Here is a 57,162-nt window from a genome sequence, read left to right as displayed (position 1 = left end):
TCTCGTCGTCTTCCTCGTCCTCGTCATCAAACACCTGGAGCGGCGTGACCTCGTTATAAGCCTCATAGAGTGCGTCCTCATAAACCTCGAAGGCGTCTGCGACTGCAAAAAACGCTGCCTCCACGGAGGGGTCACCATCTCCGCGGCGGTTGGATGCTGCTATAAGGTGTTCTTCCAAAGCGGTGGTCAAGGACTGAAGCGCGACACGCGGATCGATGCTCATGACTTCACGTTAGCCGGAAAAGGACGAAAATGGAGAGCAAATGAAGGAACAATTTCTCACCAGCTCGGTCCAGCGGGAACGGGACTATTTGAGGCAGTACGAGTACCTCGTACTGACCGTCAGTCCTGTCGATTCCCTGCATGAGGCACGGCGCCGCCTGGTGGAACACTCCGAGTACGGCAAGTGGGAGCTGGAGCGCAGCAAGCTGTACATGGGCGGAGGACGGCGCTTTTGGCTCCGCCGCCGGGTAATGCAGGTCCAAAGGACGGTCTAGATCAGTCCTCGAGCGGACCCAACCAGGCGTTGGCCACTGTGTTGTGGGCAGACTCGTCGTCGGATGGATGGAACATGCCGGCAAGTACGTCCCGGTACAGCCGTTCCAGTTCGGATCCCCGGAAATAGCTGGATCCGCCGCTGACGCGGACGGCCAGGTCCACGACGCGCCGCGCCGTTTCCGTGGCGGTGACTTTCAGGCCCACCAGCTTGGGAAACCACTGCGGTCCATGGTCCACAAGGGAATCCACGTCAGCTGTGACCGCACGCAACTGGGGGTACAAGCTATCCATGGCCATGGCGGCATCGGCCACCTTCCAGCGGATGTCCGGGTCCTGGGCGTAGCTGCGCCCGCCGTTTTTGAACGAGGTGCGGCGCCTGGCGTTTTCCACCCCGACGGCCAGGGCCCGCTCCCCCAGCCCGGTGTAAACGGCGGCCAGCAGCGTCTCGAAACAGGCAAAGATAGCGAAGATCAGGGGGTCACGGCTGGGGCCGACGGGAATTTTGCGAAAGATCCGCCCGGACGGAACCCTGGCGCCGTCCAGGACGGTGGTGCAGGACTGGCTGGACCGCATCCCAAGGGTGTCCCAGTCGTCGAGGATGCGGTATCCGGGCGTTTGGCGCGTGATGAAGCCATGGACCAGTTCGCCCTCGCCGTCCCGGCCGGAAGGGTCCTTCCCGAAGATACCCAGCCTCGTCCATACAGGTGAGAGGCTGGTGAAGATCTTGGTTCCCGTGAAGGAGTAGCCGCCGTCGGGCAGGGGTTCGGCGGAGGTCCGGGAGTCGAACAGGACGGCGTCGTTGCCGGCCTCCGAGTTGCCGAACGCGAAGATCTCGCCGTTGGCCGCTTCCTTGAGCACGAAGTCCAGGGAGTCGTCGCCGCGGGCTCCGAGGACATGCGCGACGCCGGTCCAGACAAGGTGCATGTTGAGGGCCAGTGCGGTGGCGGGGGCGGCCGTTGCCAGCCTCTTTTGGCACTGCGCTGCCGCCTCGAGGCCAAGCCCGGCACCGCCGTCGGACGCTGGAACAAAAAGCTTCAGGTAACCGGCCGCGGCCAGGTCCCGGAGGTCCTCGTGGAAGAAGGCGTTGTCCCTGTCGTAGCCGGCGGCGCGCCCGCGGATCTGTTCCAGCAACGCGTCCGGCAGGATTTCCTCCGGAGTCATGGCGGCCCGGCTCAGTAGTTGGTGAGGAGGGTGTTCAGCACCCGGGCACCGAACTTGAGGGAGTCGGCAGGCACGCGCTCGTCCACGCCGTGGAACATGCCGGTGAAATCGAGGTCGTCGGGGAGCATCAGGGGCGCGAAACCATAGCCTGTGATGCCCAGCCGGCTCAGCGACTTGTTGTCCGTGCCGCCGGAGAGCGTGTAGGGCAGGACCTTCGCACCGGGATCCTCGGAGTGCAGCGCGTCGATCATGGAGTCCACCAGGTTGCCGGCAAACGGGACCTCCAGCGAGACGTCGTTGTGGACGTAGCTGACGTCCACGCCGGCCCCGGCCAGCTCGCGCACGATCTCCAGGACGTGGTCCTGCTGGCCGGGAAGGGTCCGGCAGTCGATCAGTGCCTCGGCCGATTCCGGGATGACGTTGTGCTTGTAGCCGCCTTTGAGCAGCGTGGGGTTGGTGGTGTTCTGCAGGGTGGCGCCCACAAAGCGCGCCACCGTCCCCAGCTGGCTCAGCAGGACGTCTGGATTCTCGGCGTCGAACTCCACGCCGGTGAGTTCGGTCACGCCGTCCAGGAACTGCCGGGTGGTGGTCGTCAGCTCGATGGGCCACTTGTACTCACCGATCCTGGTAACGGCGGCGGCAAGCCGGGTCACCGCATTGTCGGTGCTGATCTGGGAGCCGTGGCCGGCCCTGCCGTGGGCCACGAGCCGGAGCCACGAGATGCCTTTTTCCGCGGTCTGGAGCAGGTAGGTGCGCTGCCCTCCGATGGTGGCCGAGAAGCCGCCTACCTCGGAGATGGCTTCGGTGGCGCCTTCGAACAGTTCAGGCCGCTTGTCCACCGCGTAGCGGGCTCCGTAGGCGCCGCCCGCTTCCTCGTCCGCGAAGAAGGCGAAGATGATGTCCCGCTTGGGCTTTTTGCCTGTGCGGGCAAAGCTGCGCAGGACGGCGAGGATCATGGCGTCCATGTCCTTCATGTCGACGGCGCCGCGGCCCCAGATGAGCCCGTCCTTCAGTTCGGCGCCGAACGGGTCCACGGACCACTGGTCCCGCAGCGCGGGTACGACGTCCAGGTGGCCGTGCACCACCAACGCGCTCGCGGACGGGTCCTCACCGGCCATCCGCGTCACCACATTGGCGCGCCCCGGCGCCGACTCGAAGATCTCCGCGTCCAGGCCTGCTTCCTCGATCAGGCCTGCGGCGTACTCGGCCGCCGCCCGCTCCCCCGGCCCCGAACCGTCACCGTAGTTTGAGGTATCTATCCGGATAAGTTCCTGGCAGATCCGGACAACTTCATCCTCGGGCAGGACGTCAGGCATGGAAAGCTCCTCACTTGGAAATGGCGCTGGGAACGTGCTGAATCGCTGCCCCCAGCCTACCCACTTGGCCCGATTCCATGTTTGGTGAAAGTTCGTGTTAGAGTTTTTCTCGCTGCTTCGGAGAGGCGCGAAACGCTGAAAGGCGCAAATGCTTCCCCGAAATACCACCTGCGCGGGTGGCGGAATGGCAGACGCGCTAGCTTGAGGTGCTAGTCCTCGAAAGGGGGTGGGGGTTCAAGTCCCCCTCCGCGCACAGAGAAAGCCCCGGGAAACCGGGGCTTTTTTGTGTCTCCACCCACGCGAGATGCATGTTCAACCACGTCTGAGTGAATGTGCGGCGCCCTTCAGGGGGTTCGTTGCATAGTCTTCTGCACTCCTTCGCCGCTGTGTAAGAACGGGAGAGGCCGTGTGCGTGGTTTCGGCTGACGAAGCTGCCCTGACGCACCTCCGTGGAGAGATCCTCCCAATGGACCCCGCATTCAGCGAGCATTGCATTCCGCCGCGGCACCGGCACTCCGGTCCGTTCCTTATGGCCGAAGTGGTGATACGGGAGCATCCCGACGCTGTTCCGCACCGCGTCTGCCTGCGGCCACCTCAGGTTTTCGATGACGCCTTCCCGGCCGTCCAAGCCGGCGAGCTCGTCGACCTCGGGGCGGAGGCGGTTGAATTTCGCGGTCGCCAGTGCGGCTGTTGTGGAGACGATCGGCAGGGCGCTGGAACGCGAGTGTGTCGGGCATGGCCATCATGTGTGCGGAGACCACGGGTCCATTGCTGGGTTAGAAGACCTGGCTCTCCAGGAAGCTGTAAACGGCCCAGGCAAGCACCCCGACGGAGATGATGGATGTGATGGCTCCCGGAATGCGCCCCCGACGCCGGACCACGGCGATCACGGCCAGGACCAGGGCTGTGATGAAGAGGGGAAAGGTCACGCCCGACAGAAAGTAGAAGAATGGGATGCCGGAGTCCACGCCACCGCCAATAATCCATGCGGCCCAGAAGACCCCGGCGGTGTTGAGCGCCAGCAGCATGAGGGAGATCGCCCCCACGCTTAGCCAGCGACGTGGCGCGCGCGCTCGTCCTGTGCGGGAAGCTTCGGTCGTCATCGGCTGGGCCAGTCCTCCGGCCGGTAGCCGAACTGCCCGGAGCGGCGGCGTTCACGGACGCCCGTGTCCGGTTCGGGGGCGGCGTAATCCCTTGGGTTTGTGTGCAGGCTGTCCTTGTCCTTCTCGAGCTTGTCGCTCCGGGGCCGCTTCTTGAATGCCCGTTCAGACACGGCTGTCCTTCCGAGAGGTAGGTTGCGGCCCTGCTGCACGAGCCGATGGCCCACACACTAGCCGCAACAACCCGTGTTTGAAACGTAAAAGAGCATTCTGACGTCGAGGATGAACCGCGGCGCCTCGGACCGCACAAGATGGCCGCCGGTAACCCTCCTTGCGGCAGGTGTCCCTTACGCTGGCTTTTTTCTTCCCAGCAGCCCGGCCAACTCGGCCGCCTTCTGAGTCGATGAAGTCGTGCGAATCTCCGTAGTTGGCCGCCGTTCGCCCATGGCGATGATCTGTTCGTAGTGACTTTCAGTGAAGCGGACGGTGTGTTCATTGAGCCGCAAGTGAGGCCCGGCGTTTGTGTAGTACGTTTCCCGCACCATCCGCAGGGGATGCCCAGACGCTCGGCGGGTTCTTCTGGCTGGGATTTTGGATGCATCAGAAGGGACAAGGAGTGCCAAAAACCCCGTAATCCAGCGGTTCTCCTTGGACACGACACACCGAGATGGGGGTTCAAGTCCCTCTCCGCGCACAAAGAAAGCCCCGAAACCGGAGCTTTTCTGTGTCGCCACCAACGCTCATCCTGATGACGGGCCTTACACGGTCCCGTCATCAGGATGTTCGAGATGCCATTCGTGCCGCAGGTTGAACTTGCACAGCAGGGCCTGGATCATGGCAGCCGCCGATTCGAATCTCAGCGCTCTGTACTCCCCATAATGGACTTCGCTGCCTCCCGAGGGAACTGGCAAAGGTCCGCGGCGAGCAGCCATTGGCTGGGGGTTCTCGGCCATGACCGGATCCTGCCCGGAGCAGACTCGTTATAATCTGAAGAATGCCGATCATGCGCCTCAAGCGAGGCCTCCACGTCCAGCAGTCCATCATCAACCGGTGCGGGAGCGGTCTGTGAGCGGCGGTCTCGTTGCCCTGCTGGACGACGTCGCAGCTTTGGCCCGAATAGCAGCCGCGTCCGTGGACGACGTCGCTGCCGGGGCGGCCAAGGCGGGGGCTAAGGCTGCCGGCGTGGTCATTGATGACGCTGCCGTGACTCCCCAGTACGTGTCCGGCACGGACCCCTCCCGCGAACTGCCGATGATCAAGCGGATTTTCTGGGGCTCACTCCGGAACAAGCTGCTGATCATCCTGCCGGCCCTGCTGCTCATCAGCACTTTCGTTCCGGGGGCCATCCCATTCATCCTCATGCTGGGCGGGACCTACCTCTGCTACGAGGGCGCCGAAAAGGTCTGGCACAAGCTCCGCGGCCACCACACTGCGGACGAGGATAAGCCCGCAGTGGAACGGGGGCCCGAGGCAGAAGCCAAAGTGGTCAAGGGCGCCATCACCACGGACTTCATCCTGTCCTGCGAAATCATGGTCATCTCCATGAACGAGGTTGCAGCCGAGTCCCTGTGGGTCCGGGCGTTCATCCTGGTGCTTGTGGCTTTTGTGATTACGGTGCTCGTCTATGGGGCCGTCGCGCTCATCGTCAAGATGGACGACGTCGGCCTGCACCTGGCAGCCAAGGACTCCGCCGGCTCCCAGCGCGTCGGCGAACTGCTCGTCAAGGGGATGCCCTCCGTGCTGGCCGCGATAACCCTGGTGGGGACCGTCGCAATGCTGTGGGTCGGCGGCCACATCATGCTGCAGGGAGCGTACGACCTCGGCTGGCACGCCCCGTATGACGTGGTCCATGCCCTGGAGGCCCCCTTCGCCGGAATCGCTGTAGTGGGTGGCGCCCTGGCCTGGCTCGTGAACACCCTGTGTTCGGCCGTCTTCGGACTCGCTTGGGGCCTCATCGTCGTGGCTGTAGTAGGGCCGCTCCTGAAGGTCCTGCCGTTCGGCAAGAAGAAGAGCGCGCACGAAGTGGACGACGTCCGGGCTGCGGCCGCCGGTTCCAAACCGGCTCAAGGTGAAGCTGATTCGTCCTCGTAGTCCTAAAGTCTGACTGCAGCTCCGGGCAGTTGGCCCTGTGCAAGGGAACCCTCAACACTTCTCGTTTACAGGAAGGCCTTGCTAGGCTGGAATTTGGTCAGGCAGACGGCCGCTCACTTGTTTCGAAGAGGAGCCCGTCCATGGCCACCCAGGTTTCCGTCGCCGTCGGCGTGCACATCCAGCCAAGGGTCACGCCCACTCGACAGCCCCGCCGGGGGCGTCCATCATGAGTGCGGGCCGCCCCCGCGGGCAGGGCAACTACGTCTTCCAAACGTCCAGGCGATGGCCATGGGTTTCCACCCCGGACCTGGTAAAGCTGCGCCGCACCCTTCAGCGGCCGCGGGACTTCGTCGATTCGGATAAGGCCGGAAAGCTGCTGCGGCCGACGGAGCGGGAACCGCACCACCGCACGCGCGAGCCGAACTGTCCGCAAGATTCCCGTCCCACAGGGCCGGAATAAGCCGGCGGGGTGTGGCCCAGTGACGCACCATTTCGGGGGTGGGCCACATCCCGTCATTTCACGCAGGCAGCCAGGACAGCGGCGATTGCATCATGCTCGGCAGGGGTGACCCACAGCTGGTATTTGGCCTTCACGGCTGTCTGGCGGGCAACATATTCGCAGCGAAAAGCTTTGTTTGGGGGCAGCCAGGTGGCCGCGTCCTTGTCTCCCTTGGCGCCGTTGGTGGAACCGTCCGCCGCCATCAGGTTCAGCGGATCATTGGCGAACTGCTGCCGTTGCTCCCCACTCAGCTGCCGAGCGCCTTTCTGCCACGCGTCGCTGAGCGGAACGAGATGGTCAATCTGGACTGCGGCACTAGTCTTGTCGCCCCGGACAAAACTGATGGTGGTCGAAGTGTATCTGTCAGCCAGTGTTCCTGTGCTGACGACGCAGTCGCGTGTACCGGGCTTAAAGGTCTCATCCTCAAGGTCGCGGGCAAGGATGTCGTTTCGGGTGTCGCAGCCGTTGCGGTCCACATCAGCCCAGGCAGGGCCGAACTCCTCCCGGGAATAACCGGTTTTGGGGGCGCGGCCTTTGATGGGGATTCTTTCCAGTGCCGCCAGCGCTTCGGCAGCCCCTTGCAGCTCGAAGCCATGCCCTGCGGGCTCGCTGGCAGGTCGCCCAAGGGCGATTCCCTGGCCGCCGTCCAGAATTTCCGTCACAGACTGCGCTGCGCCACCACAACCTGCGAGCGCTCCCGCAAGGATGATGCCGGCCATGAGCGCAGAACAAGTGGAGTGGGGCTGTCTGATCGGATCCTCCTTCGGTTCCGTCCACGCTACAGGGCGTAACAGCAGCCCCGGCGGAGGCGGTCCGTTGTGCCGGTCACAGCCGGAACTCTGGCGGAGGTTCGCCGGGCAAGGCAGTATGTGCCCATGGAAGACTTTCCGACGGCGGAGGCTGGCACCGGGCATATCGTCCTGCTGGGCGATTCCATCTTTGATAACGCCGCCTATGTCGGCGGCGGTCCCGCCGTCATCGCCCAGTTGCGGCACGCCGTGCCCGGGTGGAAGTGCACGCTTCTGGCCGTGGACGGGGACGTTGTGGGAGGCGTTTCCCGCCAGCTCGTTTTCCTGCCGTCCGATGCCACGCATCTGGTGGTCAGCGCGGGCGGCAACGACGCCCTGGCTTATGCACCGCTCCTGCATGAGCGTTCCTCTTCCGTGGGGGAAGCTCTCGCCATGCTCGCGAGCGTGCAGGATACGTTTGCCGCCGATTACGGGGCGATGCTGGACAGGGTGGGGTCAGCGGGGCTGCCTTTCGCAGTGTGCACCATCTATGACACTCCGCCTTCGGAGCCGGGGCAGAGAATCATCAAGGCGGCACTGTGCCTGTTCAACGATGCCATTACCAGGGCCGCGTTTTCCCGTGGCGCTGCACTTATCGACCTTCGGCTCATCTGCAGCGTCGACACCGACTACGCCAACCCCATTGAACCGTCATCGCAGGGCGGGCAGAAAATCGCCCGCGCCATCTCCTCCTTTACGCAAAGGAAACCGCTGCCGGACATGGGCCAATCGATCGTCATCACCCGGTAAGGGAAGGCGACGGCATTGAGTCGCGTCAGTGCGGACGCAGTCTGCGGGGCGGCCTATGGCGCCTGGCCTGTTCCTCCATCCGGGAGTCCTGCACAACCGGGCGGTACCTGACCCGCCGCTTCCCTGACCGGCTGGCTCTCCGCTCCTGACGCCGGGCTTTCCGTTCCGGGCGGTCTATCCCGGACAGGATCGCGAACGTTCCGCCCATCCAGAGGAACGCCACCGTAAACACCAACGCAATCTCTATGTCAGCGCCCATAGCCCTATTTTAGGGCTCCAAGCCCCTGAAGGAGCCCCCAAACCTAATGCTTCCCAGCCTTGGAAGCGCTACAGCAACCCCAACTCGCGGACCGCGGCCAGGACATCCGCAACCGTGACTGCCAGCAGCGCCGGGTCCGGCTGGTCAGCGAAGGTGTCCCCCCGCCGCAGCTCGGCACGCGTCAGGACAACATGCGGTCCGGGCGGAGGCCCCCAGATCTCGGGTGGGGCGGGTCCAAAAAGAACCACTGACGGCGTTCCGTAAGCCGACGCGAGATGGGCAGCACCGGTATCGGCCGAGATGACAAGGCGCGCGGCAGCGATGGCTGCAGCAAACTCGCCCAGGCCAAGCCGCCCCGCCAGCACCGCACCGTCCGGGAGCCCCGCACGCCGGCAGACGTCAACCGCCCTGTCCCGTTCCCCGCTTCCCCCAGTGAAGACAACGTTGTGCCCTGCCTTATCCAGGGCCGTGGCAACAGCAGCGAAACGATCAGCGGGCCAGAGCCGGCTGCCGTAGGCAGCGCCAACATGCAGGACCGTGGCATGGGGAACCGGGCTGCGTACGTGCGGCGTGTTCAAACCAACGTCCAGCGGGTCGGCGTCGATCCCGTGCCATTCCAGGAGGCGTACCCAGCGTTCCCGCTCATGCAGTTCTGCCCGCCAGGGCGGCCCGTCCCGGTGCTCGCTGCGGTGGCCGATCGTCTGCCGCGCCTTAAGGGCATCGATGCGCCCCTGGCTTTCAGGGCCGCTGCCGTGCAGGTTCACTGCCACGTCTACCATGCCCGCTTCCAGGGCCAGCGGCTCGTCCAGGCCATGCGTGGGCAGGAGCTCGTAGCCACCCACAAGGCCCAGGGCTTCCGAGAGCCACCCCTGGGCCGCATACCGCAGCCGGTGTCCGGGGAACGTGCGCCGAAGGGCCTTGAGGGCAGGCACCGCAACCAGCAGGTCGCCCAGCTTCAGGGCCCGCAGGACAAGAAGCTCCGGCTTACCATCAATGCGGTTGTCCGGACCGGTAGCCATGGAAATGTCCGCGCCGCTCATGCGTCCGCTTTCGCCAGTTCGGAAGCTGCCAGGCTGCGTACGTCCTCATGTACATCCCGTACCGGGATACCGGCCACTACTGAGTCATCATGCGGGCAGCGCGGCGCCGTCCACCCAACCTGGGTCACGTCTATGCCGCAGGTAGGGCAGGCGGTCACCCAGGAGGCGTGGATGCGGTGGAGGCTCCTGCCCAGCGCACCGGCATTTATGACATTGCCCACCCAGAAAATACCCACTGTTGGAACTCCCAGCGCCTGGGCAAGGTGCCGGGGCCCGCTGTCATTACCCACTACTACGGCCGCCCGGACCAGCAGTGCCACAAGTCCGCCCATGTCCAGGTCCCCGGCGAATGAATGGACATTGGCGGAAGCTGCCTGTTCCACCACCTGCCCGGCAAGGGCGCGTTCATTCTCATCCCCGATGACCGCAACGCGGAAGCCGTCCGCGGCGCATGCCGCCGCAAGTTCAGCGAACCGGCTCACGGGCCAGCGGCGGCGGGGATCCGTGGCGCCCGGATGCACCACTACCCAAGGCCCGGCACCGTCGTCGCGCATTACGACGGTGGGCGGGGCGCCGCCTTCAGCCGGCGCCAGGCGGGCCTCCAGGTCGAGGGGGAAAGCGCCGGCCATGCCGGCGACCTCCAGCGCCCTTAGGGGCTCATGCTGGTAGTAGATATAGGGAACCGTGCGCTCGAGGCTGGCGGCGTCCGCCGTCCGGGTGCCTGCCGTGTGCCGGGCCCCAAGGCGAAGCAGGAAGGGATTGGAGTACCTGCCGCCGCCATGTAGCTGGACGGCCAGGTCGAACCGGCGTCCGCGCATGTCATCAAAGAACGCGTCCAGCTCCGCCGGGTCCTCCTCCCCCGGGCGCACGCCTTCAGCGAATGGCAACACGCACACTTCATCCACCGGGCTCTTGGTTGCCGCTAGCAGCGCCCTGTGGACGGGAGTGCCCAGCAAGGTCAGGGTTGCTCCGGGGTAGGCTGCCTTGAGCGCTGCCATGGCAGGGATGGCGAAGATCAGGTCTCCAAGGCCTCCGCCCCGCAACACGGCGATCCTTGAAACGGACTCGAATTTTTCCAGGACCGGACCAACACCCGTACCTACCTGCACTGAACCACCGAATTCGGCAGTGAGCTGCTCCACATGCTCCCCTTACCAGTAGTGCGGACCGCGCTGATTGCCGCGCCATCCGCTGCCCACGCAGCCCCAACGCGGCGGTAAACCGCAAGGCTGCCTTCCTTGAACCATTACCCAGGGGACGGTCAATATACTCCGGGTATTGGGGAATAGCCGCATGATGCTGTACGTTTCATACGCGACAGGCGAACCAAAGAAAAGAGAAGCACCTAAAGTGGCAACCGATTACGACGAACTGCGCTCCGACGTCAAGGAATCGCAGGACAACTCACTCGAGCAGCTCCAGTCAGCAAATGCTCCCGACGCACGCAGCGTTGTGCTGGAGCTGGACGAGGCTGACGGGCTCGACGGAGCCGGCGTGCCCGGAGGCGAGTTCGTGGCCGAAGAGCTCGTGGTACAGGTCATCCCGCAGGCTGAAGACGAATTCACCTGCTACTCCTGCTTCCTGGTCCGTCACCGGTCCCAGATTGCGCGCCAGAAGGATGGCCACAGCTACTGCACCGAGTGCGAAGGCTAAATAATTCAGCCGACGTGGGGCTGCGGCACGTCCGCAGTCCCACCGATCCTGAGGCACGCCCGGCTGTTGGCGTGCCTTCCGGTTTTAAGCCCGCACCCAGCCGGCCCCTGTACCGTTGCGCCCATGGCTTACGATGACCCCGTCAGCGAGCGGCCCTGATGACTATACCTGGGGACCTTTGGGACAAACTGCTGGGAGCGTTCAGCCGGGCAGATGCTCCCAGCGTGACACTGACCGAACTGGCACTGGCGGTGATGGCAGCTGCCGCCCTGTCAGTGCCCCGCCGCTCCTGGCGGTACTTCGGCCTGCTGGCCACGGCCACACACGAGATGGGGCACGCTGTTGCTGCGGTGCTCAGCGGCCAGCGGTTATCCGGGATCCGGCTCGGCCTGGACCACTCCGGCACCACCACCACGTACAGCCGCAGCAGGCTCGCCACCGCCTGGTCCTGCTTTTGGGGCTATCCGGTACCCGCCATTGTCGGCGCGACGTTTGTGTGGTGCGGCTTCAGCGGATGGGGACCGGCGGCCGTTGCAGGCGGGGCCGTGGCCCTGGCTGCCTCGTTGCTCTTCCTCCGGAACCTGACAGGCGTGCTGATCACGTCCGCGGCAATTGCCGTCACCCTGCTCCTGATCCTCTTTGTGCCGGCCGCCTTCGTCGGACATCTGGCTGTCATCCTGGGCCTGGCCCTGCTCGTGGCCGCCGTACGCGACCTCATCAAGCTCACCCACGTGCACCTGCGCCGCAGGGACCGGCTGGCCAGTTCCGACGCGTACCTCCTCTGGCGTGCCACTTCGGTGCCCTCCGCCGTCTGGATCCTTCTGTTCGCGGCCCTTGTGGCTGGCTCGTGGCTCTGGGCCTGGCAGCCCATCTCCACTGTCCTGCCCACGGGAGCATAGGGTGGTCCCATGAGCCAGGAAACGGACAGCACACAGCAGGCGGCAAGGGCACAGGCCTCGGAGAACAAGGCCGAACACAGCACCCGCGGCGCGTACGTCACTGGTGGAGCGGAATTCAACCGCGACACCAACTACATCGAAGACCGCATCACGAGGGACGCAGCCCCCGGCCCGAACGGGGAGCCGGGCTGGCCGGTGGAGGCCGGACGCTACCGGCTGATCGCGGCGCGTGCCTGCCCCTGGGCCAACAGGACCGTGATCGTCAGGCGCCTGCTTGGCCTTGAAGACGCCATCTCACTGGGACAACCCGGTCCCACCCACGATGCCCGTTCATGGACCTTTGACCTCGATCCTGGCGGGGTGGACCCGGTCCTGGGCATCGAGCGCATCCAGGACGCCTACTTCAGGCGGTTCCCGGACTATCCCCGCGGCATCACCGTCCCCGCGATCGTGGATGTCGCCAGCGGCGCAGTGGTGACCAACAACTTTCCGCAGATAACCTTGGACTTTTCCACCGAGTGGACCGAATTTCACCGTGCCGGAGCGCCGGATCTGTACCCGGAGCATCTGCGCCAGGAAATCGACCAGGTCAACAAACGCGTGTTCACCGAGGTCAACAACGGCGTCTACCGCTGCGGTTTTGCCGGGTCCCAGGAAGCCTACGACTCCGCCTACGCCCGGTTATGGGCAGCCCTTGACTGGCTGGAGGAGCGCCTCTCGGGACAGCGCTATCTGGTGGGTGACACAATCACCGAGGCCGACGTAAGGCTCTTCACCACACTTGCCCGGTTCGATCCCGTCTACCACGGCCACTTCAAGTGCAACCGGCAAAAACTCAGCGAATTGCCCGCCCTGTGGGGCTACGCGCGGGACCTGTTCCAAACTCCCGGCTTCGGCGACACCATCGATTTCGTCCAGATCAAGCAGCACTATTACATCGTCCATGAGGACATCAACCCCACCGGCATTGTCCCTGCAGGACCGGACCTCAAGGGCTGGCTGGAACCCCATGGCCGGGAATCGCTTGGAGGCCGCCCCTTCGGGGACGGTACACCGCCCGGGCCCGTCCGGGAAGGGGAGGAAGTCATGCCCGGGCACGGGGCGCCAGCCGAGGGGCAGTAAGCGTTTTCCGGATAAGCTGGGCGCCATGGATAGAGCTCAAGGCTACGTAGCGCCCGGATACAACAACGTCCTGGACCTGTTCGAGTCGCTCCTGCGCGAGGATCCGCACTACAGCGCACAGCTGGCCGCCTACAAGGACGGGGTCCCGGTGGTGGAACTGACGGGCGGGCCGGACATGGCGCCGGACACTTTGACGGGAGCCTACTCCTGTTCGAAGGGGGTGGCTGCCATGGTCATAGCGCTGCTGGTGCAGGACGGTTTGCTCGACCTCGACCGCACCGTAGCGCACTACTGGCCGGAATTCGGCGCGCACGGCAAGGACCGACTCCTGGTCCGGCAGGCTCTGTCGCACCAGGCAGGGCTCATGGGCATTGAAGGCGGCTTCGGGCTGGACGAATTCACCACCCCTGCCGCCGCGGCCCGGCTAGCCCTGGCTGTACCCACCTGGCAGCCCGGCCGGCAGTTTGGCTACCACGCGCTCACCATCGGGATCATCATGGAAGAGCTGTGCCGGCGGACAGCAGGGGAAAGCCTGCAGGAGCTCTACGAAGGGCGGATCAGGAGCCCCTTCAATATCGATTTCTTCCTTGGCTTGCCGGAAGACCAGGAGTTCCGCTACCGCGACGTCCTCTACGCGGCCGGCCCGGAGCTGCCCTGGCTCGATCCGCTCAGCCTCGAGGGCCTGAACAGCAACGCGCCGGTCAGCACCATCATGGAGCTTCCCAACATCCGCCCGGTCCGGGCGGCAGGAATGTCCGCGGCGGGCGGCGTAGGAGCGGCACGGGGCCTGGCAAGGCTTTACGCGGCGGCCACCACCGGACTCCAGGGCGGCAAACCGTTCCTGACAACCACTACCCTCGAGCAGATGTCGCAGGAACAGGTATGGGGACTTGACCGGTCCTCCGGGCTGGACAACGCTTTCGCCGTCGTGTTCATGAAGCCGCACCCGTCGCGGAACTTCGGCAGCCACCGCGCGTTCGGGCATGAGGGCGCCAACGCAGCGCTCGGGTTCGCGGATCCTGCCTACGGCCTGGGCTTCGGGTACATTCCACGGCGGCAGGAGGAGGGAAGAACGCCGGGACGTGCCCACCGCCTGGCGGCGGAGGTGCGCCGCTCAGCGGCAGGACTGTCCTGAATCACGCCGCCTGGCCCCGATGCCCGGCCGCCTGACCTGCACCTTTGGGGGCAGCTGCAAGGGCGCCGTAGGGTGGTACAAATGCGCCAGTCTGAAGCACGCCCGGATGCCAGGTGGGCCAGGGGAACCCTTTTTCTCAAACAGGCGGTGTCCGGCCTGTCGTCGGCCTTTGCGGCGCAGCGGCTGCAGCTGGCTGCCAAAGCGGCTCTTGCGGCCGGCCTCGCCTTCGCCCTTGCGCCGCACATGCCCGGGGCCGCCGCGAACTATCCGTACTATGCGCCCCTGGGTGCGCTGGTGGCGATGTACCACAATGTTGCCGGTTCGGTGCGGCAGGGACTCCAGGCCCTTGCCGGTCTCGCGGTCGGCATCGGCCTGGCGTACGTGTTGGTTACCGTCACGGACCCGTCACCGTTCGCCGTCGCACTCATCATGGGCATAGGAGTGTTGCTCGGCGGCCTGCCGGGGATCGGCTCGGGCAGTGACTGGATTCCGACGGCGGCGCTGCTGGTTTTGCTTGTCGGCGGCAGCAATCCGGACGACTTTTCGTTCGGCTACCTCCTGCAGATGGGTTTCGGAGTTGCCGTTGGAATCGGCATCAACTTCCTGGTCTTTCCGCCGCTGCACCTGAACGCCGCGGCTGCCAGCCTGGATGAGCTCCGCCTGGCCCTCGGCCGGCAACTCAGCGACATGGGAGCGGCCCTTAAGGAAGAGTGGCCACCCAAACATGAGGACTGGTCCAGCCGTTCAGACGAACTTGCCGCTGCGGCGCGCTCGGTCCGGCACCTGGTCAAGGAAGCCGATGCGAGCCGGCGGGCGAATCCCAGGCGCAAACTGCATCCCCGCGACGTCGACCTTGATTACCGCAACCTGCGCGAACTGGAGAGGGTGACCTTCCACATCCAGGACATCACGGACGTGCTGTCCGACGTCATCTGGGACAGCGAGGCACCGTACAGCGTTCCCCTGCAGGACAACGGTCCCCTGGCAGACGCTTTGTCAGCAACGGGCGACCTCCTGCGCTCGTTCAGCGAGGACGATGCCTCGGCACAGGATGGGCACTTCGAGGCGGCAAGGGCGGCGGTGGAAGCCTGCATGGCTGCCACCGCCGGAAGGCCGGCGGAGCAGGGAATAGTTCCCGCGTCCGAATCGGTCCTGCTGAGCCTGCACCGCATCCTAAGGGCTGTCCGGACGCCCGGCTAGAGGGCGCTGACCGAGCCGCTGAAGTGGCGGCGGCCCGACCTGGGATTCCATGCCACGAAGTCGGAGCGTGTCCGCGTACCGGCATCGCCTTCTTCCGTGCTGATCTCCAAGGCAACTACCCCGGGAAGGAACACCGGGGAGTCGAAATCGACGTCCCAGGTGAAGGAATCTCCACGGGACGGACCTACGTCGGCGAGCGCCCTGGCCGCCAGGTACATGCCGTGGGCTATGGACCGCCGCATCCCCAATGCCTTGGCGGACAGCACGCTCAGGTGAATGGGGTTGAAGTCGCCGGATACCGCTGCGTAGGCGCGGCCGGTATCCACGCCAAGCTGCCAGAGTGCCGTGGGATCCGGCGCCTTGAATTCCGCCCGCGCGGGGGCCGGGGACGGCTTATCGATTCCAGGGAGGAAGACTCCCTTGGCCAGGTAGGTGGATACCCCCAGCCAGGACGCCTCCCCTGCACCTGACAACCGCACTTCCGCCACGACGTCCACCTGTGTCCCTGCACGGTGTCCGCGGAGGTTCTCAACCCTCGCAGAGATATCCATGGTGTCCGAGAAGAGCAGCGGGGAACGCTGCTGAACGCTGTTACGGAGGTGGATCATACCGAGCAATGGCAGGGGGAAGTCGTCCCTGTTCAGCACGCTCATGGCCAGGGGGAAGGCGAGGGCGTGGATGAATCCGGCAGGCAGGACGTCGCTGGCCGTCTCCCCGATCAGGTGCTGGTAGGCGGTCAGCGTGGCAACGTCCACGCCGACCCCCCGCACTTCATGGCTTTCGGCGGGCAGGACGGATCCATCCTGGGCGCCCAGCAACCGCCGGCGTGCGGCCTGGGCCGCGGCGTTGACGTAGAGCTTGGACAGCGAGGGCATCTCCCCAAGGATGACCGGCTGGGCGGCCGTCATGCGCCCACCATGTTCTGCCCGCAGACCCGCAGCACCTCACCGTTGATGCCGGCCGCTGCATCAGTGGCAAGGAAGGACACGGCCTCCGCAACATCCACCGGCAGTCCGCCCTGCTGCAGCGAGTTCAGCCGCCGGCCGATCTCGCGGATGGCAAAGGGGATCCGGGCGGTCATCTCGGTTTCGATGAACCCCGGGGCCACTGCGTTGATGCTGCCGCCGAGCGCGGCCATGTGCGGAGCAGTGGACCTGACCATTCCCATGACCCCGGCCTTGGATGCCGCATAGTTGGTCTGCCCCCGGTTGCCGGCGATGCCGCTGGTGGAAGCAATTGACACGATTCGCGGCGATTCCCGAAAGTGCTCCGAGGAGAGCAGCGCGTCGTTGATACGGAGCTGTGCGGTGATGTTGATGCTGATCACCGAGTTCCACCGGGGCTGGTCCATGTTGGCCAGCAGCTTGTCGCGCGTGATGCCGGCGTTGTGGACCATGATGTCCAGGCGGCCGTGGCGCTGCGCGGCATGCTCAACAATCCGTTGTCCTGCGTCGTCCCTGCTGATGTCCAGCTGGAGCGCGGTCCCCCGTACCTCGTTCGCCACCGCCGCCAGCTGGTCGCCTGCCGCGGGGACGTCCACGAGGATGAGCGTGGCGCCATCGCGCTGCAGGGTGCGGGCGATGGCCGCTCCAATGCCGCGTGCTGCTCCGGTGACTACCGCAATCTTGCCGGCCAGCGGTTTTTCCGGGTCACTGGCAAGTTGTCCGGATGTGCCGGACACCGTCACAAACTGCCCGTCCACGAAGGCCGAACGGCCGGAGAGGAAGAACTGGAGTGCTGCAAGGGCACTGGGGCTGGTGGCCTGGATCCCGCTCCTCAGGACAATGCCGTTGCCTGTGGCGCCGGCGCGGAGTTCCTTTGCCAGCGAGCGGAGGAAACCGTCGATCCCTTGCCGGGCAGCGGCAGCTGCAGGGGAATCAGCGTCCGACGCCGGCCTGGACACCGTGACCACGCGACCACCGGGGGCAAGATCCCGCAGTGAGGCAGCTGCCGAGAGAATGGGCTTTTCGAGGTCCCCTGGGTGTGCCACTTCATCCAGCACCATGATGATGGCGCCCAGTTTTTCGCGCGGTACTGCGTGCCGCCGGACATCAAGGTCCCAGGAAAGGAGTTCGGCGGACAGGGCATCGGCCCCCTGTGTGCTTCCCTGGACCAGGATGGGGCCGGTGATCAGGGGCTGTCCGGCCGCGTAGCGCCGAAGGAGCGTGGGCTGGGGCAGTCCGAGCTTCCTGGCCACATTCCTGCCCAGGCCCTGGTTTACCAGTTGTGCATACTTGTCTGTCACCTGGACCCCCTACAGCGATTCGAGAACAGCCACGACGCCCATGCCGCCGGCCGCGCAGACCGAGACCAGGCCGCGCGCGGGCCGGCCATCAGCGCTGCCCTTGGCATGCAGCTGTTTGGCCAGTGAAGCCACGATCCGGCCGCCGGTTGCGGCGAAAGGGTGGCCGGCGGCCAACGAAGACCCGTTCACGTTCAGCCGGGACCGGTCGATGCTGCCGAAGGCGCCCTGCAGCCCAAGGCGGGTACGGCCAAACTCCTCGTCCTCCCATGCCGCGAGGGTACTGAGGACCGTGGCTGCGAAAGCCTCATGGATCTCGAAGAAGTCAATGTCCGCCAGCGTGAGGCCTTGGCGGGCCAGCAGCCGGGGCACGGCGAATACGGGTGCCATCAGCAGGCCGTCCTTGCCATGGACAAAGTCCACTGCAGCGGCCTCTGCGTCCACCACGGCAGCAAGCTTAGGCAAGTCATGGGCGTCCGCCCAGGCCTCCGAAGCCAGCAGGACGGTGGAGGCTCCGTCCGTCAGGGGGGTGGAGTTGCCTGCAGTCATGGTGGCCGCGGCACCGAGGTTCTTGCCGAAGACCGGCTTCAGGGTAGCGAGCTTCTCAAGCGACGTATCCGCGCGGAGGTTGCCGTCCCGCACCAGGCCCCGGTAGGGCGTCACAAGGTCATCGAAGAACCCGGACTCGTAGGCGGCGGCCAGGTTCTGGTGGCTCTTATAGGCCAGCTCATCCTGGGACTCGCGGGTGATCTTCCACTGCGCCGTGGTCAGGGCCTGGTGCTCGCCCATTGAAAGGCCGGTCCGCGGCTCGGCGGTGCCGGGAGCCAACGGGGCCAGGTCCTTGGGCCGCAGCCGGCCGAGGATCTGCAGCCGCTGCGGCAGCGTCTTTGCCCGGCTGAGGTCCAGGATCACTTCGCGAAGGCCCTCGCTGACCACGATCGGAGCATCGGAGGCGGAATCCACCCCACCGGCAATGGCGGAATCGATCTGGCCCAGCTTGATCTTGTTGGCCAATCCCACTACCGCCTCCAGGCCGGTGGCGCACGCCTGCTGCAGGTCATAGGCAGGGGTCTCGGCGGAGAGCGCGGAACCCAGGACCGCTTCGCGGGTGAGGTTGAAGTCCCTGGAGTGCTTGAGGACCGCACCGGCGGCCACTTCCCCGATGTGCTCATCCTGCAGTCCGAACCGGGCGATGAGCCCGTCCAGTGCCGCGGTCAGCATGTCCAGATTGGAGGACTTTGCGTAGGCGCTGCCGGCGCGGGCAAACGGAATCCGGTTTCCTCCGACGATTACTGCCTTGCGGAGGCCAGGGGTTCCTGCAGCCAGGCTGCCTGCTTCTTCGGGTCCAGCTGTGGACTGTCCGTCAATGGACATGGATATCTCCTCGGGTCACGTGCGGTTACCGATACCCAGCGTACCTGATACGCTGAGTATCGTGAACAACCACGACAACGGCGCAGCCGCCCCGCCTGCACCCGGCAGCCCTGACGGGCGCTCTTCGCGCTGGCAGAGCCACCGGGAGGAACGCCGCAGGGAGCTGATCAAGTCCGCACGGCGTGCAGTACACGTGCTGGGCAGCGACGCCTCCATGGAAGAGATCGCTGCCGCAGCCGGCACCTCGAAGTCCGTTTTCTACCGCTATTTCGGTGACAAGGCCGGGCTTCAGCAGGCCGTAGGCGAAGTTGTCCTAAGCCAGATGCAGCGCCGGATCCAGGAAGCCGCCCAGAACGCGGACACTCCGCGCGAAGGCCTCTTGGCCATGGTCTCCGCCTACCTCCAGATGGCGGACACCAGCCCGAACGTCTACACGTTCGTCACCCGGTACGGCAGCGGCGACCCGGAGGGTTCCTCGGGCGCAGTGTCCGGGGCGCTCGGACATTTCTTTGACGCCGTGGCCGACATGATTGCCACCCCCATGAGATCGCACCTGGGCGACGGCAAGCAGGCAGTGATCGGCTACTGGCCCAAGGCGGCTATCGGACTGGTGCGCAACGCCGGGGAACAATGGCTCAGCACTCCGGACTCCCCTGCCAAGCCCGGCCAGGAGGCGATGGCACGGCAGATCACAGCCTGGCTGTGCGTAGGCATCGCCCCCGAACTCTCACCCTCGGCGCGCGGATGACCCCACACTGCCCGCCAGGCAAACACGACCCTCAGCCAACGTAACCAACCACCCGTAACCACCAAGCACTGTCAGCACCAACGAAGGACATTGACATGACTGAAGTAGTGGACCGTCCCACCGGCAAGGGGAAGCGCGCTGCAGCCCCGCACCTACCGGTGCCGGGCAGCGCCAGGCCGCAGCCCGCCGTCGACGTCGAAACGCTGGGCAGGCAACTGCTCGGCAAGTGGGCCGCAGTGCGGCTCCAGGCCCGGGACCTTGCGGCCCGCCCAGAGCTTCACAAAATCGAGGGCCTGACCCATAACGAGCACCGCGCCCGGGTGTTCGGCCAGCTGAAGTACCTCGTCGAAAATGAGGCCGTGCACCGCGCTTTTCCTAAAGCCCTGGGCGGCGCCGACGACCACGGCGGCAACATCGCCGGCTTCGAGGAACTCGTGGTGGCGGATCCCTCGCTGCAGATCAAGGCAGGGGTGCAGTGGGGCCTGTTCGGCTCGGCCGTCATGCACCTTGGCACCGCCGATCACCATGCGAAATGGCTTCCGGGCATCATGAACCTGCAGATCCCGGGCTGCTTCGCCATGACCGAAACGGGACACGGCTCAGACGTGGCCAGCATCGCAACCACGGCCACCTACGATCCATCCGCGGAGGAATTCGTGGTGCACACGCCGTTCCGCGCCGCGTGGAAGGACTATATCGGAAATGCCGCCATTGACGGACTGGGCGCCGTGGTGTTCGCCCAGCTTGTCACCCGCGGCGTCAACCACGGCGTCCACGCCTTCTACGTGGACCTGCGTGATCCGCAGACCAGGGCGTTCCTGCCGGGCATCGGTGGCGAGGACGACGGCATCAAGGGCGGACTCAACGGCATCGACAACGGGCGGCTGCACTTCACCAACGTCCGTATCCCCCGCACGAACCTCCTAAACCGCTACGGCGACGTCGCCCCGGACGGAACGTACACCTCCCCCATCGCCAGCCCGGGCCGGCGGTTCTTCACCATGCTCGGCACCCTGGTGCAGGGCCGGGTGTCGCTGGATGGTGCGGCGGTGGCAGCCTCGAAGGTGGCACTGCAGGCAGCCATCCGTTACGCCTCCGAACGGCGCCAATTCAACGCCTCCTCACATACGGACGAGGAAGTCCTGCTCGACTACCAGCGGCACCAGCGCCGCCTCTTCACCCGGTTGGCCACCACGTACGCCGCCGGGTTCGCGCATGAGCAGCTGCTGCAGAAGTTCGACGACGTCTTTTCCGGCGCGCATGACACGGACGCCGACCGCCAGGACCTGGAAACCCTTGCCGCGGCATTGAAGGCCCTCAGCACCTGGCACGCGCTGGACACGCTGCAGGAATGCCGGGAAGCGTGCGGCGGTGCCGGCTTCCTGATCGAGAACCGGTTTGCGTCACTACGGGCGGACCTTGATGTCTATGCCACGTTCGAGGGCGACAACACCGTGCTGCTGCAACTGGTGGCCAAACGCCTGCTGGCCGACTACGCCAAGGAGTTCCGCAACGTGGACTTCGGCGTGCTGGCCCGCTATGTGGTGGGACAGGCAACCGGCGCCGCCATCCACCGGACGGGGCTGCGCCAGGTGGCCCAGTTCATGGCTGACACCGGGTCCGTGCAGAAGGCGGCGATCGCCCTGCGCGACGAGGAAGGCCAGCGCGAGCTCCTCACCGACCGGGTGCAGACCATGGTGGCGGAAGCGGCAACAGCGCTGAAGGGCACAGGCCGGCTATCGCAGGAGAAGGGCGCCGCGCTCTTCAACCGGCACCAGAACGAGCTGATCGATGCCGCGCAGGCGCACGCCGAGCTGCTGCAATGGGAGGCCTTCACCGACGCCCTCCGCGAGGTGGAGGATCCCGGCACCAGGATGGTGCTGACATGGCTGCGTGACCTCTTTGGCTTGTCGCTGATCGAAAAGAACCTGTCCTGGTACCTCATGAACGGCCGCCTTTCCATGCAACGGGCCCGGACCGTGGGTGAATACATCAACAGGCTGCTTGTGAAGATCCGCCCGCACGCGCTGCACCTCGTGGATGCCTTTGGCTACGACGGCGACCACGTGCGCGCGGCAATTGCCACTGGCGCCGAGAAAGAACGGCAGGACGAGGCAAGGGCCTACTTCCGACGCCAGCGGGCCAGCGGCGAGTCCCCGGTGGACGAGAAGGTGCTGCTGGCCAGGACCGTTGCGGCGAAACGGAACTAATTTCCGGCTGACGGCATGAATTCCGACGGCGCCGCTCCCCCCGCGAGGGGAGCGGCGCCGTCGTGATTAATTACGAAGGGGTCGCTAGCCCTTGGACGGCAGCACCGAGCGGTACACCTCAAGGGTGGTCTCGGTGATGGACTCCCAGGAGAAGTGCTTCTCGGCGCGCAGCCGGCCGGCCTGGCCCATGGCGCGCGCCCGCTCCGGATCGGAGACAACCTCGGTGAGGGCGGCCGCGAACTCGGTGACGAACTTTTCCGGATCGAGGGGCGTCCCGGTGCCGTCGGTGACCTGCTCAAGGTCAACGAGGAGTCCGGTCTGGCCGTGCTCCACGACCTCCGGTATACCGCCCGTGGCGCTGGCAACCACTGCCGCCCCGCACGCCATTGCTTCCAGGTTCACGATGCCGAGCGGCTCATAGATGGACGGGCAGGCGAACGCGGTGGCGTGGCTGAGGACCTGGATGAGCTCGTGCCGTGGCAGCATGCGCTCAATGAGCACCACGCCGGTCCGCTGGCTCTGCAGGTCCTCGATCAGGCGGGCGGTCTCGGCGGCGAGCTCCGGGGTATCGGCCGCCCCCAGGCACAGGACCAGCTGGACGTCGGCGGGCAGCTTGGCTGCGGCCCGCAGCAGGTAGGGAACACCTTTCTGGCGGGTGTTCCTGCCCACAAAAACCACGCTGGGCTTGGCCGGATCGATGCCCAAGGCACGGACGGCGTCGTCATTTTCGTCACGCTGCCACAGCTCGACGTCGATGCCGTTGTGGACCACCTTGACCTTCGCGGGATCGACGTCCGGGTAGCTGCGCAGGATGTCCTGCCGCATGCCTTCGGAAACTGCGATGATTGCTGCCGCCGCCTCGTAGGCAGTCTTCTCCACCCAGGACGAGAGCGCGTAGCCGCCGCCGAGCTGTTCGGCCTTCCAGGGGCGGAGGGGCTCCAGGCTGTGGGCGCTGAGGACATGCGGGATGCCGTGCAGCAGGGACGCGAGGTGGCCTGCCATGTTGGCGTACCAGGTATGCGAATGGACCACATCCGCGCCTTCCACGTCCGGGACGATCCGGAGGTCCACCCCGAGGGTCTGCACCGCGGCGTTGGCCCCGCCGAGGTCCTCCGGTACCTGGTAGGACGTCACGGTGGCGCCATGATAGTCGGTGTCGCGGGGAGCACCAAAAGCACGAACCTGCAGGTCAACATGCTTACTAAGCACCCTGCTCAATTCGGCCACGTGGACTCCGGCGCCACCGTAGATCTCCGGCGGGAACTCTTTAGTCACAATGTCTATTCGCACAAGACCCAAGGTAGTCCTTCACGCTTAACTGTTCTAGTGTGAAGGAGTCCGGGCATGCCGGACTGTCTTGGGGAGTTACGAAGGCGTACAGGAGCGACCATTATGCCGTTGAACAAAAGAGTCCTGGCCATTGTCCTCGCGGGCGGCGAGGGGAACAGGCTGATGCCACTGACGGCAGACCGGGCCAAGCCTGCCGTACCCTTCGCAGGGAGCTACCGCCTGATCGACTTCGCGCTGTCCAACCTGGTGAATTCGCGGTACCTGCAGATCGTCGTGCTCACGCAGTACAAGTCCCACAGCCTGGACCGCCACATCTCGGAGACCTGGCGAATGTCCACCCAGCTGGGCAACTATGTGGCCTCGGTTCCGGCGCAGCAGCGTGTGGGCAAAAGCTGGTTCCTGGGCAGCGCCAACGCCATCTACCAGTCCCTGAACCTCATCCATGACGCCAACCCCGACATCGTGGTGGTGGTGGGCGCGGACCACGTCTACCGCATGGACTTCGCCCAGATGGTGGCGCAGCACGTGAACAGCGGTGCCAAAGCAACGGTCGCTGCCGTCCGGCAGCCACTTCACATGGCCGACCAGTTCGGCGTGATCGAGGTGGATCAGAACGATCCCCAGAAGATTTCGGCATTTGTGGAAAAGCCTGCCAGCACTCCCGGCCTGGCAGCCGATCCCTCCCAGTTCCTGGCTTCCATGGGCAACTATGTCTTTGACGCCGACGCGCTGGTGGCGGCGCTCCATGTCGACGCAGAACGGCTGGACACCAAGCACGACATGGGCGGGGACATCATTCCCTACTTCGTGAACCAGGGCGAAGCAGATGTCTACGACTTCACCCTCAATGACATTCCCGGCTCCACAGAACGCGACCGCACCTATTGGCGCGACGTGGGCACCATCGACTCCTTCTACGATGCCCACATGGACCTCATTTCCCCGCTGCCGGTCTTCAACCTCTACAACTCCGAGTGGCCCATCTACACCCGGCAGAGCATCTCACCCCCGGCCAAGTTCGTCCGCGGCCAGAACAACACCGTTGGCACCGCCCTGGACTCGATCGTCTCCAGCGGGGTGGTAATCTCCGGCGGCGTCGTGGAGGGCTCCGTCCTGTCCAACGACGTCTATGTGGCCACCAGCAGCCGGGTGATCGACTCGGTCCTGATGGACAAGGTCCAGATCGGCGAGGGCGCCGTGATCAACCGCGCCATCATCGACAAGAACGTCAAGGTACCGGCTGGGGCGGCGATCGGCCTTGACGCGGACCTGGACCGTGCCCGTGGTTTCAAGGTCACGGACTCCGGAATCACGGTCCTGTCCAAGGGCCAGGAAGTTCCAGAACCCGGTGAGGATGAGCGCAAGCTCGCGGCCGCCAACCTGCACCTAGTGCCCAACGCCGTCAAGGCAGCGGCTGCGCAGTACCCGGATGTGCGCGATTCCGTGGACAAGGTTGCTGCGACGCACGCTGCGGCGGCCGCGGACGCCGCGCCGCGCGTCCGCCTCTCCTGACCACTGCCCGGGAGCGCTCCTACAGGGCGCTCCCCGGCAGCCGCCCGCCCCGTTGACGGTGGGGCCGGCAGGGAGCCCCAGGCTGTAAAATCGATACAGTGAGCTCCCCCGATCTGACCCCTGAGGAAATCCAGGCCTGCCTCAAGGTCCTGAATACCATCCATGCCTACGACGAGGAGCACCCGGATTACGTTTCAGTGCGCCGCGCCACCGGGAAAATGTTCAAGGCCGTCAAGCGGCACCGCAGGGTCACCAAGCGCGACCTGATCTCCGAAGCGGACCGGGCTGTCATCGCCCAGACCGCAACCGCAGCCCCGGACCGGATCGACGACGAGACGCGCGGCAACAAGCTGGCCACCTCAGCCACCGGCAAAGTCGCCGGCCACCTGATCCGCTCGCGCCCGTGCTACATCTGCAAGCAGCACTACACGCAGGTTGATGCCTTCTACCATCAGCTGTGCCCCGACTGCGCTGCCTTCAGCCACAGCAAACGCGATGCCCGGACCGACCTGACCGGCCGCCGCGCCCTGCTGACCGGTGGGCGGGCCAAAATCGGGATGTACATTGCGCTTCGACTGCTCCGTGACGGCGCCCACACCACCATCACCACGCGCTTCCCCAAGGATGCCGCCCGCAGGTTCGCCGCCATGGAGGACAGCGGCGAATGGCTGCACCGGCTCCGCATCGTGGGCATCGACCTCCGCGATCCCGCCCAGGTCATGGCCCTCACGGACTCACTCAACGAGGCAGGCCCGCTGGACATCATCATCAACAACGCGGCGCAGACGGTACGCCGTTCCGGCAATGCCTACAAGCCGTTGGTGGACGCCGAGGATGAACCGCTTCCGGCGGCACTGGAACAGGCCAACGGCGGTCCCGAGTTGGTGACCTTCGGCCACGCACATGACAAGCACCCCCTGGCGTTGGCCAGCAGCGTGACGGAGCACCCGGTCCTGGCCGGGGATGCCATCACATCGCTGGCACTATCCACGGGATCAGCCTCCCTGGAACGCATTGCGTCAGGAACGGCCATCGACGCCGGCGGGCTGGTTCCGGACCTGGCCACCATCAACAGCTGGACCCAGGTGGTGGACGAGGTGGATCCGCTGGAGATGCTCGAGGTGCAGCTCTGCAACGTGACCGCGCCCTTCCTGCTGGTGAGCCGGCTGCGGGGCGCCATGAAGCGGTCCACCGCCCGCCGGAAATACATCGTCAACGTCTCGGCCATGGAGGGCCAGTTCTCCCGCGCCTACAAGGGCCCGGGCCACCCGCACACCAACATGGCAAAGGCTGCACTCAACATGATGACGCGCACCAGCGCCCAGGAAATGCTGGACAGCGACGGCATCCTGATGACTGCCGTGGACACCGGCTGGATCACCGACGAGCGTCCGCACTTCACCAAGGTCAGGCTCATGGAGGAAGGCTTCCACGCCCCCCTTGACCTGGTGGACGGGGCCGCCCGTGTGTACGATCCCATCGTCATGGGAGAGCACGGTGAGGACCAGTACGGCGTGTTCCTCAAGGACTACAAACCCAGCCCCTGGTGAGGGTAAGCTCGCGGCATGAGCGCCGAACCAATACCTGAAGTCCAGAACCTTGAACACCACGAGTGCTGGGCCGCGCTCCGCACCGTGTCCGTCGGCAGGCTGGCGGTCCTGGTAGCGGGACGCCCCGATATCTTTCCCATCAACTACACGGTTGACCGGGGCACCCTGGTGTTCCGCACCAGCGAGGGAACCAAACTCTCCGGCGCCTCGGAGGACGCCCCGGTGGCGGTGGAGGCGGACGGCGTGGATCCCAACACCGGCCTGGCCTGGAGCGTGGTGGTCAAGGGCACGGCCGCCATCGTCACCGGCACGGAGCAGGTCCTGGAAACCGCGCAGCTCTTCCTCTTCCCCTGGCAGGCAGGCAAAAAGGACATCTTCGTCCGGATCACACCGGACACAGTGACGGGCCGACGCTTCAAGGTGACGGAACCGATGACTTGGTGGACCCAGCTCAGCGGCGCGGTGAAATCCGCCCAGGAATAAACGCCGTCTGCCGGGCCAGCCCGCGGAGCTGGCCCGGCAGACGCTGTCCGGGGAGACACGCCCGGTCAGGCGAGCTGCGTGATCTCCACGCTGACGCTCAGGGCCGAACCGCCCCCGCCCGACAGAATGCCCTTCAGCGGCGGCACATCGCGGTAGTCCCTGCCCCGGGCCACCGTGACATGGAAGTCCCCGGCCGGCTTATGGTTGGTGGGGTCCCAGCTGCGCCAGTCGCCGTCCCACCACTCCAGCCACGCATGCGACTGCCCGGCCACAGTCTCTCCGATGCCGGCGCTGGAGCGGGGGTGAAGGTAACCCGAGACGTAGCGCGCCGGGATGCCGCAGCTGCGCAACGCACCGATGGCCAGGTGGGCGAGGTCCTGGCAGACGCCCTGCCGCTGGCCCCAAGCCTCTTCCGCGTTGGTGGTGACCGCTGTGGAACCGGACATGTAGGTCATTTCGCCGCGCATCCACTCGAACACGGCCATGGCGGCCTCGTGCGGGTTCTTCCCGGCCACCACTTGCGGGATGATGCCCAGGACTTCGTCACCGGGACCGCTCAGCCTGGACTGGGGAAGCCAATCGCTGAAGGTGTTGAGCTTCTCGGGTGAGGCCAGGACGTCCCAGCCGGCAATGTCAGACTCCGACGGGATTTTCTCGGCGCGGTGGACCTCCACGGTGATGTTGGAAACCACTTCAAGGTGTTCGTGCGGCATCTGCATGTCGAACGCCGTGACCCTGGTGCCCCAGTAGTCGCGGTAGGTGCTCACGGCAGCCTGCGACGGCGACACCTTGACCACGGACTCGAGCACCACCTGCTGGGAATCCGTCAGCGGGGTCATGCGGGCCTCGTTGTAGGACAGGGTGACCCGTTTGTTGTACTTGTAGGCCGTCTTGTGGACGATGCTCAGCCGGGTCATGAAACTTCTCCCACCCAGGCAAGTTCATCCGCCTGATTGAAGTACTTACGGGAAATTGCGTCCGAGGCCTGCGAGACGGCCTTCTGCACGCGCTCCATGTGCTCGGGCAGCTCGGACATCAGATCGTCCGTCCGGTGGAACTCAAGGAACGTCCGGGCCTGGCCCACAATCCGCCGCGCATCGTTGATGAACCCCACCCGCTGGGCGGACGGATCAAGCTTTGCCAGGCACTCGTCAGCGTCCCGCAGGGCGTAGACGATGGACCGCGGGAAGAGGCGGTCCAGCAGCAGGAATTCCGCCGCGTGCTGGTCCCCGAAGGCAGCACGGCGGGTGCGCAGGAAAGACTCGTACGCCCCGGCGCAACGGAGCATGTTGACCCATGACATGCCGGCGGACAGGACATCCCGGGTGGACAGCATGCGGGCCGTCATGTCGGCCCGTTCCAGGGAGCGGCCCAGCACCAGGAAGAGCCAGCTTTCGTCATGGCTGACGGTGGTGTCCGCCAGGCCGCTGACCATGGCCGTCCGTTCAAGGGTCCAGTTGCAGAACCGGTACGTACCGACAACGTCCTTGCGGTGCTGGCTCAGCCCGTAATAGGTGGTGTTCAGGCTCTCCCAGAGCCCGGAGGACACAGTCTCCCGGGCACGCCGGGCGTTCTCCCGCGCGGCACCCAGGGATCCGGCGATGGAGGTGGCGCTGGTTTTGTCGTAGGCAAGCGCGTGGAGGAGTTCGGGCAGGCCAAAATCCTCGCTCTGCGGCCTTGCCCCCATGACCGCCAGGAGCTCCTGGGCCACGCTCTTGCGTTCGTCCATGGGCAGGTGGTTGAGGCGTTCGAGGTGGACGTCGAGGATGCGGGCGGTGCCGTCCGCACGCTCCACATAGCGGCCGATCCAGAAAAGGGACTCGGCAATACGGCTAAGCATTCGCGGCTACCTCCTGCGTGCCCGAAACTGGAAAAGATACTGCCCGGGCAAGGGCCCGGCTCACTGCTGCTGCTCCGACTGGCGGTCCCGCCAGTTGCTCTCCACCGGCCACACGGAAACACGCTCCCGGACAGAAATGGAGGGCCGGGGCACGGTTTCCACCGGCACTTGGGGAGAGTCCGCCAGGACCCAGGTGTCCTTGGATCCGCCGCCCTGGCTGGAGTTCACAATCAGTGAACCCTCCTTCAGGGCCACGCGGGTCAGGCCGCCCGGGAGGACCCAGACATTGTCCCCGTCGTTTACCGCAAAGGGCCGAAGGTCCACGTGGCGGGGGCCGAACTTGTCCCCGCTCAAGGTGGGGACCGTGGAAAGCTGCAGCACCGGCTGGGCGATCCAGCCGCGCGGATCCGCAATGATTCGCTGCCGGAGCGCGTCCAGTTCGTCCTTGGAAGCATCCGGCCCGATGACCAGCCCCTTGCCGCCGGAACCATCCACGGGCTTGACCACCAGTTCGGCCAGGTTGTCCAGGGTGTACTCGCGGGATTCCTTCTCCTCCAGGCGGTACGTGTCCACGTTGGCGATGATGGGTTCCTCGCTGAGGTAGTAGCGGATGAGGTCAGGGACGTAACTGTAGACCAGTTTGTCGTCCGCGACGCCGTTGCCCACAGCGTTGGCGATCGTCACCCCGCCGGCCCTGGCTGCGTTGACCAGTCCGGGGCAGCCGAGCATGGAGTCGGAGCGGAACTGCAGCGGATCAAGGAAGTCGTCGTCGATGCGCTTGTAGATGACGTCCACGCGCTGCTCGCCTGCGGTGGTGCGCATGTACACGCGGTTTCCGCGGCAAATGAGGTCGCGGCCCTCCACCAGCTCCACGCCCATGAGGCCCGCCAGCAGGGTGTGTTCGAAGTAGGCACTGTTGAACACGCCGGGGGTCAGAACGACGACGGTGGGATCATCCACCCCGGACGGCGCGGTCTTGCGCAGGGCAGAGAGCAGGCGCCGCGGGTACTCCTCGACGGGGCGGATGAGCTGCTGGCCGAAAGCCTCCGGCAGGCCCTTGGCCATGGCCCGGCGGTTCTCCAGGACGTAGCTCACGCCCGAGGGAACGCGGACGTTGTCCTCCAGCACCCGGAACGTTCCGGCGGCATCACGGACGACGTCGATGCCCGAAATGTGGACCCGGACGCCGCCGGCAGGCTCGAAGCCGTGGACCTGCCGGTGGAAATGCGCACTGGTGGTCACCAGCTGCCGCGGAATCACGCCGTCGGCCACCACGGTCATTTTGTCGTACACGTCGTTGAGGAACGCCTCGAGCGCGCGTACGCGCTGCGCGACCCCGCGCTCCAGCACATCCCACTCCCCCGCCGGAATGACCCGGGGAACGATGTCCAGCGGGAAGGGGCGCTCCTCCCCCGCGAAGTCGAAGGTCACGCCGCGGTCCAGGAAGGTGCGCGCCATTGAGTCTGCGCGCGCGCTGACATCGGCCAGGGAGAGCTTGCGAAGGGCGTCCGCCACCTGCCCGTACGAGTCCCTTGCCTGTTGCCCGGGGGCGAACATCTCGTCGTAGGCTCCGGACCGGCCGGCGGCCACGGAGTAATCCTGGAATAGGTCTGACATGTCCAATAGCCAACCATCTTTTTGTTTCGAATTCATTACTGCCATCCATTGTGGCGTGTTGGCGGAGGTCCCCTGGTTCGTGCATTCCGCGTCTTTTCCGGCACAGTAGGTGAGTGCCAGCCAGCAGATCTTATCCTGAGCCCGCCCGTGGCCTGTCCGGACGGGCGGAGAGGCTGCTCCCGGGACTGGCGGGTGCCGCCATTGCGGTGGCCGCCGCGTTCCTGGTCCACCGGCTGGTGCCCGTGCTGCCGGCCATGACGCTGGCGGTGGTCCTGGGCGTCCTCGCCGCGAACCTGCCTGTTGCCGGAGCCTGGACAGCCGGCAGGGCCCGGCCCGGGCTGGACTTCGCCGGGAAACACCTGATGCGCGGCGGAATCGTCCTGCTGGGCCTGAAGGTCAGCATCATGGACGTGCTGGGCCTGGGATGGCTGTCACTCGTCCTGATCGTTGGCGTGGTGGCGGCGAGCTTCGGCGGGACGTACGCCATCTCCCGGCTCTTCCGGCTGCCGCCGGTGACCTCGCTCCTGGTGGCCACCGGATTCTCCATCTGCGGTGCTTCGGCGATCGGCGCCATGGCGGCCGTCCGCCGGATCCGGCACGTCGACACCGTCCTGCCGGTGGCCCTCGTGACACTCTGCGGAACCCTTGCCATCGGCGTCCTTCCCCTGCTGGTCCATCCCCTGCGGCTCAGCGCGCCCGTGTTCGGCGCCTGGACGGGCGCGTCGGTGCACGACGTCGGCCAGGTGGTGGCCACGGCGCAAACGGCGGGAACGGCGGCGCTGGGCATCGCCGTCGTGGTCAAGCTCACCCGGGTGCTCCTGCTGGCTCCGGTCGCAGCAATCGCCGGCGCGCACCACCGTCTTGCACCCCGGCCGGCGGACACCGGGGACGGCCGGAACACCAAGCTTCCGCCGGTGGTGCCGCTTTTTGTCCTGGGATTCGTGGCCATGGTGGGGCTTCGCTCCACGGGGTGGCTCGCGCCGGGATGGCTGGAGGCCGGCGGCGCGCTGCAGGACATCCTGCTCGGCGCCGCACTGTTCGGGCTGGGGTCCGCGGTGCGTGTCCGGACGCTCCTCCACACCGGCGGACGCGCGCTCCTCGCGGCCCTCGCATCGTGGTTCCTGATTGCCCTCCTAGGACTGGCGGCAGCCCTGCTGATCGCCACGTGATTTCGGACACCCGCTGCGTGATTAGATAGCTGGGTGTCACATGAGAATCTGCAGCGCGATGAAGCCGCCGAACGTTCAGCCCTGATCAGTACCACCAGTTACGACGTTTCGCTGGACGTGCGGCACGCTGCGGATCCGGATGTTGCCGGCTATCCGACCCGGAGCGTCATTACCTTCACCGCAGCCGAACCAGGGGCAGCGACGTTCCTGGACTTCATCGGAGATGTCCACAGCGTGGTCCTGAACGGCGAGGAACTCCGCGTGGGGGACGTGGCGGACGGCGCCAGGATCAGGCTGGAGAACCTGCAGCTGCACAACCACGTGGCAGTCGCCGGGACCGCGCTGTACAGCCGCTCCGGTGAGGGCATGCACCGGTTCGTCGATCCCGCGGACGGGCAGTGCTACCTGTACACCCAGTACGAGCCCGCGGACGCTCGCCGGGTCTTCGCCAACTTCGAGCAGCCCGACCTCAAGGCCACGTACACCTTCCACGTGACGGCCCCCGCCGGCTGGCACGTCGCCTCCAACGGGGCGGGGGCGGACCGGTCCGCGCTTCCCGGCGACCCCGCCGCGGCGCGCTGGGACTTCGCGGCCACAGGTCCGATGTCCACCTACATCACCACCGTGCTGGCGGGCCCCTACTTCAAGGCGGAGGACCGCTGGCAGGGCACGCTCGACGACGGGACCTCCCTGGACGTGCCGCTCGCCCTGTACTGCCGCGCTTCGATGGCGGACTCTTTCGACACGGACGAACTCTTCCGCCTCACCAAGAACGGCCTGGACTTCTTCAACCGGCTCTTCGACTACCCCTATCCGTGGGGCAAGTACGACCAGGCCTTCGTGCCGGAATACAACCTCGGCGCCATGGAGAACCCGGGCCTGGTGACGTTCACCGAAAGCTACGTCTTCACCTCGCGCGCCACCGACTCCCAGTACCAGGGGCGGGCCAACACCCTGATGCACGAGATGGCGCACATGTGGTTCGGCGACCTGGTGACCATGCAATGGTGGGACGACCTGTGGCTCAAGGAATCCTTTGCCGACTACATGGGAACCCTGGGCGTGGACCAGGCAACGCACTGGGACACTGCCTGGGTGACCTTCGCCAACAAGCGCAAGGCGTGGGCTTACCTCCAGGACCAGCTGCCCACCACGCACCCGATCGTGGCGGACATCCCGGACCTGGAGGCCGCCAAACAGAACTTCGACGGCATCACATATGCCAAGGGCGCCTCGGTGCTGAAGCAGCTGGTGGCCTACGCCGGATTTGAGGCGTTCATTGCAGGCTCGCGGGCCTATTTCCGGAAGCACGCCTACGGCAACACCACGCTGGCGGACCTGCTGGAGTCGCTCAGCGCTGCCTCCGGGCGTGACCTCGCCGGCTGGGCGCAGAAGTGGCTGCAGACCTCCGGCATCTCCACGCTGTCCCTGGACACCGCGCCGCATGCAGCGGGCGACGACGGCAACCTGGGGGCAGTGGCAATCGTCCAGGAGGCCATTGATCCGGTCACGGGACGGGAAGAGCTGCGGCCGCACCGGCTTCGAATCGGCTCCTACGACTTCGACGCCGGCGGCGCCCTGGTCCGGACCGGGAGCTTCGAAACGGATGTGGCCGGGGCGCGCACGGACCTGCCGCAGCTTTCCGGGCAGCCCCGCCCTGCGCTCCTGCTGGTGAACGACGAGGACCTCACCTACGCCAAGGTCCGGCTCGATCCGGGCTCCGAGGCCACGGTCCGTTCCTCCCTGGACCGGCTCGCCGACCCCATGGCCCGGGCACTGTGCTGGACGGTGCTCTGGAACTCGGCACGTGACGGTGAAAGCCCGGCATCCCGGTACGTCGAGGCCGTTGCTGCGTTTGGTCCATCCGAAACCGGCATCGGTGTGCTGCTGAACATCCTCGAGAACGCAAGCACCGCGGTTGAACGCTACACGCCCGCCAGTGAGCGGGCATCTGTACGTGCAGCTTTCCTGGCCACCGCGGCTGCCCGGATGGACCAGTCAGAACCCGGTTCGGACCAGCAACTGGCCTGGGCGAGGACCCTGGCCACCCTCAGCCGGGAGGACGACGCCATGGTGTCCCGGCTGCGCGGCCTCCTGGACGGCACCGTTGGGGTGCCCGGACTGGCGGTGGACGCGGAACTGCGCTGGCACTTCTGGCATGCCCTCGCGGCGCAGGGCCAGGCCGCCGTGGAGGAACTGGACGCCGAGCTCGCCCGGGACACCACGGCCTCCGGGAGGGCCGGCCATGCTACGGCGATCGCTGCCCGCCCGGACAAGGACGCCAAGGCCGCCGCCTGGCAGGCGGCTGTGCACCGGAACGAGCTCTCCAACCAGCTCCTGGGCGCCACCATCAACGGGTTCACCACGTCCCCTGCGGAGCTGCTGGAGCCTTACGTGGAGCCATATTTCGAGTGCCTGCGCAGCGTGTGGGAGAGCCGCAGCATCGAGATCGCCGGCCGGATCGTCCGGGGACTGTATCCGCTTGCACAGGACCTGGCGGGGGGAACGGCACCGGCGGAGCATCCCGTCATCCGGCGCACGGACACGTGGCTGGCAGACAACGCGGACGCTCCCCGTGCCCTGCGCCGCATCATCATCGAGCAGCGCAGCCACCTGCTGCGGGCACTCAACGCCCAGGCCGCCGTCGTAAGTACACCATCAATTGCTCCGTAACCGCCGTTTTCAGCGCTCATAACGGCAGTAGGTGGGCCCATGCCGGCAGGGTTCCCTGGCCGAACTTGTGAGGTTAGGGGCCGGCGGGACAATGAATGCGCTCAGGGGACGCGGTGCAGCCAGCCTGCCGTGCCGAACTTGCTGCCGACGCGTTCATGGGCGGTGCCCAGTTCCGCTTCGGTCAGCTGTGACGGCGTTGCACCGTAGCGGTCGGTGAATACCTCGCTCATGGCGGCGATGATGGCGGTGCGGGCCAGGCCGGTCTGGCGCCGCAGCGGGTCCACCCGCTTCTTTGCGCTGCGGGTGCCCTTGTCGGAAAGCTTCTCCTTGCCGATCCGCAGCACCTCGACCATCTTGTCGGCGTCGATGTCGTAGCTCATGGTCACATGGTGCAGCATGCCCCCGTTGGCCAGCCGTTTCTGCGCTGCCCCGCCGATCTTTCCCTGGTCCGTGGCGATGTCGTTCAGCGGCACGTAGAACGCGTTGATGCCGAGCTTTTGCAGCGCCGCCATGACCCAGGAATCCAGGAACGGATAGGAGTCGGCGAAGCTGATGCCGTCAACAAGGGTCTGCGGCAGGTAGAGGGAGTAGGTGATGCAGTTGCCCGCCTCCATGAACATTGCTCCCCCGCCGCTGATGCGCCGGACCACGGTGATGCCGTGCTTCTCCACGCCGGCCGGGTCCACCTCGTTGCGGACAGACTGGAAGCTGCCGATGACCACGGACGGCTCCTGCCAGTCCCAGAAGCGGAGCGTGGGGTTGCGTCGGCCCGCGCCAACCTCCTCCGTGAGGACCTCGTCGAGGGCCACATTGATCTCGGTGGGCAGGACGGTGGGTGCTATGACATTCCACTCGTGGTCCGCCCAGGAGGTCGCCTTGGCGAGGGCGAGGGCGCGGCGGACGGTGACGGCGACGGCGTCCGCGGAAAAGCCGAACAGGGCTGCGCCGGCCGGAAGCGACGATGAGACGACGGCGGCAAGTTCGGCCGCCGTTGTTGTTTCAGGCAGTCCCGCCAGCCCGCGGTTGATGTCCAGGAGTGCCTCGTCCGGCTCCAGGAAGAAGTCGCCGCTGACGCTCACGTTGGCCAGCCGGCCACCGATGACGTCCAGGTCCACCACCACGAGCTTGCCGCCGGGCACTTTGTATTCGCCGTGGCGGCTGGAGGCGGAACGGCGTGCTGGAGGAGGCATGGCGGTCATGCCATCAATCCTGCCCCAAAAGCGGCGCACGCCAGTAATGGGTGGCGGGAACGCAGAAAGCCCGCACCGTTGACCGGTGCGGGCTTTCCCAAAGAACCTTGCGGAAGGTGGTTACTTCTTGCCGCCGAAGCCCTTGAAGCGGGCGTTGAAGCGCTCGACGCGGCCTGCGGAGTCCATGATGCGCTGCTTGCCCGTGTAGAACGGGTGGGACTCGGAGGAGATTTCGACGTCGATGACCGGGTAGGTGTTGCCGTCTTCCCACTCGATGGTCTTTGAGGAAGAAACGGTGGACTTGGTCAGGAACTTCGTGCCGGAAGCCAGGTCGTTGAAAACAACAGCTTCGTACTTCGGGTGGATATCAGACTTCATAATGGGACCTTTGTTCGCACAACTGGATTTTGCCAGCTGCCAGGTATGAATGGGATGGCCGTGTTCTGTGCCGTGAAGCGCAGGGCAGCCAGCTATCAATAATAGCGGATAACCACTGTGCCCGCGAACGGCGTTCCGGCCCTAGTCCCGGGGGCGCAGCTCCCAGAAGGCCACCGCCGATGCCGCCGCAACATTCAGGGAGTCCACGCCGTTTCGCATGGGGATCTTCACGGCAAGGTCGACGGCGGCGAGCGTCCCGGCGCTCATTCCGGCGCCTTCCGTGCCGAGCACCAGGGCGAGCTTTTCCGGGTTCCGGGCAGCCACCGCGTCCACGTCCTGCGCGTCCTCGGTGAGCTCCAGCGCTGCAACCGTGAACCCGTGGTCCTTGAGCAGGAGGAGATCCTGGGGCCAGCTGGTTAGCCTGGCCCACGGCACCTGGAAGACGGTGCCCATGCTCACCCGGACGCTCCGGCGGTAGAGCGGGTCGCCGCAGCGGGGGGAAACGAGGACGGCGTCGATGTCCAGCGCGGCGGCGGAGCGGAAGATCGCGCCAACGTTCGTGTGGTCCACAATGTCCTCGAGGACGGCCACCCTGCGGGCACCGGCCAGCAGCTCCGGCAGCGGAACCGGGGCCGGGCGCTGCATGGCCGCCATGGCGCCGCGGTGCAGGTGGAAACCGGTGATCTCCTCCAGCAGGGCGGCGCTGCCAATGAAGGCGGGGACCTGCGGGTGCGCGGCCAGGACGTCCTGCAGGTCCTCCAGCCACTTTTCCGCGAGGAAAAAGGAGCGCGGCTGGTGACCCGCCGCCAGCGCCCGGCGCAGGACGCGGGAGGATTCGGCAATGTACATGCCTTCAGCCGGTTCCCGGAGCTTGCGCAGGTGCACGTCGGTGAGCTGCGTGTAGTCGGAGACCCGGGGGTCCGCGGCGGATTCGAGATAGTGGATTGTCACCGGGTGATTATTTCAGCAGATTGGCGATCATGAATCCGAGGGCCACCAGGCCCAGGGCCAGGATCACGCCGCGCAGCACTGTGGGCGAGAGTTTGCGGCCCACCTTGGCTCCAACGAGCCCGCCGATGCTGGAGCTCACGGCAATCAGGAGCACCACCAGCCAGTTGATCCGGTCGAACGCGAATAGGACGTAGGACACCGCAGCCACCAGGTTCACGCCCAGGACCAGGATGTTCTTCATGGCATTGGCGTTCTGGATAGTGCCGGTAAGGAAAATGCCGAGGATGCCGACCAGCAGGATGCCCTGGGCAGCGACGAAGTACCCGCCGTAGACCCCGGCCGCATAGACCAGAACCACCAGGAGGATACCGTGCCGCTTGTCCCGGACTGCGTGCTCCGGGTTTTCCTCCCGGGAACGCACCCACGCCTGCAGGCGCGGCTGGAACACCACCATAAGGAGGGCAAGGACAATGAGGACGGGGGCTGCGTAGTGGAAGACCCTCTCAGGCAGGTGCAGGAGCAGCCATGCACCGGAGATGCCGCCCAGGAGTGACGCGGGCAGGAGCCGCATCAGCTGGCGGCCGCGGCCCTTCAGCTCGCGCCGGTACCCGAACGCTCCGGCTGCCGTGCCGAAGACAAGGCCCATGGCGTTGCTCATGGAGGCCACAACCGGGGCGACGCCAAGGGCGATGAGCACGGGGAACGTCACCAGGGTGCCGGAGCCCACGACGGCGTTGATGGTTCCGGCCCAGAGGCCGGCGATGGACACAAAGATGCTGCTGAGAAGATCCAAGGTGATGCAGTGCCGCGTTAGCGGCGGGCGACGGCGGTGTACCGGCCGGCGTTTTCGCTGACGTCCAGGTCCAGGCCGAAGGTCTTGCTGAGGTTCTCCGCTGTCAGGACATCCGCAATGGCGCCCGCGGCGACCACTCCGCCGTCGCGCAGCAGCATGGCGTGGGTGAAGCCCGGCGGGACTTCCTCGAGGTGGTGCGTCACCAGGACCATGGCGGGTGCGGCCTCGTCCTGCGCGAGTTCCCCCAGTTTGTGGACGAGTTCCTCGCGGCCGCCCAGGTCCAGGCCGGCTGCCGGTTCGTCAAGCAGCAACAGCTCGGGGTCGGTCATGAGGGCGCGGGCAATCTGGACACGCTTACGCTCCCCCTCGGACAGGGTTGCGAAGGTCCTGTTCAGCAGCGGCCCCATCCCCCAGTCGTTGAGCAGGCGGAAGGCCCGCCGTTCGTCGTCGCGCTCGTAGCCCTCGCGCCAGCGGCCGGTGACGCCGTAGGCAGCGGTGACCACGACGTTGAGGACGTTCTCCTGTTCGGGAATCTGGGTTGCGAGTGCGGCAGAGGAGAGGCCGATCCGGGGACGGAGCTCGAAGACGTCCGTGCGCCCGAGGATTTCGTCAAGGATGCCGGCTTTGCCGCTGCTGGGGTGGAGCCGGGCTGCAGCTATTTGCAGGAGCGTGGTCTTGCCGGCGCCGTTGGGGCCGAGGATCACCCAGCGTTCACCTTCATTGACCTCCCAGTCGACTTTGTCCAGCAGGGTCTTTTTGCCTCGGACAACGCTGACGGAAGCCAATTCCAGAACATCACTCATAGGAATAGACACTAGGACAAAAAAGAGGCTGACTGATAACTGGTCATGGTGCCGGAAAGTCGCATCAGGAAGGGCCGGCGCGAATGCTTCACCAAAGTAGGGTGGCTTCATGACGGAGGCACTAGTCCAGGCCGCATACTCGAGCCGCGCTGCCGAGTACATTGCACGCTTCGGGGACGTGGAGTCAGCACACCCGGCAGACCGGCAACTCATTGCTAAATGGGCTGGAGCCGTCGTCGGGCCAGTGCTGGATGTAGGCTGCGGGCCCGGGCACTGGACGAAATTCCTCGCGGACCGGGGGGCCGTCGTCGAGGGAATCGATTTGGTGCCGGCGTTCATTGAGCAGGCAAAAGTCCGGTTTCCTGGGATTCCCTTCCGCGTCGCCTCCCTTACAAGCCTTGGAGCCCCGGCGGGCGCGGCCGCCGGCATCCTTGCCTGGTACTCACTGATCCACCTTGAACCCAACGAGGTTCCTCCCGTCCTCCAGGAGCTGGCGAGGTCCCTGACCTCGGGCGGGGATCTCCTGGTGGGCTTGTTTGAGAGCCCGGAAATCCAGAGGTTTTCGCATGCCATAACGCCTGCCTACTCATGGCCAGTCAAAGGCGTTACCAAGCTGCTCGAATCCACTGGCTTCGAAACAGTTTCCATTGAGAGACGAACTGGCACCGGCCATCGGCCGCATGCCGCAATCAGTGCCCGCCTTGCCTGACCACGAGCGGCCAGGCTACAGGCTGGGAGCCTGATCCCGGCTGGCGCCTATTCCGCCAGTTGGGTGAGGACGATCGGACCGGAATCGGTGACGGCTACGGTGTGCTCCGAGTGCGCCGTCCGGCGGCCATTGGAACTGCACAGCGTCCACCCGTCCGGAGCGGTGACGAGCTCACTGGTGCCGTCCATGATCCACGGTTCTATTGCCAACAGCAGCCCCGGGCGAAGCACGTATCCGCGGCCGGGTTTACCGGTATTCGGAATGTGCGGGTCCTGGTGCATGGTGCTCCCGACGCCGTGTCCGCCGAACTGGGTGTTGACCTGGAACCCTGCCGCTTCAAGCACCGAGCCGATCGCGTGGGAGATGTCTCCGATGCGGGCGCCCGGCTGCGCGGCACCGATACCAGCCAGCAGAGCCTTCTCAGTGGCCTCGATCATGTGAAGGTCTCCGGGCGCAGAAGACTGCCCTACAACAAAGCTGATTGCGGAGTCGGTAACCCACCCGTCAACACCCGCGGCGAAATCAAGCGTCAGCAGGTCACCATCCCCTAACACGTAGTCATAGGGCAGCCCGTGCAGAACGGCATCGTTGACTGAAGTGCAGATGACTTTCCCAAAGGGGCCACGCCCAAACGAGGGAGCATAGTCGACGTAGCAGGAGCGCGCCCCCGCGGCCTCGATCATGGAAGCAGCCCAGTCGTTGATTTCCAGGAGGTTCGTCCCCGGCCGGATTCTGTCCCTCAGCGCCGCCAGGGTCTTGGCCACGAACTGGCCTGAAACACGGGCCTCGTCCACTTCGCGGGGCGTGAGCAGCTCAATCAAGTGGTCCTCCATCTACTTACCGCTATTCTCCCTCAATTCAGCAAGGCGACCCTGGGGACATCTTCGGACGAAAAACCTAAAGCTTCGTTTGACCATCCCGCACCTGCCGCGGACCGCAATGAATTCAAGGGACCCCTCCCCCGCTGGCTAAGATTGCAGGCATGACTTCGAACGTGACTGCGGTCAGCTACGGCCTGAAACTGTCTCCAACCGGGCTGGAGCAGCTCCGTTCCATCTTCACTGCGCACGGCGCCGCCGTGCTGTCCGAGGCCAGCCTTGGCGACGAGCGGTACCAGGTCCACGTCGCGGACCTGGCGCTTCCCGATGCCACGGCCGCTGGCCTCGCTGCCCTCCGCCATGCAGTGGCGGAGGCCTCCATCAGCGGGATGGACACCGCACTGGTCCCTGCCGGTCTGCGGTCAGCGGAACGCAAGCTCCTGATCATGGACGTGGACTCCACCCTGATCCAGCAGGAGGTCATCGAACTCTTGGCCGCCTATGCAGGAAAACGCGAAGAAGTAGCCGCCGTCACCGAAGCTGCGATGCGCGGGGAACTGGACTTCGCCCAAAGCCTCCACGCCCGGGTGGCGGTTCTCGCGGGGCTGCCGGCCGACGTCGTCCATTCCGTTCGGCAGGAAGTAAAGCTGAGCCTGGGAGCCGGCGAACTGGTGGCCGCCTTCAAGGCCGCCGGCCACGTGGTTGCCGTTGTTTCGGGTGGTTTTAACCAGATCCTGGAGCCGATCGCCGATGAGCTGGGCCTGCACCACTGGCAGGCGAACGAGCTGGAGATCGTGGACGGCGCACTGACGGGCAAGGTGCTGGGCGCCGTTGTGGACCGGGCGGCCAAGGAAAAATACCTGCGTGAATGGGCAGCATCCGAGGGCATCGCGCTGGAGCACACCGTGGCCGTGGGCGACGGCGCCAACGACCTGGACATGCTGGGCGCGGCCGGCATCGGCATCGCTTTCAACGCCAAGCCCGCAGTGCGTGCCGTTGCCGACGCCGCCGTCAACATGCCGTACCTCGACGCCGTCAGGTACGTCGCCGGCGTCTGACACCCATTAACCGCGAGATGGGCCCACGGCGTCAGGGCGTGGATGGCGAGCAGTCCGCGCCAATGTCCGGAAGGGACATTGCCGCGGACTGCCGTGTCGTGTGGGGCAGCGCGGGGGCTAGCTTGTGGCCTGGCCGGCGCCCTTCCCGAAGTAGTCGGCGCCGCCGGCGTATTCGGTGTGGCCGGATTCGACGTCGGCCGTGGCCATGCTGGCCACCACCTCAGCGAACTCCTCCACGGAGTAAAGCTTTCCGGCCTCAGCGCGGCGGGCTTCGATGGCACCGGGGGTGGAGCGGTCCAGGAGCGTGGCGGTGACGGTGCCCTCGATCATGTCGCCGGACACCACCACCAGGGTGATGCCCTTCTCAGCCAGACTCGGGATGAGTTCGCGCAGGGCGTCCTCCCCGGCGCGCTTGCTGCGGGCAACGGGCTCGTAGGCTTCCATGGTGGGCACGGTGTTGATGAAGTGGGCCTGGTGGCTGGTCACGAACACCACGCGGGAGCCTTCCTTCATCAGGGGCACGGCGGCGTTGAGCATGTTGATCTGGGCGTCGCGGTTCAGCTTGAGTGCGTAGTCCTCGCCCATGCCGGTTTCCATGCCGCCGGAGGCGTTCAGCACCAGGATGTCCAGCGAGCCGAAGTTTTCCATGGCGGCGCTGGCGAGGGCCTGCACGCCCTCCTGGCTGGTGAGGTCGGCGCCCACTGCCACGGCCCGGCCGCCGTCGGCCTCGATGCCCTGCACCACCTTGTTGGCGCGTGGAGCCTTCTGGCGGTAGTTGACCACGACGGCGGCGCCCTCCTTGGCCAGGTTCTTCGCCACCTCCGCGCCGATGCCGCGGGAGGATCCGGTCACGATGGCAGTCTTGTTATCCAGCAGTCCCATGCGGGCTCCTTTGTCTGAAACGTCTAAATTGCTGATGGCCTGCAGTCCATCATGCCAGCGGCCTTGGCCAATTCCCTTGTGTGACCCACACAAAGAAGGGCCGTGCTGCTAGTTGGCCGCTACTGTCAGTGGCCCATGCCCAGGCCGCCGTCCACGGGGATAACGGCTCCCGAGATGTAGGCTGCCTCGTCGCTGGAGATCCAGCGGACAACGTTGGCAACCTCGGACGCCTCGGCAAAGCGGCCTGCCGGAATGCTGGACAGGTAGTCCTTCTGGGTGGCTTCGGGAAGCTCGGCGGTCATGTCCGTGTTGATGAAGCCCGGGGCCACCACATTGGCCGTGATGCCGCGGGACCCAAGCTCACGCGTCAGGGAACGGGCGATGCCCACCAGGCCTGCCTTGGACGCCGAGTAGTTGATCTGGCCTGGCGCCCCGTACAGGCCGGACACGGAGGAAATCAGGACAACGCGGCCCTTGCGCAGCCGGATCATGCCCTTGGAGGCGCGCTTGATGACGCGGAACGCACCGGTGAGGTTGGTGTCGATGACGGACGTGAAGTCGTCCTCGCTCATGCGCAAAAGCAGGGTGTCCTTGGTGATTCCGGCGTTGGCCACCAAGACCTCCACGGGACCGTGGGCCGCTTCCACCTCTTTGAAGGCTGCGTCCACGGAGGCCTCGTCCGTGACATCCGCTTTGACGCCCAGGATACCTTCCGGCAGCTTCGATTCGCTGCGGTAGGTCACGGCAACCTTGTCGCCGTTGGCCAGGAACGCCTCGGCGATGGCCAGTCCGATACCGCGGTTGCCGCCGGTTATCAGGACGCTGCGGGGAGCGGATGCTGCTTCAGTCATGGAGGGGCTCCGGGATTCTGCGGCGCGCTGGGGCCGCGGTAGGTAGGGGTAGCTTGGCTGACTTCGATCTTAGCGTCCGGCCCTGTCCGGGTTTGGGTGCCACTGCCGATGGTGAGAGAATTGAGCTAAGCCTTTGGAGCGTGATAAATCACCGTGACCCTTGAAAACCATGCGGGACAATCCGCGCCCGGGGAACCTGGCAGGTTCTCCGGTGACGCGGAGGTCCACAGCATCACGCATGCTGCCGCGGCCCATTCGGAGGACATGCGGCAGCGCATGATCAAGTACGCCCTGGCCATGGGAATCCGCATGGTGTGCCTGATCCTGATCTTCGTGGTGGACGGCTGGTTCAAGATCATCGCGGTGGCCGGAGCAGTCTTCCTGCCCTGGATTGCGGTGGTCATAGCCAACGGCAGCGATAAAGCGGAAGGGCACAGCGACCTGCTGCTGGACTCTGCACCGCTGGCGGAACTCGAGAGCCCGCCCCCGTCCGCCGGCGGGGAGCACGGCAGCGAGGTCCTTCAGGGCGAGCTGATTGAGGACGACGACGAAACAACATCCGGGCAGGAGCGGAAGGCATCATGAGCATCTTTGATTTCGCTGCCGGCACCAATCCCCCGATGGCCGACGCCGGAGCCATCTGCTCCCGCAAAGCGTGCCGGGTGCAGGCGTCCTGGCAGCTCCTGTGGAACAACCCGAAGATCCACACCCCCGAGCGCCGCAAAACCTGGCTGGCCTGCGCGGACCACCGGGACTGGCTGGAAGACTACCTCCAAACGAGGGGGCTGTGGAAGGAAACCCTCCCCCTTGTGGACTACCTTGCCCCCGGTGACCTGGAGCAGGACAACTGAATGTACCGTTTCCTCTTCTCCAGCAAGTGGCTGGGTTATCTTCTGCTGGCCGCGGTCTTTGCCTCCGCCTGCGTGTTCCTGGGCCGCTGGCAAATGGACCGGCGCGCGGAGACCCTCGCGGAGATCAACCGCGTCGTCACCAACTACTCCGCGGCGCCCATTCCGTTCGCGGACGCCAAGGAACAATTCAGGCGGCTGGACCCCGCCATGGAGTGGACACAGGTGGAGCTCCGGGGAACCTATCTTGTCGAGGGCCAGCGCGTGGTCCGGAACCGTCCGCTCAACGGCCAGCCTGGCTACGAAGTGGTGGTCCCGTTCCGGCTGACCACGGGTGAAACCGTCGTGATCGACCGTGGGTGGCTGCCTATCGGCAACCGGAATCCCGGCAGCCCCGACTCGGTGCCGGCGCCCCCTCCCGGTGAGGTGACCGCCGTCGTCCGCTTGAAGCATCCCGAGCCCGAACTCCAGCGGGGCGCGCCGGAGGGCCAGCTCGCGTCCATCGACCTTCCCGCCTATTCCGCCCAGCTTGGATACCCGCTGCTGGCCGGCGCGTACGGCCAGCTCGCGTCGGAGACGCCGCCTGCGGCGGAGATGCCGTTCCCCTTCCTGAAGCCCTCCACGGAGGAAGGCACACACCTTTCCTACTCGCTGCAGTGGTTTGCGTTCGGCGTCCTGATGTTCGTCGGCTTCGGCTACGCGGCACGGCAGCAGGCGCGCAATGCGGCCATTGATGCAGAGGACGACGACGAGACCCCCGAAGGTGCGCCCCGCACGGCGTCCGGGGCACCCAGCCGTCGTCCTTTGCCTGCTCCGAAGAAGCGTAAGAAGGCCACGTCGGAAGAAGAGGAAGACGCGCTCCTTGATGCGCAGGGGTTCTGAGCGTCTTCCGTTTCGCGCCGTCGATTGCGTCTGCGTCCATGGATGCGTTCGCTCCGCACCGTGGGTGATTTCCCGCGTGCTGGCTCGTTCCTCGCCTTTGACGCACGCTACATAAATCACCCACGCTGCTGCGCTGGTGCCCCCGGCCAACGTGCAATCCACGACGGCGGGCCTGGCGCTCATAGTTGGCCCGGCGTTCGGTCCCGGGGGTTAGAAACAGGCAGGATCCGCCGTGCCTCCCCGGACTTCGTCCTGCATCACACCGGCCAACCGGTAGGCGGTGTGGCGCCGGTGGGCCACTCGGCCAAGATCCGGGCCCTCCTGGACGTGAGCCTCCAGGAGCACCAACTCCTCTGGGCGGGAGCGGGAGACCACCACTCGATGTTCAGCATCACCTATGAAGAATTGCGAAGAATCACCGACGCCAGCGAACTGGCGGTCCGATAGCGCGTCCAAAGGTGACCGGACCGCTAAGTGCCAGCGGCCGGATGATTTGTGTAGCTTGCGTCAGAGGCGAGGGACGAGCCAGCAAGCGGCAAATTACGCGGCCGGTGGTGCGGACGTAACCACCGGGCGGCCGGAGGCGAACTAAGCGAGCGTGATCAGGTCCAGGTAGTCTTCGTTCCAGTGGTCCTCGACGCCGTCGGGCAGCAGGACAACGCGCTCGGGGTTGAGGGCCTCGACTGCCCCTTCGTCGTGGCTGACCAGGACGACGGCGCCGCTGTAGTTCTTGAGGGCGCCCAGGATTTCGGCCCGGCTGGCGGGGTCGAGGTTGTTGGTGGGCTCGTCGAGGAGGAGCACGTTGGCGCTTGAGGCCACGATGGTGGCCAGGGCGAGACGCGTCTTTTCGCCGCCGGAGAGGACACCGGCGGGTTTGTCGACGTCGTCGCCGGAAAACAGGAACGAGCCCAGGATGCCGCGGACTTCTGCATCCTTCATGTCCGGGGCGGCGGAGCGCATGTTTTCCAGGACGGTGCGGTCTACGTCGAGGGTCTCGTGTTCCTGGGCGTAGTAGCCCACCTTCAGGCCGTGCCCGGCAATGACGTCCCCGGTGTCGGGCTTGTCGACGCCCGCAAGCATCCGTAGAAGGGTGGTTTTGCCGGCACCGTTGAGTCCGAGGATGACCACCTTGGACCCGCGGTCGATGGCCAAATCCACATCAGTGAAGATCTCCAGGGAACCGTAGGACTTGCTCAGGCCCTCGGCGGTAAGCGGGGTGCGGCCGCACGGCGACGGATCCGGGAAGCGCAGCGCCGCCACCCGGTCCTGCTCGCGGACAGCCTCCAGGCCGCTCAGCAGGCGCTCGGCGCGCTTGGCCATGTTTTGTGCCGCAACGGCCTTGGTTGCCTTCGCCCGCATCTTATTGGCCTGGTCAAACAGGACCTGGGCCTTCTTCTCGGCATTGGCGCGTTCGCGCTTGCGGGCACGTTCATCGGTTTCGCGCTGTGTGAGGTAGCGCTTCCAGTCCATGTTGTAGAAGTCGATCTGCGCACGGTTGGCGTCCAGCAGGAACACCTTATTAACGGTGGCTTCAAGGAGTTCCGTGTCGTGGCTAATGACTATGAGCCCGCCCTGGTGGTTTCTCAGGAAGTCACGGAGCCATGCGATGGAGTCGGCATCGAGGTGGTTGGTGGGCTCGTCGAGGAGCATGGTCTCGGCATCTGAGTACAGGATGCGCGCCAGCTCCACGCGCCGCCGCTGTCCGCCGGAGAGCGTTTTGAGCGGCTGGTTCAGCAGCCGGTCCGGGAGGGCGAGGTTGGAGCAGATCGCCGCGGCCTCAGCCTCAGCGGCGTAACCGCCGGCGGCCAGGAACTCGGACTCGAGCCGGTCGTAGCGGTTCATTGCCTTGCGCTGGACGGCAGCATCCTCGCTGGCCATCTCCTCGTGCGCCACGCGGAGCTTGCCGAGGGCGATGTCCAGGCCCCGGACGGACAGGATCCGGTCCCTCGCGAGCTGTTCCATGTCCGGCGTGCGCGGGTCCTGCGGAAGGTAGCCAATTTCGCCGGTGCGGGTGACCTTGCCGGCGGCCGGGAGCCCTTCTCCCGCGAGCACCCGGGTGAGCGTAGTCTTCCCGGCGCCGTTCCGGCCCACCAGCCCGATCTTGTCTCCCTTGTCGATGCGGAAGCTCACCTGGTCCATCAGCAGCCGGGCGCCGGCACGCAGTTCAAGGTCCTGGACAGTAATCAAAGCAGGTAAAGCCTTTCACAGCAGGGATAAGCCGCCGCCCAGTGCGTCTGTGGTGGGCGTGGGCGGCAATGGCCGGAGAACGGCCCACCCAAGTCTACCGTTGAACGCGCTGAGGAACGCTACTTCGAGACGGGTCTCACGGACTGGGAATACCCGGACCAGGACAGCGTTGCCCGCGTTTGGATATCACCCCGCCGCGTACACGCGGACCCAATCAACCCGCATTTCCGCGGCTCCGTCGGCACTGCTGTCAGGGAACCAGTCCAGCTGTAATGTCTGGTGCATCGGCCCCGGAGGCTGATGCGTAGGGTCGGTGTCTTCAAACCACTTGATTCCATCGATATAGCCGACGATCCCGCGCGACGACCAGTCAACCGCGTAGTTGTGAAACTGGGTTACGTCCAGAGGCCTGGAAGCCTGCGTTTGCAGGTTCGAACATCCATAGTGGTGGAAGAAGTTGATGACGTTCCAGTCGCCAATGGTCTCCGCGTAGTCAATCTCGCCATCACACGGCCAATTCTCGCTGTCGGGCCACAGGATGGACACCAAGTGGTATTCGTTATCACCGGACCCGGCCGCGCGTACTTCCCACCGCCCGTACTTCTGGTTTGCGAACTTCGCGCCCATTCCGGCGGTCGTGCCATCGGGAGTTCCTGTGATGACCATTTTGGAACCGTCCACGGTGACCTGCTGCGGGCTCCGGTAACCGTTGCCCGCGTGACCCGCGCTGTTATAGACATTCCACTTCGTGGCATCGGGCGCGCCGGAATAATTGAACTCGTCCCCGGCCACACGTGCGCCCCACCCATGTATTACGGCCGCCTCGGTGGAGGTCACCGTGTCAGGCGCGGTCGTCACCACAAGCCTTGGGCGCAGGGCCGAGTTCGACGATTCCCTTGACTTGAACCCAATCCATTTCCGGGCATTGCTTTCCAGCTTGAAGTTTTGCTCGCCGCCTTTGGGATTGACGCCCTTCGTCACATCCCATTCAACCCAGGAACCACTCGCGAAACCGCCGGCCTTCCCGAGCCACGTGCCGCGGGCCGGTGCGTTATTCCACGTGACGCCCCTCTCGGTCCAGCCGCCCGATGTGGTGTAGACATCAACGAACTCAGTGGAAGTCGTGGAGGCCTCGGAATACGCACGAAGCTTGGCTGATACAACATGTTCGCCGGCGGGCACCTGCACGGAGAACCGCAGGAGCGAGTTCCGCCAGATATACGCACGGCCTTCTGTAGACAAACGGACACTGGTTCCAAAGTTCGAAGTCGCCTTGTCGGCTTGCACGTAAGCGTCCATGACTAAAGAGGTCGTCGCTGCGGCATTTGCGGTTGTTGGCGCAAGAATTCCGAACAAAAGCAGAATGGACGATGCACCCGCTGCGCATTTACGCCGAAGCATCATGCCGCGCCGTTTCTGCTGAGTTGGCAAAGCCAGGAGGCTCGTAGCTTTCATGTTCGTCGCTATTTCTCTTAGGACTGTGATGTACCCGGCTGCCTGAACCAACGTCGACCCAGAAACAACGACGGCTAAATGCGAGCTATGTCACAGCGTAAACCTGGAGAAATACGCGGGCAATCAATCCCCTATACCCGAGTTTTGGGAGCCGGTGAATAACCTAAACCCGATGAGTGAATGGACGCATCGGCGGCAGAAATTAGGTAGTTCCAGCCGATGTTCGGGTATCCGGCCTTATTCTGGGCGGGTTTGACCACAGCTAGGATTCCTCTACGACGCCGAATGCTGCTGGGGTGTGGGGCGTCTGTGTCAGACGTCCGGTGCGCTTGTGCAGCGCACCGGCCAACGGATAGGAAATCCATGGCTCACACGGCTGCTGTTCGACGTTCCCGGCACATAGGCGGATACTTGCGCCACGCCCCCACGCTGCTCCGGCTCCTGCTTGTCGCGGTTTTGGCTGCAGCCCTCGCAGGCCTCAGCGTACTCACCGCCCCGCGGGCGCATGCGGCGGACGTCCTGGTGACTCCCTCGGCAGAGACAACACCGGTTCCGAGTTCCAGTGACGCGGCAGACGACACCGCGATCTGGATACACCCCACGGATCCGTCGCAGAGCGTGGTGATCGGTACCGACAAGCTAAGTACCGGAGGTGTGGGGGTCTACGACCTGTCGGGGCGCCAGTTACATTTCTACTTGCACGGCAGTATGAACAACGTCGATCTCCGGTACAACTTTCCGCTGGGCAGTGAGCGCATCGCCCTCGTCGGCGTGACGGAGAGGAACGTGGAGTCGACCGGCGTCCGGTTCTACAAGGTGAACGTCGCTGACCGGTCCCTGACAGAGGTGGGGCGCATCAGCACGCCGGGCAGGCCTCGCGGCTTCGGAATGTATCACTCCCCCGTCTCGGGGAAGTATTACGCCTTTGTTCATGACTTCAATACGAATGTGATTACCCAGTTCGAGTTGGACGGTTCCAATGGAGCGGTCCGTGGGACTGCCGTACGTTCTTTCGACAACGGCGACAGCTCCGAGGGCATTTCGGCCGATGATGAGCTGCAACGTCTGTATGTGTCCGAGGAGAAAGTCGGTTTGTGGCGATACGGAGCTGAGCCGGGGGACGGTTCAACCCGGTCACTTGTGGACCGTACTGTGGCAACCGGTGGGCGGATAGTGGAGAACGTCAAGAATTCCGCCATTTATTATGGCCGGCAGGGGACCGGTTATTTGATTATATCGAGCCAGGGTGGATCCAACTTCGTCGTCTACAACCGCGGTGACAACGCCTTCGTCGGCTCCTTCAAGATCGCCACCGGAGGCGGCGTCGACGGTGTCAATGGGCAGGACGGGATTGATGTCACCAATTTCCCGCTCGGACCTTCCTATCCCGCTGGGCTCTTCACAAGCCAGGACCACAACAATACTGATGCGGGCAACGGCAACAGTGGCAACCAAAACCACAAGCTCGTCTCCTGGCAGCAGATTGCCGACGCGTTCAGCCCCCGGCTGCTTGTGGACACCACTTTTGACCCGCGGCAGATAGGAGCAGAGGGCGGCGGAGGAGGCAACCCCGGACCGGATACCACACCGCCTGATACGTCGATTACAGGTGGTCCATCAGGGACCAGTGCCAGCACTTCACCTGAGTTCACCTTCACTGCGACGGAGCCTGGCACGTTCGAGTGTGCCTTGGATGGGGGCGCCTTCGAAGGATGTACGTCACCCAAGAGATATGCTGATCTCGCGGTTGGCTCGCACGTCTTCGCGGTTCGGGCGACCGACGCAGCCGGCAATGCGGACCCAACTCCTGCGGAGCGGACTTGGCTGATCGACACCTCGGCGCCCCAAACGGAGACCTTGACGGCAGCAGCGGACGCCTATGTTTCCAGCGGGGCGCTGACCACGAACTACGGGACGGCGCCCAAGCTCGCCGTGGACAACAGCCCGGTGGAGAACGCCTACCTGAAGTTTGATCTGTCGGCACTCGCCGGAAAGACGGTCGTCAGCGCGAAGCTCCAGTTGCGGGCTACGACCAGCGGCTCAACGGGTACGCAGAACGTCAGGCTGGTTACGGACGACACGTGGACGGAGAGCGGCCTCACCTACGGCTCCAGACCAGCTTTGGGCAGCAGTGTGCTGGGCAGTCTTGGACCGGTCGCGGCGAACACCAATTATGAAGTGACATTGACTGCGTCAGCTCTGCAGGGAGAGCTGGGCGGCATCCTGTCCCTGGGCATCAACACCACCAGCAACGACGGGGCCGACTTCGGCTCCAGGGAGACCACGACCCCACCAAAGCTGGTGCTCCAGCTTGGATCGGGCACGGGGACCCCGCCACCTGCGGATACCACCGCACCCACGGTGACCTCAGTGACGCCGGTAGAGAACGCATCAGATGCAGCGGTCACCGGAAATGTCACGGCTACGTTTTCGGAAGCCATGGATCTGACGACGGTCAACAACACGACCTTCACTCTGTCCGAGGGGACGTCAACGACTCCTGTGGGCGCGGCGGTCACCCTCAGCAACAACACCGCCACATTGGATCCCACGGACAATCTCAAACCTGCCACGCAGTACACCGCGAGGGTCAGCGGAGCGAAAGATTCCGCCGGCAACACAGTCGTGGCCAAGACGTGGACTTTCACTACAGCCGCAGCTACCACGCCCTCGGAGACGGTGACGTTGACGGCCATAGCGGATACCTATGTTTCCAGCGGGGCGACGACGACGAACTACGGAACGGCGGTGAAGCTCGCCGTGGACAACAGTCCAGTCGAGAACGCCTACCTGAAGTTCGATCTTTCCGCTTTCGCAGGCAAAACGATCGTCAGCGCGAAGCTCCAATTGCGGGCTACGACCAGCGGCTCAGTGGGAACACAGAACGTCAGGTTCGTCACGGACGACACATGGGCCGAGACCGTCCTCACGTACGGCACAAGGCCGGCCCTGGGCAGCAGCATCCTGGGCAGCCTCGGACCAGTCACGGCGAACACCAATTATGAAGTGACACTGACGGCGTCAGCCCTGCAGGGAGAGCTCGGCGGCCTCCTGTCGCTTGGTATGAACGCCACCAGCAGCGACGGGGCCGACTTCGGTTCCAGGGAGACTACGACCCCGCCAAAGCTGGTGCTCCAGCTGCAATAGAACCGCAAGCGATCACAGCTGCACCAGGTTCAGGGCCCCAGCGCGCCAACAGTTCTCCCCAGGAAGCCATCCTGGTGGAACTGCACGGCACGGGTGTCCGCGTGCTCGACCGTGCACGCCCCAAGGAAGCCCCCGAGGCTACTAGGGAACCAACAGAGCCATTGCGTGGTGTAATCCGTGGGCCAGTTGTGCCCAGCCCTCATCGGCCGGGGCCTGCTTTAGTAGGCCCCCTACAAAATAGGCATCACCGCGCCCCGGTAACGTCGGGATTACACCAGATGCCGCTTGTACAACCCCGACAGGACCGCCATGAGCAACACCAAAACCGCCGTCAACACCACCCCTAAAGCCCAGCGCCGCCGCTGGAACGCCACCGACCTGGGCCTGATCGCCGTCTTCGCAGCCCTTGTGGCCGGCGCGGCCCTGGTTCCCGGCCTGGCCGTAAACGGCTTCGGCGTCCCCATCACCTTCCAGACCCTCGCGGTGATGCTCACCGGCCTGGTCCTGGGCCCCGGAAGGGGCTTCGCCGCCGTCGGCCTGTATACCCTGCTGGGCCTCGCAGGCCTTCCGATCTTCAGCCAGGGCCGCAGCGGGCTGGGCATCCTCGCCGGTCCCTCCGCCGGCTACATCATCGCTTTCCCCATCGCCGCCCTGGTGGTGGGTTGGCTTGCGATCGCAGTAATCCGCCGCACCACCAAAGTCCGTGCCCTCTGGCTTTTCCTTGCCGCCATGGCCACCAGCGTGCTGGTGGTGCACTCGCTCGGTGTCGCCGGCATAGCCCTCAACACAAAGGCAACCTTGGTGCAGGCGTTCGTGAGTGACCTGGTCTTCTATCCCGGGGACATCATCAAGAACGTCCTCGCCGCCGTCATCGCCGTGGCCCTCCATCGCGCCTTCCCGGACATCCTGGTCCGCCGCGTCCGCCGCGGCGCGGCACCAACCATCACTACCCAGGCCGCCAATTCCCAGACCACCACAGCCTAGGACCAGCCGGCCATGCCCTCCGTCACCTTTGACCAGGTAACAGTCGCCGTCGAAACGGACCACTCCCGCGAGCCGAAAGTCCTTCTCGACGCCGTTAACCTTAAACTCACGGAACGCCGCGTGGGCGTCATCGGGGCCAACGGCTCCGGTAAGTCCACGCTGCTGCGGCTGGTCAACGGCCTGGTCCAGCCAACGGAAGGCCGGGTGGCGGTCGACGGCGACGACACAGTACGTGCCGTCCGGAATGTCAGGCGGAACGTGGGCTTTGTCTTCACCGATCCCCTCTCCCAGTTGGTGATGCCCACCGGCCGGGAGGACGTGGAGCTTTCGCTCCGCCGCTCGGTTAAGAACGCCACCGTGCGGCGCAACCAGGCTGAAGCGGCCCTCGAACGGATGGGGCTGCTGCACCTGGCCGACCAAAGCATCTACGAACTCTCCGGCGGCGAGCGGCAACTGATGGCGCTCGCCGCCGTCCTGGCCGTGAACCCCAACGTCCTGGTACTTGATGAACCCTCCACCCTCCTGGACCTCCGCAACCGTGAACTCCTTCGAAGGAGCCTGGCGGGACTGGACCAGCAGATCATCATGTCCACGCACGACCTTGACCTGGCCCTCGAAATGGACCGCGTGCTGGTCATTGACCAAGGGAGAACCGCGTTCGACGGCGCCCCTGCGGAAGCTGTCGCGATATACCGCGCCCTGTGCATGGACGGCCTCCACACCACGGAACCGGGCACCCGGTGAGGGGCCACGGTTTCCTCCTGGCCAATTACGTGCCGGGGGACTCCCTGGTCCACCGGGCGCCGCTGGCGCTGAAGTTCCTGCTGGTATTCGGCTGCGGCCTGGCCTCGTTCATCATCCAGGACTGGCTCATCTCGGCGGCAGTACTCGGCGGGCTCAGCGGGCTCTTCCTGCTCACCGGCGCCGGTCTTGGGCGGCTCTGGGGTGCCGTCCGGCCGCTCGCCGCCGTGCTGCTGGCCATCGGCGTATTCCAGTGGTGGCAGCTGGGAGCACCAACAGCAGCAAGGATCGTCCTGAATATCCTGGTCTGCGTCATGGCCGCGTCACTGCTCACCGCCACCACCCCGGTCCAGCAGCTCCTGGACGGAGTGGTCAAAGCAGCCACCCCCTTCAGGAGACTTGGTGCGGACCCCGAGCGGTTCGCACTGACGATCGGCATCATGCTGCGCAGCATCCCCTACATCGCCGGCACGTTCGCCGACGTCCGGGATTCCGCCCGGGCCCGCGGCCTGGAACGCAACCCCCGCGCGCTGATCCTGCCAGTCTTCATCGCCTCGGTGGCTTTTGCCCGCCAGACGGGCGAGGCGCTCGCCGCCCGAGGCCTGGGCGAAGCCGAGGACTGAGCCCAGGGATTACCTACAAGTGCCGGTATTCCAGCAGCGCGGCTGTACCCATGCCTCCAGCACTGCTGATCATGGCCAGGGCCAGGCTTCCCGGTGTTCCGTTCCTCCGCGCCTGCGCCAGCACGCGGGTCACCAGGACAGCCCCGGACGCCCCGTACGCGTGCCCCAAAGCCAGCGCCCCGCCGTCGAGGTTTACCCGCCCGCCATCAATCCCCAACTGGTCCAGACAGGCAAGCGTCTGTGAGGCGAAGGCTTCGTTGAACTCCACCAGTTCCAGTTCCTCGGCCCGCACGCGGGCGGCAGCCAGCACGTTCCCCGCCGCGGCTGTGGCGCCCACGCCCAGCACCTCGGGTTCCACTCCTGCCGTTCCGGCGCCCTTGACCAGCAGCCCATCCACGGCGCCCAGGTCCCGTGCCCGCTCAAGGGAGGTAATGACGACGGCGGAGGCGGCATCCGCGTCGAAGCACGAGTTCCCCGCGGTGACGGTTCCCCCGTCCACGAAGGCGGCCGGGAACCGGGACATCACTGCGGGGTTCAGCCCCCGGCGTGGGCCATCGTCGGCAGCAACAGTCCCGGCTTGGGTATGCAGGGGAACCAGTTCGCCGTCGAAATACCCGGCCTCAGAGGCGCCAAGCGCCAGGCGGTGGCTCCGCAGGGCGAAGGCGTCCTGCCGCTCCCGGCTGATGCCGAACCTCTGGGCCACGGTTTCTGCCGCCACACCCATGTCCGGATCGCCGAAGCTTTCCGGCACGAACTGTGCGCGCCGGTAGAACTCCGGCCCGCCGTCGTTGTTCCTGTATGCGCGCAGGGGCGCCGTACTGGTGCTCTCCACTCCCCCGGCAAGGAACAGCGGGCCACCGCCCGCAGCCACCAGCCGTGAAGCGAGGACGATGGCGTCCAGCCCCGAACCGCACTGGCGGTCCACGGTGACGCCGGGAACACTGACCGGCAACCCCGCCTCCAGCAAGGCAAGGCGCGCCACGTTTCCGCCGCCGCCCACGGCGTTGCCGATCACCACATCGGCGACAGCCGAACGCTCAACCCCGGCGGCGGCCAGGAGCCCGCGCAGGACGGGCGCCAGCAGTTCATGGGCGCGCAGTTTCTTGAGGGCACCGTTGCTGCGGCACACCGGGGTCCGCCGCGCGGCGATGATGACCGGCTGGCGTTCAGGAGGGAGCAGCTCAACCGCCAAGGCTGCGCACCCTTTGGTCCCGGGAGTGTATCCAGTCCAGCAGCAGGCTCCTGCTGACCTTGCCGCGGTCCGTGGTGGGCAGTTCGGACAGGAGGTAATACTGGAGCGGCCGCTTGTCCCGCGCCAGGATCTCTTCAAGTCCTGCCCGGAGCTGCGTTGCCGTGACCGCCCCGTGGGAGGGGAGAACACCGGCCACCACACGCTGGCCGCGCAGGTCGTCGGGCATTCCGGCAGCCACAGCGGCGGATACCCCGGGCACGGCTGACAGTGCCAGTTCAACCTCATGCGGATACACGTTCTTGCCTGCCGTGAGGATCATGTCCGCGCGGCGGCCCAGGATGTGGAGTTCCCCCTCGGCGAGATACCCCTGGTCCCCCACGGTGGACCAGCCGTCAAATGACTTCAGCGCCTGGCCGTCGTCGCCCCAGAGGTAGCCGTTGCTGACCATCGGGCTCCGGATGCAGATGTTCCCGGCCTTGCCGTCCGGAAGGGGCGTCCCGGTGTCATCGAGGATCCGGACCTCCACGCCCGGAAATGCCCGGCCGATGCCGGTCCCGCCGGGCACGGCAAGCTGGCGGGCGGGCAGCCCGGCCCCGGAAACAAAGCTCAGTTCCGAGGCGCCGTAGTACTCGAAGATGGTGGCGTTCGGGGCCCAGCGGCGCGCGGCCTCAAGGGTCCGGGCGTCCAGCTTTGAGCCGGCACAGATGATGGTGCGTACTCCGGAAGCGTCCACGCATCCGGCCAGGCCGCGCTCGCTGAGCATCCTCAGCATGGTGGGCACCAGCACCAGCCTGGTGACGCGGTCATGCGCGATGGCGGCATGGACGTCCCCGACGTCAAAGGATTCGAGGGTCTGGAACTCAGAGCCGGCATAGAGGCACTCTGCCAGGGCATAGAGGTTGAGGCTCGCGGCGAGCGGTCCGGGCGCCAGCGTCACGTCGTCCTGGCGGAGTCCAAAGAACTCGATCGAGGCGTCGAAGGATTCCTGCCAGGACCGCCGGGAGCGTGTGAAGGCTTTGGGCACCGAGGTGGTGCCGGACGTGAGGCCGATGAGGAAGGTGGACTCCGGCGCGCCATCGGCCAGGTCGTCGTCAGGCGACACCGCGGCCGGAAGTGCCGAGGCTTCGACACGCCCCCTGATGTCCTCCTGCAGTTGGAACGGCCATGCCGGGTCAAGGACCGCGCACTGGCGCCCGCCCGCCACGGCGGCGGCGAACCTGGTGGCAAAGTCAACCGAGTTTGCTTCACAGAGGGACGTCACGGACTTGGCGTGGGCCACCAGGTCCGTAGCGGATTCCCGGAATTCAGCCCATGAAAGGCGCCGTCCTGCAATCACGACGGCGGTGTCGTGCGGCCGTTCATCGGCCCAGCGCTGGATTCGGTTGAGGAAAGGCATCGGATCAACTTTACCGGCCGGCCCGGTTGAGCGGCGGGCGCGCGGGTAATGTGACTTTATGAGTTTCAACGACAATGTGCAGCTGGACCCCTCGCAGGTCCAGGACCGGCGCGGCATGGGCCGTGGAGTAAAAGTGGGCGGCGGCATCGGCGGTGGGCTCATCCTGCTCATTGCCACGCTCCTGGGCGTCAACCCCCAGCTGCTGGAAGGCCTGGCCGGCGCGGGCCAGGCGCCGCAGAGCCAGGGCACGGCTCCTGCCTGCCAGACCGGGGCGGATGCGGACGCCCGCGTGGACTGCCGCATCACCGGCACGGTGAACAGCCTGAACGCCTTCTGGCCTGCTTATCTGCAGCAGTACAACGTGAAGTACCCGCAGCCGGAGACGGTGATCTTCGAGCAGGGGGTCAGCACCGGCTGCGGCACGGCCTCCAGCGCGGTTGGACCGTTCTACTGCCCCACCGACACCACCGCCTACTTTGATCCCGGGTTCTTCCAGGAGCTCGTGGACCGGTTCGGTTCCTCCGGCGGGCCGCTGGCGCAGGAGTACGTGGTGGCCCACGAGTTCGGGCACCACATCCAGAACGTGCTGGGCAGCCTGGACCAGGCCCAGCAGGATCCGCAGGGTCCGGAATCCGGCGCTGTCCGGGTTGAACTGCAGGCCGACTGCTACGCCGGACTCTGGGCAAAGCACGCATCCACCCAGCCTGGTCCGGACGGCCAGCCCTTCCTGGAGCAACTCACCCAGCAGGACCTGAACGACGCACTGTCCGCCGCGTCCGCAGTTGGTGACGACCGGATCCAGGAGGCAGCCACGGGCCGGGTCTCTCCCGAGGCCTGGACCCACGGCTCCAGTGAGCAGCGCCAGCGCTGGTTCTACCGGGGCTACGAGACCGGGGACATCAACCAGTGCGACACCTTCTCTTCACCCTCGCTCTAACCCCGCATTTAGCCCCCTCGATTGCTCCGTAGGTGTCGTTTAGATCGCTGAAAGCGACAAATACGGAGCAGTGGATTGAGCTAAAGTACGACGACGGCCGCTCACCTTCCCAAGGAAG

General features: G+C 65.5%; 52 protein-coding genes, 1 tRNA gene and 1 pseudogene (1 of these 54 only partly in view). 27 read left to right on the top strand and 27 right to left on the bottom strand.

What is annotated here, in order from left to right; translation table 11 throughout:
• On the bottom strand, positions 1–223 hold the 5' portion of the coding sequence (locus FHJ30_RS10180; protein WP_104997960.1) for a hypothetical protein. 44 nt of this gene lie to the left of the window's left edge; 223 of the gene's 267 nt are visible here — the first part of the coding sequence; the start codon lies at positions 221–223; the stop codon falls past the left edge of the window.
• 40 nt (positions 224–263) lie between these two features.
• Between FHJ30_RS10180 and FHJ30_RS10175 the strand changes: the two genes are divergently transcribed.
• Positions 264–497, top strand: a complete 234-nt coding sequence (locus FHJ30_RS10175) for a DUF5703 family protein (protein WP_139029176.1) — start codon at positions 264–266, stop codon at positions 495–497.
• A gap of 1 nt (position 498) precedes the next feature.
• Here the strand turns inward: FHJ30_RS10175 and FHJ30_RS10170 are convergent, their stop codons facing one another.
• Together FHJ30_RS10170 and FHJ30_RS10165 are read right to left on the bottom strand one after the other, a co-directional pair.
• Entirely contained in the window at positions 499–1,659 is a 1,161-nt protein-coding gene (locus tag FHJ30_RS10170) for an acyl-CoA dehydrogenase family protein (RefSeq protein WP_139029175.1), read from the bottom strand.
• Between the two features lie 11 nt (positions 1,660–1,670).
• Positions 1,671–2,975, bottom strand: a complete 1,305-nt coding sequence (locus FHJ30_RS10165; protein WP_139029174.1) for a M20/M25/M40 family metallo-hydrolase — start codon at positions 2,973–2,975, stop codon at positions 1,671–1,673.
• Positions 2,976–3,145: 170 nt separating this feature from the next.
• On the opposite strand from FHJ30_RS10165, the gene FHJ30_RS10160 reads away from it, so the two are divergent.
• A tRNA-Leu gene (locus tag FHJ30_RS10160) sits at positions 3,146–3,228 on the top strand.
• A 523-nt stretch (positions 3,229–3,751) separates the two neighbouring features.
• Here FHJ30_RS10160 and FHJ30_RS10155 read toward each other — a convergent pair.
• Complete coding sequence (locus tag FHJ30_RS10155; protein WP_171058983.1) at positions 3,752–4,021, bottom strand: hypothetical protein; 270 nt, start codon at positions 4,019–4,021, stop codon at positions 3,752–3,754.
• 53 nt (positions 4,022–4,074) lie between these two features.
• On the bottom strand, positions 4,075–4,248 hold the full coding sequence (locus FHJ30_RS21360; RefSeq protein ID WP_171058986.1) for a hypothetical protein: 174 nt from the start codon (positions 4,246–4,248) through the stop codon (positions 4,075–4,077).
• An 892-nt stretch (positions 4,249–5,140) separates the two neighbouring features.
• Here FHJ30_RS21360 and FHJ30_RS10150 point away from each other — a divergent pair.
• A complete protein-coding gene (locus FHJ30_RS10150; protein ID WP_139029172.1) occupies positions 5,141–6,166 on the top strand; it encodes a DUF808 domain-containing protein in 1,026 nt (341 codons plus the stop codon).
• A gap of 513 nt (positions 6,167–6,679) precedes the next feature.
• Here the strand turns inward: FHJ30_RS10150 and FHJ30_RS10145 are convergent.
• Positions 6,680–7,384, bottom strand: coding sequence for an HNH endonuclease family protein (locus FHJ30_RS10145; RefSeq protein ID WP_139029171.1), 705 nt, complete (start codon positions 7,382–7,384; stop codon positions 6,680–6,682).
• A 156-nt stretch (positions 7,385–7,540) separates the two neighbouring features.
• Here FHJ30_RS10145 and FHJ30_RS10140 point away from each other — a divergent pair, with 156 nt between their 5' ends.
• Positions 7,541–8,203, top strand: coding sequence for a GDSL-type esterase/lipase family protein (locus tag FHJ30_RS10140; RefSeq protein WP_139029170.1), 663 nt, complete (start codon positions 7,541–7,543; stop codon positions 8,201–8,203).
• Between the two features lie 327 nt (positions 8,204–8,530).
• Here FHJ30_RS10140 and FHJ30_RS10130 read toward each other — a convergent pair whose 3' ends face one another.
• On the bottom strand, positions 8,531–9,502 hold the full coding sequence (locus tag FHJ30_RS10130) for a glycosyltransferase family 9 protein (protein ID WP_228405958.1): 972 nt from the start codon (positions 9,500–9,502) through the stop codon (positions 8,531–8,533).
• Entirely contained in the window at positions 9,499–10,644 is a 1,146-nt protein-coding gene (locus tag FHJ30_RS10125) for a glycosyltransferase family 9 protein (RefSeq protein WP_139029168.1), read from the bottom strand. Before FHJ30_RS10125 ends, FHJ30_RS10130 begins: the two co-directional genes overlap by 4 nt.
• A gap of 208 nt (positions 10,645–10,852) precedes the next feature.
• On the opposite strand from FHJ30_RS10125, the gene FHJ30_RS10120 reads away from it, so the two are divergent.
• From FHJ30_RS10120 to FHJ30_RS10100, 5 genes are all read left to right on the top strand, one after another.
• The gene (locus FHJ30_RS10120) at positions 10,853–11,155 is read left to right on the top strand and encodes a DUF4193 domain-containing protein (protein WP_066275770.1); all 303 of its coding nucleotides are present in this window, start codon (positions 10,853–10,855) and stop codon (positions 11,153–11,155) included.
• A 158-nt stretch (positions 11,156–11,313) separates the two neighbouring features.
• A complete protein-coding gene (locus FHJ30_RS10115; RefSeq protein WP_139029167.1) occupies positions 11,314–12,054 on the top strand; it encodes a M50 family metallopeptidase in 741 nt (246 codons plus the stop codon).
• Positions 12,055–12,063: 9 nt separating this feature from the next.
• A complete protein-coding gene (locus FHJ30_RS10110) occupies positions 12,064–13,176 on the top strand; it encodes a glutathione S-transferase family protein (RefSeq protein ID WP_139029166.1) in 1,113 nt (370 codons plus the stop codon).
• 25 nt (positions 13,177–13,201) lie between these two features.
• Complete coding sequence (locus FHJ30_RS10105; protein WP_139029165.1) at positions 13,202–14,311, top strand: serine hydrolase domain-containing protein; 1,110 nt, start codon at positions 13,202–13,204, stop codon at positions 14,309–14,311.
• Positions 14,312–14,458: 147 nt separating this feature from the next.
• The gene (locus FHJ30_RS10100; protein WP_139029198.1) at positions 14,459–15,511 is read left to right on the top strand and encodes an aromatic acid exporter family protein; all 1,053 of its coding nucleotides are present in this window, start codon (positions 14,459–14,461) and stop codon (positions 15,509–15,511) included.
• On the opposite strand, the gene FHJ30_RS10095 is transcribed toward FHJ30_RS10100, so the two are convergent.
• From FHJ30_RS10095 to FHJ30_RS10085, 3 genes are read right to left on the bottom strand one after another with little or no spacing between them, the layout of a single operon-like run.
• Positions 15,508–16,419 carry a MaoC/PaaZ C-terminal domain-containing protein gene (locus FHJ30_RS10095; protein WP_139029164.1) on the bottom strand — a complete coding sequence of 304 codons (912 nt, stop codon included), beginning with the start codon at positions 16,417–16,419 and terminating at the stop codon, positions 15,508–15,510. The genes FHJ30_RS10100 and FHJ30_RS10095 overlap by 4 nt on opposite strands.
• Complete coding sequence (locus tag FHJ30_RS10090; protein ID WP_139029163.1) at positions 16,416–17,756, bottom strand: 3-oxoacyl-ACP reductase; 1,341 nt, start codon at positions 17,754–17,756, stop codon at positions 16,416–16,418. Before FHJ30_RS10090 ends, FHJ30_RS10095 begins: the two co-directional genes overlap by 4 nt.
• A gap of 9 nt (positions 17,757–17,765) precedes the next feature.
• Positions 17,766–19,127 (bottom strand): acetyl-CoA C-acetyltransferase, encoded by a 1,362-nt coding sequence (locus tag FHJ30_RS10085; protein ID WP_139029162.1) that lies wholly within the window; start codon positions 19,125–19,127, stop codon positions 17,766–17,768.
• Here FHJ30_RS10085 and FHJ30_RS10080 point away from each other — a divergent pair.
• Positions 19,126–19,875, top strand: a complete 750-nt coding sequence (locus FHJ30_RS10080; protein ID WP_240793664.1) for a TetR/AcrR family transcriptional regulator — start codon at positions 19,126–19,128, stop codon at positions 19,873–19,875. The genes FHJ30_RS10085 and FHJ30_RS10080 overlap by 2 nt on opposite strands.
• A 95-nt stretch (positions 19,876–19,970) precedes the next feature.
• Positions 19,971–22,085, top strand: coding sequence for an acyl-CoA dehydrogenase (locus tag FHJ30_RS10075; RefSeq protein WP_139029161.1), 2,115 nt, complete (start codon positions 19,971–19,973; stop codon positions 22,083–22,085).
• 84 nt (positions 22,086–22,169) lie between these two features.
• Here FHJ30_RS10075 and glgA read toward each other — a convergent pair whose 3' ends face one another.
• Complete coding sequence (gene glgA / locus FHJ30_RS10070; protein ID WP_139029160.1) at positions 22,170–23,375, bottom strand: glycogen synthase; 1,206 nt, start codon at positions 23,373–23,375, stop codon at positions 22,170–22,172.
• A gap of 102 nt (positions 23,376–23,477) precedes the next feature.
• Between glgA and glgC the strand changes: the two genes are divergently transcribed.
• From glgC to FHJ30_RS10055, 3 genes are all read left to right on the top strand, one after another.
• Positions 23,478–24,887 (top strand): glucose-1-phosphate adenylyltransferase, encoded by a 1,410-nt coding sequence (gene glgC, locus FHJ30_RS10065; RefSeq protein ID WP_139029159.1) that lies wholly within the window; start codon positions 23,478–23,480, stop codon positions 24,885–24,887.
• Between the two features lie 98 nt (positions 24,888–24,985).
• Positions 24,986–26,437: an SDR family NAD(P)-dependent oxidoreductase gene (locus FHJ30_RS10060; RefSeq protein ID WP_139029158.1), complete on the top strand. Its 1,452-nt coding sequence runs from the start codon at positions 24,986–24,988 to the stop codon at positions 26,435–26,437.
• A 15-nt stretch (positions 26,438–26,452) separates the two neighbouring features.
• Positions 26,453–26,920, top strand: a complete 468-nt coding sequence (locus FHJ30_RS10055) for a pyridoxamine 5'-phosphate oxidase family protein (RefSeq protein WP_139029157.1) — start codon at positions 26,453–26,455, stop codon at positions 26,918–26,920.
• A 65-nt stretch (positions 26,921–26,985) separates the two neighbouring features.
• On the opposite strand, the gene FHJ30_RS10050 is transcribed toward FHJ30_RS10055, so the two are convergent.
• The 3 genes from FHJ30_RS10050 to FHJ30_RS10040 are packed head-to-tail and all read right to left on the bottom strand — an operon-like array spanning position 26,986 to position 30,377.
• Positions 26,986–27,837, bottom strand: a complete 852-nt coding sequence (locus tag FHJ30_RS10050) for a transglutaminase family protein (protein WP_139029156.1) — start codon at positions 27,835–27,837, stop codon at positions 26,986–26,988.
• A complete protein-coding gene (locus FHJ30_RS10045; RefSeq protein ID WP_102975536.1) occupies positions 27,834–28,760 on the bottom strand; it encodes an alpha-E domain-containing protein in 927 nt (308 codons plus the stop codon). Before FHJ30_RS10045 ends, FHJ30_RS10050 begins: the two co-directional genes overlap by 4 nt.
• A 60-nt stretch (positions 28,761–28,820) precedes the next feature.
• A complete protein-coding gene (locus tag FHJ30_RS10040; protein ID WP_139029155.1) occupies positions 28,821–30,377 on the bottom strand; it encodes a circularly permuted type 2 ATP-grasp protein in 1,557 nt (518 codons plus the stop codon).
• Positions 30,378–30,490: 113 nt separating this feature from the next.
• Between FHJ30_RS10040 and FHJ30_RS10035 the strand changes: the two genes are divergently transcribed.
• A complete protein-coding gene (locus tag FHJ30_RS10035) occupies positions 30,491–31,546 on the top strand; it encodes a YeiH family protein (protein WP_171058984.1) in 1,056 nt (351 codons plus the stop codon).
• Between the two features lie 33 nt (positions 31,547–31,579).
• A complete protein-coding gene (gene pepN / locus FHJ30_RS10030) occupies positions 31,580–34,219 on the top strand; it encodes an aminopeptidase N (RefSeq protein WP_139029154.1) in 2,640 nt (879 codons plus the stop codon).
• A 101-nt stretch (positions 34,220–34,320) separates the two neighbouring features.
• Here the strand turns inward: pepN and FHJ30_RS10025 are convergent, their stop codons facing one another.
• The 5 genes from FHJ30_RS10025 to FHJ30_RS10005 all read right to left on the bottom strand — a co-directional run bounded on the left by FHJ30_RS10025 (position 34,321) and on the right by FHJ30_RS10005 (position 38,334).
• A complete protein-coding gene (locus FHJ30_RS10025; protein WP_139029153.1) occupies positions 34,321–35,418 on the bottom strand; it encodes a biotin/lipoate A/B protein ligase family protein in 1,098 nt (365 codons plus the stop codon).
• Between the two features lie 111 nt (positions 35,419–35,529).
• Positions 35,530–35,787, bottom strand: a complete 258-nt coding sequence (locus FHJ30_RS10020; RefSeq protein WP_066275740.1) for a type B 50S ribosomal protein L31 — start codon at positions 35,785–35,787, stop codon at positions 35,530–35,532.
• Positions 35,788–35,928: 141 nt separating this feature from the next.
• Positions 35,929–36,738 (bottom strand): RNA methyltransferase, encoded by an 810-nt coding sequence (locus FHJ30_RS10015; protein WP_139029152.1) that lies wholly within the window; start codon positions 36,736–36,738, stop codon positions 35,929–35,931.
• A gap of 7 nt (positions 36,739–36,745) precedes the next feature.
• Positions 36,746–37,531, bottom strand: coding sequence for a sulfite exporter TauE/SafE family protein (locus FHJ30_RS10010; RefSeq protein ID WP_139029151.1), 786 nt, complete (start codon positions 37,529–37,531; stop codon positions 36,746–36,748).
• Positions 37,532–37,548: 17 nt separating this feature from the next.
• A complete protein-coding gene (locus FHJ30_RS10005; RefSeq protein ID WP_139029150.1) occupies positions 37,549–38,334 on the bottom strand; it encodes an ABC transporter ATP-binding protein in 786 nt (261 codons plus the stop codon).
• Positions 38,335–38,443: 109 nt separating this feature from the next.
• On the opposite strand from FHJ30_RS10005, the gene FHJ30_RS10000 reads away from it, so the two are divergent.
• Entirely contained in the window at positions 38,444–39,043 is a 600-nt protein-coding gene (locus FHJ30_RS10000) for a class I SAM-dependent methyltransferase (protein ID WP_139029149.1), read from the top strand.
• Positions 39,044–39,090: 47 nt separating this feature from the next.
• Here FHJ30_RS10000 and map read toward each other — a convergent pair whose 3' ends face one another.
• Entirely contained in the window at positions 39,091–39,864 is a 774-nt protein-coding gene (map, locus tag FHJ30_RS09995) for a type I methionyl aminopeptidase (protein WP_139029148.1), read from the bottom strand.
• A 161-nt stretch (positions 39,865–40,025) separates the two neighbouring features.
• Here map and serB point away from each other — a divergent pair, with 161 nt between their 5' ends.
• Positions 40,026–40,919, top strand: a complete 894-nt coding sequence (gene serB / locus FHJ30_RS09990) for a phosphoserine phosphatase SerB (RefSeq protein WP_139029147.1) — start codon at positions 40,026–40,028, stop codon at positions 40,917–40,919.
• A 117-nt stretch (positions 40,920–41,036) separates the two neighbouring features.
• Here serB and FHJ30_RS09985 read toward each other — a convergent pair whose 3' ends face one another.
• On the bottom strand, positions 41,037–41,801 hold the full coding sequence (locus tag FHJ30_RS09985) for an SDR family oxidoreductase (protein WP_139029146.1): 765 nt from the start codon (positions 41,799–41,801) through the stop codon (positions 41,037–41,039).
• 125 nt (positions 41,802–41,926) lie between these two features.
• On the bottom strand, positions 41,927–42,652 hold the full coding sequence (locus tag FHJ30_RS09980) for a beta-ketoacyl-ACP reductase (RefSeq protein ID WP_139029145.1): 726 nt from the start codon (positions 42,650–42,652) through the stop codon (positions 41,927–41,929).
• A 153-nt stretch (positions 42,653–42,805) separates the two neighbouring features.
• Here FHJ30_RS09980 and FHJ30_RS09975 point away from each other — a divergent pair, with 153 nt between their 5' ends.
• The 4 genes and pseudogenes from FHJ30_RS09975 to FHJ30_RS09960 form a co-directional block, all read left to right on the top strand.
• Positions 42,806–43,237, top strand: a complete 432-nt coding sequence (locus FHJ30_RS09975; RefSeq protein WP_139029144.1) for a DUF3099 domain-containing protein — start codon at positions 42,806–42,808, stop codon at positions 43,235–43,237.
• Positions 43,234–43,503 (top strand): hypothetical protein, encoded by a 270-nt coding sequence (locus FHJ30_RS09970; protein WP_139029143.1) that lies wholly within the window; start codon positions 43,234–43,236, stop codon positions 43,501–43,503. Before FHJ30_RS09975 ends, FHJ30_RS09970 begins: the two co-directional genes overlap by 4 nt.
• Positions 43,504–44,382 (top strand): SURF1 family protein, encoded by an 879-nt coding sequence (locus FHJ30_RS09965; protein WP_139029142.1) that lies wholly within the window; start codon positions 43,504–43,506, stop codon positions 44,380–44,382.
• 210 nt (positions 44,383–44,592) lie between these two features.
• Positions 44,593–44,829 (top strand): annotated as a pseudogene (locus FHJ30_RS09960) (YbaK/EbsC family protein); the annotation flags it as partial.
• 141 nt (positions 44,830–44,970) lie between these two features.
• Here the strand turns inward: FHJ30_RS09960 and FHJ30_RS09955 are convergent.
• Both FHJ30_RS09955 and FHJ30_RS09950 read right to left on the bottom strand, forming a co-directional pair.
• Positions 44,971–46,569 (bottom strand): ABC-F family ATP-binding cassette domain-containing protein, encoded by a 1,599-nt coding sequence (locus FHJ30_RS09955; RefSeq protein ID WP_139029141.1) that lies wholly within the window; start codon positions 46,567–46,569, stop codon positions 44,971–44,973.
• 186 nt (positions 46,570–46,755) lie between these two features.
• Complete coding sequence (locus tag FHJ30_RS09950; protein ID WP_228405941.1) at positions 46,756–48,024, bottom strand: DNRLRE domain-containing protein; 1,269 nt, start codon at positions 48,022–48,024, stop codon at positions 46,756–46,758.
• 411 nt (positions 48,025–48,435) lie between these two features.
• Here FHJ30_RS09950 and FHJ30_RS21665 point away from each other — a divergent pair, with 411 nt between their 5' ends.
• From FHJ30_RS21665 to FHJ30_RS09930, 4 genes are all read left to right on the top strand, one after another.
• On the top strand, positions 48,436–51,171 hold the full coding sequence (locus tag FHJ30_RS21665; protein ID WP_179997635.1) for a phytase: 2,736 nt from the start codon (positions 48,436–48,438) through the stop codon (positions 51,169–51,171).
• Positions 51,172–51,480: 309 nt separating this feature from the next.
• Positions 51,481–52,155, top strand: coding sequence for a biotin transporter BioY (locus FHJ30_RS09940; RefSeq protein ID WP_139029139.1), 675 nt, complete (start codon positions 51,481–51,483; stop codon positions 52,153–52,155).
• 12 nt (positions 52,156–52,167) lie between these two features.
• On the top strand, positions 52,168–52,899 hold the full coding sequence (locus FHJ30_RS09935; RefSeq protein WP_139029138.1) for an energy-coupling factor ABC transporter ATP-binding protein: 732 nt from the start codon (positions 52,168–52,170) through the stop codon (positions 52,897–52,899).
• A complete protein-coding gene (locus tag FHJ30_RS09930; protein ID WP_139029137.1) occupies positions 52,896–53,519 on the top strand; it encodes an energy-coupling factor transporter transmembrane protein EcfT in 624 nt (207 codons plus the stop codon). Before FHJ30_RS09935 ends, FHJ30_RS09930 begins: the two co-directional genes overlap by 4 nt.
• A gap of 13 nt (positions 53,520–53,532) precedes the next feature.
• Here the strand turns inward: FHJ30_RS09930 and FHJ30_RS09925 are convergent, their stop codons facing one another.
• On the bottom strand, positions 53,533–54,711 hold the full coding sequence (locus FHJ30_RS09925; protein ID WP_139029136.1) for a thiolase family protein: 1,179 nt from the start codon (positions 54,709–54,711) through the stop codon (positions 53,533–53,535).
• Positions 54,701–56,107 carry a class I adenylate-forming enzyme family protein gene (locus FHJ30_RS09920; protein WP_139029135.1) on the bottom strand — a complete coding sequence of 469 codons (1,407 nt, stop codon included), beginning with the start codon at positions 56,105–56,107 and terminating at the stop codon, positions 54,701–54,703. The genes FHJ30_RS09925 and FHJ30_RS09920 overlap by 11 nt, the downstream gene beginning before the upstream one ends.
• 58 nt (positions 56,108–56,165) lie before the next feature.
• On the opposite strand from FHJ30_RS09920, the gene FHJ30_RS09915 reads away from it, so the two are divergent.
• A complete protein-coding gene (locus FHJ30_RS09915) occupies positions 56,166–57,044 on the top strand; it encodes a neutral zinc metallopeptidase (RefSeq protein WP_139029134.1) in 879 nt (292 codons plus the stop codon).
• Positions 57,045–57,162: the final 118 nt, after the last annotated feature.

The organism is Arthrobacter sp. BB-1 (assembly GCF_006151685.1).
Taxonomy (GTDB): Bacteria; Actinomycetota; Actinomycetes; order Actinomycetales; family Micrococcaceae; genus Arthrobacter.
This window is presented reverse-complemented; position numbering and strand designations above follow the sequence as displayed.

Bases quoted from the DNA above. Each gene is read 5' to 3' on its own strand.
- FHJ30_RS10095 (WP_139029164.1), bottom strand. From the start codon at position 16,419: ATGACGGCCGCCCAGCCGGTCATCCTTGGGGAGATGCCCTCGCTGTCC.
- FHJ30_RS10045 (WP_102975536.1), bottom strand. From the start codon at position 28,760: ATGCTTAGCCGTATTGCCGAGTCCCTTTTCTGGATCGGCCGCTATGTG.
- FHJ30_RS10105 (WP_139029165.1), top strand. From the start codon at position 13,202: ATGGATAGAGCTCAAGGCTACGTAGCGCCCGGATACAACAACGTCCTG.
- FHJ30_RS09940 (WP_139029139.1), top strand. From the start codon at position 51,481: ATGAGCAACACCAAAACCGCCGTCAACACCACCCCTAAAGCCCAGCGC.
- FHJ30_RS09920 (WP_139029135.1), bottom strand. From the start codon at position 56,107: ATGCCTTTCCTCAACCGAATCCAGCGCTGGGCCGATGAACGGCCGCAC.
- FHJ30_RS10145 (WP_139029171.1), bottom strand. From the start codon at position 7,384: ATGGCCGGCATCATCCTTGCGGGAGCGCTCGCAGGTTGTGGTGGCGCA.
- FHJ30_RS09950 (WP_228405941.1), bottom strand. From the start codon at position 48,024: ATGAAAGCTACGAGCCTCCTGGCTTTGCCAACTCAGCAGAAACGGCGC.
- FHJ30_RS09965 (WP_139029142.1), top strand. From the start codon at position 43,504: ATGTACCGTTTCCTCTTCTCCAGCAAGTGGCTGGGTTATCTTCTGCTG.
- FHJ30_RS10085 (WP_139029162.1), bottom strand. From the start codon at position 19,127: ATGTCCATTGACGGACAGTCCACAGCTGGACCCGAAGAAGCAGGCAGC.
- FHJ30_RS10000 (WP_139029149.1), top strand. From the start codon at position 38,444: ATGACGGAGGCACTAGTCCAGGCCGCATACTCGAGCCGCGCTGCCGAG.
- FHJ30_RS10175 (WP_139029176.1), top strand. From the start codon at position 264: ATGAAGGAACAATTTCTCACCAGCTCGGTCCAGCGGGAACGGGACTAT.
- glgC (WP_139029159.1), top strand. From the start codon at position 23,478: ATGCCGTTGAACAAAAGAGTCCTGGCCATTGTCCTCGCGGGCGGCGAG.
- FHJ30_RS09980 (WP_139029145.1), bottom strand. From the start codon at position 42,652: ATGACTGAAGCAGCATCCGCTCCCCGCAGCGTCCTGATAACCGGCGGC.
- FHJ30_RS09970 (WP_139029143.1), top strand. From the start codon at position 43,234: ATGAGCATCTTTGATTTCGCTGCCGGCACCAATCCCCCGATGGCCGAC.
- FHJ30_RS09935 (WP_139029138.1), top strand. From the start codon at position 52,168: ATGCCCTCCGTCACCTTTGACCAGGTAACAGTCGCCGTCGAAACGGAC.
- FHJ30_RS10170 (WP_139029175.1), bottom strand. From the start codon at position 1,659: ATGACTCCGGAGGAAATCCTGCCGGACGCGTTGCTGGAACAGATCCGC.
- FHJ30_RS10080 (WP_240793664.1), top strand. From the start codon at position 19,126: ATGGATATCTCCTCGGGTCACGTGCGGTTACCGATACCCAGCGTACCT.
- FHJ30_RS10005 (WP_139029150.1), bottom strand. From the start codon at position 38,334: ATGAGTGATGTTCTGGAATTGGCTTCCGTCAGCGTTGTCCGAGGCAAA.
- FHJ30_RS10130 (WP_228405958.1), bottom strand. From the start codon at position 9,502: ATGAGCGGCGCGGACATTTCCATGGCTACCGGTCCGGACAACCGCATT.
- FHJ30_RS09915 (WP_139029134.1), top strand. From the start codon at position 56,166: ATGAGTTTCAACGACAATGTGCAGCTGGACCCCTCGCAGGTCCAGGAC.
- FHJ30_RS10165 (WP_139029174.1), bottom strand. From the start codon at position 2,975: ATGCCTGACGTCCTGCCCGAGGATGAAGTTGTCCGGATCTGCCAGGAA.
- FHJ30_RS10020 (WP_066275740.1), bottom strand. From the start codon at position 35,787: ATGAAGTCTGATATCCACCCGAAGTACGAAGCTGTTGTTTTCAACGAC.
- FHJ30_RS10115 (WP_139029167.1), top strand. From the start codon at position 11,314: ATGACTATACCTGGGGACCTTTGGGACAAACTGCTGGGAGCGTTCAGC.
- FHJ30_RS10050 (WP_139029156.1), bottom strand. From the start codon at position 27,837: ATGACCCGGCTGAGCATCGTCCACAAGACGGCCTACAAGTACAACAAA.
- FHJ30_RS10075 (WP_139029161.1), top strand. From the start codon at position 19,971: ATGACTGAAGTAGTGGACCGTCCCACCGGCAAGGGGAAGCGCGCTGCA.
- FHJ30_RS10025 (WP_139029153.1), bottom strand. From the start codon at position 35,418: ATGACCGCCATGCCTCCTCCAGCACGCCGTTCCGCCTCCAGCCGCCAC.
- FHJ30_RS10055 (WP_139029157.1), top strand. From the start codon at position 26,453: ATGAGCGCCGAACCAATACCTGAAGTCCAGAACCTTGAACACCACGAG.
- FHJ30_RS09985 (WP_139029146.1), bottom strand. From the start codon at position 41,801: ATGGGACTGCTGGATAACAAGACTGCCATCGTGACCGGATCCTCCCGC.
- FHJ30_RS10040 (WP_139029155.1), bottom strand. From the start codon at position 30,377: ATGTCAGACCTATTCCAGGATTACTCCGTGGCCGCCGGCCGGTCCGGA.
- serB (WP_139029147.1), top strand. From the start codon at position 40,026: ATGACTTCGAACGTGACTGCGGTCAGCTACGGCCTGAAACTGTCTCCA.
- FHJ30_RS10140 (WP_139029170.1), top strand. From the start codon at position 7,541: ATGGAAGACTTTCCGACGGCGGAGGCTGGCACCGGGCATATCGTCCTG.
- FHJ30_RS10110 (WP_139029166.1), top strand. From the start codon at position 12,064: ATGAGCCAGGAAACGGACAGCACACAGCAGGCGGCAAGGGCACAGGCC.